Annotated in this window: 53 protein-coding genes (1 of these 53 cut by a window edge); 37 read left to right on the forward strand and 16 right to left on the reverse strand. The window is 70.6% G+C overall.

Annotation, left to right across the window (positions count from 1 at the left end; translation table 11 throughout):
* Positions 1–65: 65 nt before the first annotated feature.
* Together ACI3KY_RS11445 and ACI3KY_RS11450 are read right to left on the reverse strand one after the other, a co-directional pair.
* On the reverse strand, positions 66–1,769 hold the full coding sequence (locus ACI3KY_RS11445) for a beta strand repeat-containing protein (protein WP_404930294.1): 1,704 nt from the start codon (positions 1,767–1,769) through the stop codon (positions 66–68).
* Positions 1,770–1,906: 137 nt separating this feature from the next.
* The gene (locus ACI3KY_RS11450; RefSeq protein WP_404930295.1) at positions 1,907–2,896 is read right to left on the reverse strand and encodes a hypothetical protein; all 990 of its coding nucleotides are present in this window, start codon (positions 2,894–2,896) and stop codon (positions 1,907–1,909) included.
* A gap of 611 nt (positions 2,897–3,507) precedes the next feature.
* Between ACI3KY_RS11450 and dnaB the strand changes: the two genes are divergently transcribed.
* The 12 genes from dnaB to ACI3KY_RS11510 all read left to right on the forward strand — a co-directional run bounded on the left by dnaB (position 3,508) and on the right by ACI3KY_RS11510 (position 16,743).
* Positions 3,508–4,893 (forward strand): replicative DNA helicase, encoded by a 1,386-nt coding sequence (gene dnaB / locus ACI3KY_RS11455; RefSeq protein ID WP_404930296.1) that lies wholly within the window; start codon positions 3,508–3,510, stop codon positions 4,891–4,893.
* Positions 4,894–4,985: 92 nt separating this feature from the next.
* A complete protein-coding gene (locus tag ACI3KY_RS11460; protein ID WP_404930297.1) occupies positions 4,986–5,738 on the forward strand; it encodes a GNAT family N-acetyltransferase in 753 nt (250 codons plus the stop codon).
* Positions 5,739–6,291: 553 nt separating this feature from the next.
* Positions 6,292–6,552: a hypothetical protein gene (locus tag ACI3KY_RS11465; protein WP_404930298.1), complete on the forward strand. Its 261-nt coding sequence runs from the start codon at positions 6,292–6,294 to the stop codon at positions 6,550–6,552.
* 195 nt (positions 6,553–6,747) lie between these two features.
* Positions 6,748–7,383 carry an MEDS domain-containing protein gene (locus ACI3KY_RS11470; protein WP_404930299.1) on the forward strand — a complete coding sequence of 212 codons (636 nt, stop codon included), beginning with the start codon at positions 6,748–6,750 and terminating at the stop codon, positions 7,381–7,383.
* Between the two features lie 83 nt (positions 7,384–7,466).
* A complete protein-coding gene (locus ACI3KY_RS11475; protein ID WP_404930300.1) occupies positions 7,467–8,306 on the forward strand; it encodes a response regulator transcription factor in 840 nt (279 codons plus the stop codon).
* Positions 8,307–8,472: 166 nt separating this feature from the next.
* Complete coding sequence (locus ACI3KY_RS11480) at positions 8,473–9,693, forward strand: epoxide hydrolase family protein (protein ID WP_404930301.1); 1,221 nt, start codon at positions 8,473–8,475, stop codon at positions 9,691–9,693.
* Positions 9,690–10,691 carry an alpha/beta fold hydrolase gene (locus ACI3KY_RS11485; RefSeq protein ID WP_404930302.1) on the forward strand — a complete coding sequence of 334 codons (1,002 nt, stop codon included), beginning with the start codon at positions 9,690–9,692 and terminating at the stop codon, positions 10,689–10,691. The genes ACI3KY_RS11480 and ACI3KY_RS11485 overlap by 4 nt, the downstream gene beginning before the upstream one ends.
* Positions 10,678–11,739: a thioredoxin gene (locus ACI3KY_RS11490; RefSeq protein ID WP_404930303.1), complete on the forward strand. Its 1,062-nt coding sequence runs from the start codon at positions 10,678–10,680 to the stop codon at positions 11,737–11,739. The genes ACI3KY_RS11485 and ACI3KY_RS11490 overlap by 14 nt, the downstream gene beginning before the upstream one ends.
* A 20-nt stretch (positions 11,740–11,759) precedes the next feature.
* On the forward strand, positions 11,760–13,436 hold the full coding sequence (locus tag ACI3KY_RS11495) for a cation:proton antiporter (RefSeq protein ID WP_404930304.1): 1,677 nt from the start codon (positions 11,760–11,762) through the stop codon (positions 13,434–13,436).
* Between the two features lie 176 nt (positions 13,437–13,612).
* Positions 13,613–14,179, forward strand: a complete 567-nt coding sequence (locus tag ACI3KY_RS11500; protein ID WP_404930305.1) for a dihydrofolate reductase family protein — start codon at positions 13,613–13,615, stop codon at positions 14,177–14,179.
* Between the two features lie 46 nt (positions 14,180–14,225).
* On the forward strand, positions 14,226–15,464 hold the full coding sequence (locus ACI3KY_RS11505; RefSeq protein ID WP_404930306.1) for an amidohydrolase: 1,239 nt from the start codon (positions 14,226–14,228) through the stop codon (positions 15,462–15,464).
* A 16-nt stretch (positions 15,465–15,480) separates the two neighbouring features.
* The gene (locus ACI3KY_RS11510; RefSeq protein WP_404930307.1) at positions 15,481–16,743 is read left to right on the forward strand and encodes an MFS transporter; all 1,263 of its coding nucleotides are present in this window, start codon (positions 15,481–15,483) and stop codon (positions 16,741–16,743) included.
* Positions 16,744–16,849: 106 nt separating this feature from the next.
* On the opposite strand, the gene ACI3KY_RS11515 is transcribed toward ACI3KY_RS11510, so the two are convergent.
* Positions 16,850–18,454, reverse strand: coding sequence for an amidohydrolase (locus tag ACI3KY_RS11515; RefSeq protein WP_404930308.1), 1,605 nt, complete (start codon positions 18,452–18,454; stop codon positions 16,850–16,852).
* Positions 18,451–19,899 carry a purine-cytosine permease family protein gene (locus tag ACI3KY_RS11520; RefSeq protein ID WP_404930309.1) on the reverse strand — a complete coding sequence of 483 codons (1,449 nt, stop codon included), beginning with the start codon at positions 19,897–19,899 and terminating at the stop codon, positions 18,451–18,453. Before ACI3KY_RS11520 ends, ACI3KY_RS11515 begins: the two co-directional genes overlap by 4 nt.
* 146 nt (positions 19,900–20,045) lie before the next feature.
* Here ACI3KY_RS11520 and ACI3KY_RS11525 point away from each other — a divergent pair, with 146 nt between their 5' ends.
* From ACI3KY_RS11525 to ACI3KY_RS11535, 3 genes are all read left to right on the forward strand, one after another.
* Complete coding sequence (locus ACI3KY_RS11525; protein ID WP_404930310.1) at positions 20,046–20,666, forward strand: TetR family transcriptional regulator; 621 nt, start codon at positions 20,046–20,048, stop codon at positions 20,664–20,666.
* Between the two features lie 175 nt (positions 20,667–20,841).
* On the forward strand, positions 20,842–22,371 hold the full coding sequence (locus ACI3KY_RS11530; RefSeq protein WP_404930311.1) for an MATE family efflux transporter: 1,530 nt from the start codon (positions 20,842–20,844) through the stop codon (positions 22,369–22,371).
* Positions 22,372–22,680: 309 nt separating this feature from the next.
* Complete coding sequence (locus ACI3KY_RS11535; RefSeq protein ID WP_404930312.1) at positions 22,681–23,931, forward strand: alpha/beta fold hydrolase; 1,251 nt, start codon at positions 22,681–22,683, stop codon at positions 23,929–23,931.
* Positions 23,932–23,987: 56 nt separating this feature from the next.
* Here the strand turns inward: ACI3KY_RS11535 and ACI3KY_RS11540 are convergent, their stop codons facing one another.
* The 4 genes from ACI3KY_RS11540 to ACI3KY_RS11555 form a co-directional block, all read right to left on the reverse strand.
* Positions 23,988–24,902, reverse strand: coding sequence for a hypothetical protein (locus tag ACI3KY_RS11540; RefSeq protein ID WP_404930313.1), 915 nt, complete (start codon positions 24,900–24,902; stop codon positions 23,988–23,990).
* 140 nt (positions 24,903–25,042) lie between these two features.
* Positions 25,043–27,355, reverse strand: a complete 2,313-nt coding sequence (locus tag ACI3KY_RS11545) for an esterase-like activity of phytase family protein (protein ID WP_404930314.1) — start codon at positions 27,353–27,355, stop codon at positions 25,043–25,045.
* 184 nt (positions 27,356–27,539) lie between these two features.
* Positions 27,540–28,016, reverse strand: coding sequence for an ATP-dependent endonuclease (locus tag ACI3KY_RS11550; RefSeq protein WP_404930315.1), 477 nt, complete (start codon positions 28,014–28,016; stop codon positions 27,540–27,542).
* Positions 28,017–28,325: 309 nt separating this feature from the next.
* Complete coding sequence (locus tag ACI3KY_RS11555; RefSeq protein ID WP_404930316.1) at positions 28,326–29,012, reverse strand: type 1 glutamine amidotransferase domain-containing protein; 687 nt, start codon at positions 29,010–29,012, stop codon at positions 28,326–28,328.
* A 115-nt stretch (positions 29,013–29,127) separates the two neighbouring features.
* Between ACI3KY_RS11555 and ACI3KY_RS11560 the strand changes: the two genes are divergently transcribed.
* Positions 29,128–30,027 carry a LysR family transcriptional regulator gene (locus ACI3KY_RS11560; RefSeq protein ID WP_404930317.1) on the forward strand — a complete coding sequence of 300 codons (900 nt, stop codon included), beginning with the start codon at positions 29,128–29,130 and terminating at the stop codon, positions 30,025–30,027.
* A gap of 71 nt (positions 30,028–30,098) precedes the next feature.
* Here ACI3KY_RS11560 and ACI3KY_RS11565 read toward each other — a convergent pair whose 3' ends face one another.
* Together ACI3KY_RS11565 and ACI3KY_RS11570 are read right to left on the reverse strand one after the other, a co-directional pair.
* Entirely contained in the window at positions 30,099–30,278 is a 180-nt protein-coding gene (locus ACI3KY_RS11565; RefSeq protein ID WP_194412254.1) for a CsbD family protein, read from the reverse strand.
* 38 nt (positions 30,279–30,316) lie between these two features.
* Entirely contained in the window at positions 30,317–31,018 is a 702-nt protein-coding gene (locus ACI3KY_RS11570) for a hypothetical protein (RefSeq protein WP_404930318.1), read from the reverse strand.
* A 173-nt stretch (positions 31,019–31,191) separates the two neighbouring features.
* Between ACI3KY_RS11570 and ACI3KY_RS11575 the strand changes: the two genes are divergently transcribed.
* Complete coding sequence (locus tag ACI3KY_RS11575) at positions 31,192–31,986, forward strand: alpha/beta fold hydrolase (protein ID WP_404930319.1); 795 nt, start codon at positions 31,192–31,194, stop codon at positions 31,984–31,986.
* A gap of 19 nt (positions 31,987–32,005) precedes the next feature.
* Here the strand turns inward: ACI3KY_RS11575 and ACI3KY_RS11580 are convergent, their stop codons facing one another.
* On the reverse strand, positions 32,006–32,443 hold the full coding sequence (locus tag ACI3KY_RS11580; protein ID WP_404930320.1) for a hypothetical protein: 438 nt from the start codon (positions 32,441–32,443) through the stop codon (positions 32,006–32,008).
* A gap of 265 nt (positions 32,444–32,708) precedes the next feature.
* Here ACI3KY_RS11580 and ACI3KY_RS11585 point away from each other — a divergent pair, with 265 nt between their 5' ends.
* The 3 genes from ACI3KY_RS11585 to ACI3KY_RS11595 all read left to right on the forward strand — a co-directional run bounded on the left by ACI3KY_RS11585 (position 32,709) and on the right by ACI3KY_RS11595 (position 35,301).
* Complete coding sequence (locus tag ACI3KY_RS11585; protein WP_404930321.1) at positions 32,709–34,091, forward strand: pyridoxal phosphate-dependent decarboxylase family protein; 1,383 nt, start codon at positions 32,709–32,711, stop codon at positions 34,089–34,091.
* A gap of 110 nt (positions 34,092–34,201) precedes the next feature.
* Complete coding sequence (locus tag ACI3KY_RS11590; RefSeq protein ID WP_404930322.1) at positions 34,202–34,960, forward strand: acyl-CoA synthetase; 759 nt, start codon at positions 34,202–34,204, stop codon at positions 34,958–34,960.
* The gene (locus ACI3KY_RS11595; protein WP_404930323.1) at positions 34,957–35,301 is read left to right on the forward strand and encodes an amino acid transporter; all 345 of its coding nucleotides are present in this window, start codon (positions 34,957–34,959) and stop codon (positions 35,299–35,301) included. Before ACI3KY_RS11590 ends, ACI3KY_RS11595 begins: the two co-directional genes overlap by 4 nt.
* Before the next feature lie 49 nt (positions 35,302–35,350).
* Here the strand turns inward: ACI3KY_RS11595 and purB are convergent, their stop codons facing one another.
* Entirely contained in the window at positions 35,351–36,736 is a 1,386-nt protein-coding gene (purB, locus tag ACI3KY_RS11600; protein WP_404930324.1) for an adenylosuccinate lyase, read from the reverse strand.
* A 93-nt stretch (positions 36,737–36,829) separates the two neighbouring features.
* A complete protein-coding gene (locus ACI3KY_RS11605) occupies positions 36,830–37,336 on the reverse strand; it encodes a low molecular weight protein-tyrosine-phosphatase (protein ID WP_404930325.1) in 507 nt (168 codons plus the stop codon).
* A 165-nt stretch (positions 37,337–37,501) separates the two neighbouring features.
* On the opposite strand from ACI3KY_RS11605, the gene ACI3KY_RS11610 reads away from it, so the two are divergent.
* The 3 genes from ACI3KY_RS11610 to ACI3KY_RS11620 all read left to right on the forward strand — a co-directional run bounded on the left by ACI3KY_RS11610 (position 37,502) and on the right by ACI3KY_RS11620 (position 42,187).
* Positions 37,502–40,132 carry an ExeM/NucH family extracellular endonuclease gene (locus tag ACI3KY_RS11610; protein WP_404930326.1) on the forward strand — a complete coding sequence of 877 codons (2,631 nt, stop codon included), beginning with the start codon at positions 37,502–37,504 and terminating at the stop codon, positions 40,130–40,132.
* A 142-nt stretch (positions 40,133–40,274) separates the two neighbouring features.
* On the forward strand, positions 40,275–40,577 hold the full coding sequence (locus ACI3KY_RS11615) for a hypothetical protein (RefSeq protein ID WP_404930327.1): 303 nt from the start codon (positions 40,275–40,277) through the stop codon (positions 40,575–40,577).
* A complete protein-coding gene (locus ACI3KY_RS11620) occupies positions 40,574–42,187 on the forward strand; it encodes a hypothetical protein (protein WP_404930328.1) in 1,614 nt (537 codons plus the stop codon). Before ACI3KY_RS11615 ends, ACI3KY_RS11620 begins: the two co-directional genes overlap by 4 nt.
* Position 42,188: 1 nt before the next feature.
* On the opposite strand, the gene ACI3KY_RS11625 is transcribed toward ACI3KY_RS11620, so the two are convergent.
* The gene (locus ACI3KY_RS11625) at positions 42,189–42,578 is read right to left on the reverse strand and encodes a phage holin family protein (protein WP_404930329.1); all 390 of its coding nucleotides are present in this window, start codon (positions 42,576–42,578) and stop codon (positions 42,189–42,191) included.
* Between the two features lie 92 nt (positions 42,579–42,670).
* Between ACI3KY_RS11625 and ACI3KY_RS11630 the strand changes: the two genes are divergently transcribed.
* From ACI3KY_RS11630 to ACI3KY_RS11655, 6 genes are all read left to right on the forward strand, one after another.
* Positions 42,671–42,877 (forward strand): ribbon-helix-helix protein, CopG family, encoded by a 207-nt coding sequence (locus tag ACI3KY_RS11630; RefSeq protein WP_404930330.1) that lies wholly within the window; start codon positions 42,671–42,673, stop codon positions 42,875–42,877.
* 56 nt (positions 42,878–42,933) lie between these two features.
* Complete coding sequence (locus ACI3KY_RS11635) at positions 42,934–43,245, forward strand: type II toxin-antitoxin system death-on-curing family toxin (RefSeq protein ID WP_404930331.1); 312 nt, start codon at positions 42,934–42,936, stop codon at positions 43,243–43,245.
* Between the two features lie 10 nt (positions 43,246–43,255).
* Entirely contained in the window at positions 43,256–44,377 is a 1,122-nt protein-coding gene (locus tag ACI3KY_RS11640; RefSeq protein WP_404930332.1) for a histidinol-phosphate transaminase, read from the forward strand.
* 53 nt (positions 44,378–44,430) lie between these two features.
* Positions 44,431–45,555, forward strand: coding sequence for a thiamine pyrophosphate-dependent dehydrogenase E1 component subunit alpha (locus ACI3KY_RS11645; RefSeq protein ID WP_404930333.1), 1,125 nt, complete (start codon positions 44,431–44,433; stop codon positions 45,553–45,555).
* A gap of 95 nt (positions 45,556–45,650) precedes the next feature.
* Positions 45,651–46,616, forward strand: coding sequence for an alpha-ketoacid dehydrogenase subunit beta (locus tag ACI3KY_RS11650; RefSeq protein WP_404930345.1), 966 nt, complete (start codon positions 45,651–45,653; stop codon positions 46,614–46,616).
* A gap of 51 nt (positions 46,617–46,667) precedes the next feature.
* Entirely contained in the window at positions 46,668–48,047 is a 1,380-nt protein-coding gene (locus ACI3KY_RS11655) for a dihydrolipoamide acetyltransferase family protein (RefSeq protein WP_404930334.1), read from the forward strand.
* 33 nt (positions 48,048–48,080) lie between these two features.
* Here ACI3KY_RS11655 and ACI3KY_RS11660 read toward each other — a convergent pair whose 3' ends face one another.
* The gene (locus ACI3KY_RS11660) at positions 48,081–48,728 is read right to left on the reverse strand and encodes a hypothetical protein (protein ID WP_404930335.1); all 648 of its coding nucleotides are present in this window, start codon (positions 48,726–48,728) and stop codon (positions 48,081–48,083) included.
* Between the two features lie 220 nt (positions 48,729–48,948).
* Between ACI3KY_RS11660 and ACI3KY_RS11665 the strand changes: the two genes are divergently transcribed.
* Genes ACI3KY_RS11665 through ACI3KY_RS11695 form a run of 7 tightly spaced genes read left to right on the forward strand, consistent with a single transcriptional unit; the run spans position 48,949 to position 55,531 of the window.
* Entirely contained in the window at positions 48,949–49,995 is a 1,047-nt protein-coding gene (locus ACI3KY_RS11665; RefSeq protein ID WP_404930336.1) for a metal ABC transporter solute-binding protein, Zn/Mn family, read from the forward strand.
* The gene (locus ACI3KY_RS11670; RefSeq protein WP_404930337.1) at positions 49,992–50,828 is read left to right on the forward strand and encodes a metal ABC transporter ATP-binding protein; all 837 of its coding nucleotides are present in this window, start codon (positions 49,992–49,994) and stop codon (positions 50,826–50,828) included. Before ACI3KY_RS11665 ends, ACI3KY_RS11670 begins: the two co-directional genes overlap by 4 nt.
* Positions 50,825–51,688, forward strand: coding sequence for a metal ABC transporter permease (locus tag ACI3KY_RS11675; RefSeq protein WP_404930338.1), 864 nt, complete (start codon positions 50,825–50,827; stop codon positions 51,686–51,688). Before ACI3KY_RS11670 ends, ACI3KY_RS11675 begins: the two co-directional genes overlap by 4 nt.
* 51 nt (positions 51,689–51,739) lie before the next feature.
* A complete protein-coding gene (locus ACI3KY_RS11680) occupies positions 51,740–52,165 on the forward strand; it encodes a Fur family transcriptional regulator (protein ID WP_194412276.1) in 426 nt (141 codons plus the stop codon).
* 43 nt (positions 52,166–52,208) lie between these two features.
* Entirely contained in the window at positions 52,209–53,219 is a 1,011-nt protein-coding gene (locus ACI3KY_RS11685) for a permease (RefSeq protein ID WP_404930339.1), read from the forward strand.
* On the forward strand, positions 53,212–54,108 hold the full coding sequence (locus tag ACI3KY_RS11690; protein ID WP_404930340.1) for a TIGR03943 family putative permease subunit: 897 nt from the start codon (positions 53,212–53,214) through the stop codon (positions 54,106–54,108). Before ACI3KY_RS11685 ends, ACI3KY_RS11690 begins: the two co-directional genes overlap by 8 nt.
* On the forward strand, positions 54,098–55,531 hold the full coding sequence (locus ACI3KY_RS11695; protein ID WP_404930341.1) for a hypothetical protein: 1,434 nt from the start codon (positions 54,098–54,100) through the stop codon (positions 55,529–55,531). The genes ACI3KY_RS11690 and ACI3KY_RS11695 overlap by 11 nt, the downstream gene beginning before the upstream one ends.
* Positions 55,532–55,547: 16 nt before the next feature.
* Here the strand turns inward: ACI3KY_RS11695 and ACI3KY_RS11700 are convergent, their stop codons facing one another.
* Entirely contained in the window at positions 55,548–57,179 is a 1,632-nt protein-coding gene (locus tag ACI3KY_RS11700) for an MFS transporter (protein ID WP_404930342.1), read from the reverse strand.
* A gap of 73 nt (positions 57,180–57,252) precedes the next feature.
* Here ACI3KY_RS11700 and ACI3KY_RS11705 point away from each other — a divergent pair, with 73 nt between their 5' ends.
* Positions 57,253–57,313: the 5' end (the start) of a DNA-3-methyladenine glycosylase gene (locus ACI3KY_RS11705; protein ID WP_404930343.1), read on the forward strand. 617 nt of this gene lie beyond the right edge of the window; only the first 61 of its 678 coding nucleotides appear in the window; it begins with the start codon at positions 57,253–57,255; its stop codon lies off the right edge, out of view.

Here is a 57,313-nt window from a genome sequence, read left to right on the forward strand (position 1 = left end):
CTCCCGCGGTGCTCACGCGGGTCGGGGCGAGGGGCGTCTGGGGAACGTCGACTTGCCCCGTCGACTCACGCGGAGCGTCGCCGCGACACGCGCGCGATGGCGCCCGCTGCGAGCAGCGAGAGCGCCAGCAGCAGGAACGGCATCGCGCCCGCTCCTCCTGTCGTGGCGAGCTGGGTGGCCTCACCGGCCGAGGCGGCCGAGGCGGCCGCGCCGTCGACCGTTGCGGAGCCGTCGTCACCGGGCGTCCCGTTGTCCCCCGAGTTGCCGGGGTTCGTCGGGTCGGTCGGGTCGGTCGGGTCCGTCGGGTCGGTCGGGTCCGTCGGGTCGGTCGGGTCCGTCGGGTCGGTCGGGTCCGTCGGATCGGTCGGATCGGTCGGGTCGGTCGGGTCGGTCGGGTCGGTCGGCACCACGGTGTCGACCGTGGTGCTGTCGCCGACCACCGAGATCGCGTTGCCGCCGATGGTGATGGGCAGCGAGATCGGCGCCAGGATCTGCGTCCCGCCGAGGATCGAGTCGGTGCCGCCGGTGGTGGCGGTGGTCCCGCCGCCGCCGGTGCCCGGCGCTGCCGCCGCACCGGTCGAGGTGCTGTCGCCGATGCCCGAGATGGCGTTGCCGACGACGTTGACCGGAACCGCGATCGGCGCCAGGATCTGCGTGCCGCCGAGGATGCCGTCCGTGCCGTCGGTGGTGCCGCTGGTGCCTTCGCCGACGGTGCCGGTGGAGGGTGCCGTGGTCGCGGCATCCGTCGACGCGCTGTCTCCGATGACCGAGACGGCGTTGCCGACGGCGGTGATCGGTGCGGTCACCGGTGCGAGCACCTGGGTGCCGCCGAGGATCGAGTCCTCGCCGTCGGTCCAGGCTTCGGCGCCGTTGGAGCCTCCCGAGCCCGAGGGTGCCGTGGTGGCGCCCTCGCTCGAGCTGTCGCCGACCAGCGAGACGGCGTTGCCGACCGCGGTGATCGGTGCGGCGATCGGTGCGAGCGCCTGGGTGCCGCCGAGGATCGAGTCCGCGCCCTCCGTGGTGCCCATCGTGCCGGCCGACGGCGTGCCCGTGCCGGCGGTCGTGGTCGCGTCGGTGGACTCGCTGTCTCCGATGAGGGAGATGGCGTTGCCGCTGACGGTGACCGGTGCGGTCACGGGCGCCACGACCTGGGTGCCGCCGAGGATCGAGTCCTCGCCGTCCGTCCAGGCGTCGGCGCCGGTGGAGCCGCCGGAGCTTGCGGACGTCGTGGTGGCGTCCTCGCTCGTGCTGTCGCCGACGACCGAGATCGCGTTGCCCGAGACGGTCACCGGAGCGGCGATCGAGACGAGCCCCTGGGTTCCCGAGAGCAAGCCGTCCTGGCCCGAGGTCTCGGCCGTGGCGGTCGCCGGAGCGGCGGCGGGTGCCGGTGCCCCGGTCGCGGCGTCCGTCGACGAGCTGTCGCCGACGACCGAGATCGCGTTGCCCGCGACCGTGACCGGCACGTTCACCGACACGAGCGCCTGCGTGCCCGAGCCGACGCCGTCGGAGCCGCTCGTGGTCGCCGCGGCGGGAGCCGGGGCGGGAGCAGGCGCCGCGGTGGTCGCGCCGCTGCTCGACGAGTCGCCGAGCACCGAGAGCGAGGTGCCGCTGATGTTGATCGGAAGGTTGACGTCGATGATCGCCTGGCTGCCTGACAGCAGCCCGTCATCGCCCGTCGTCTCGGCCGCATTGGCGACCGTCGCGCCGAGCAGCGTGATGCCGCCGGCGAGGAGCGTGCCCAAGAGGGCGCGCTTGTAGAAAGTACGCATGGTGTTCCCCTTTGTGGATTGATCGGTTCGCAGCGCGCGCGTCCCAGGAGCGGACGTACGAGGCGTTGCTCAGCGCGTGAGGGCGCGCTGGTTCCTCTGCCGCACGAGCTCGGGTGAGCAGGGCGGCGAGATCCCGATCAGTCGGGGGAGACGTCGGTGGAGCCGACGGGCGCCGGCGGCGCGTGCTCGTCCTCCGGCCCTGCTCGACGCACCCAGGCACGGTGTGCGGCGAACGGGAGGAGGGCAGCAAGCGCCCAGACGCCGAGACCCGCACCACCGGGTCCCGCGGAAGAAGTCGGCAGAGAGAGTCCGCCGGCGGAGTTGAGGGGTCCGCTCACGGCAAGCGCGGCGGACGAGACCACGACCGTGGCGGCTGCGGCAGCCTGCGACACGGATGCCGCGGCCCAGCCGCCGACCGTTGCGGCAGTGGTCGAGAAGAGGGCGGATGCGGCATCCGTCAGCGCGGCGGGCGTGCTGGCCGGCGCCGCGTCATCGCCGGCGAGGCCCGCGAGACCGGGGCCGGCGGGACTGTCGATGATGCCGGGAAGCGAGGGCGTCTCGCCGGCGCCGCCCGCAGGCGGGAGCCCGACGGTCGCGCCGGTTTCGTCGACCGCGCCGATGACGCCGGTCAGCGTGTCGTCGACCGTGCCGCCGAGGTCGTTCACCGCGTCGTCGAGGCCGATCCCGGAGACGATGCCGCCCACGACCGGCACCTCGGTCACGAGGCCGACGACGGGCTGAGTGATGCCGCTCACGACACCGCCGGAGACGACGTCGGAGACCGGCTGAGTGACGTTCGTGACGACCGTCCCGACGGTCTGGACCACCTGGCTGACGGGCTGCTGGACCGGCGCGGGAGTCGCGTCGACCACGGTGTTGACGGCGCCGGTAACGCCCGTGGTCACGGTCGAGACGGTGGTGGTGACCGTTGTCGCGGTCGTGTCGACCAGCGAGGTCACGGCACCGAGTGCACCCCCGAGCAGTCCTCCGTCATCGGCCTCGTCGGCATGCGCCTGTCCGTGGCCGAGGCCGAGGACCAGCGAGAGGACGATCCAGGCGAACGCGGTTGCGACCCCGATCAGGGCCAGCCGCACGATCCTCGGCAGCTGCGAGGTTGCGATCTCCACGTTCACCTCCCACGACGAAAGAGCCGCACGTTCCGAACGGATCGTGCGTAGGGGTGCCTGGACTTGCGACGATACCGCCTGCCCGGGCGCCGTGTCCAGACCCCTCTCGCGACGATTCCGATCGCCGCTCCTCGCGCGCGCACGGCGTGTCTGTGTCCCCGGAATTGTGCACAGGGCGCGATGCACACCCCAACCTTCAACCCCGACTTCAATCACATCCCCCTCCACAGGCTGTGGAGGAGGCATCGGCTGATCAGAACCGATTTCTGGGGAGATCGTGCTCGAAAAGCAGCGAGTTCTCCACAGTGGTTGTTCACAGGCGTGTCGGCGTTTCACGCAGGCTCTCCACAGAGTTATCCACAGGTCGTGTTGCGCGTGTCGGAGGCCGTCCTTAGCGTGGGGTGCGGCCCACTCGTGGCGCGCGCCTCCGTGCTGGACACAACGGCGTGACAGCGGCAGGGGGATCGCACACGGGGGTTCGGCGGGGAAGCGGGATGCTGCGGCATCCCGCGATCGGGTCGTGCACGCAGAGGCGTGCACGGCGAGCCACGCCTGTTCGTGCCCTGACCAGTCGGACGATGTGAACGAACGATAAGGAGGACTCGCAGCCTATGTCGATCGCCGACATCTCCGATGAGCGCATGGGAGGTCCCCGTGGTGAGCACCGTGACTTCGAGCGCACTCCCCCGCACGATCTCCTCGCCGAGCAGAGCGCGCTCGGCGGCATGCTGCTGTCGAAGGATGCCGTCGCCGACGTCATCGAGACGCTCCGCGGCGCCGACTTCTACGTGCCGAAGCACGAGCTGATCTTCGAGGCGATCCTCACCCTCTACTCGCACGGCGAGCCGACCGACGTCGTCGCCGTCACCGATGAGCTCATCAAGACGGGCGAGCTGCAGCGCGCCGGCGGCGCCGACTACCTGCACACGCTGACGTCGATCGTGCCGACCGCTGCGAACGCCGGGTACTACGCCTCGATCGTGTCGGAGCGAGCACTGCTGCGCCGCCTCGTCGACGCCGGAACCCGCATCGTGCAGATGGGGTACTCGGGTCAGGGTGAGGCGCTCGACCTGGTCAACAACGCCCAGGCCGAGATCTACTCGGTGACAGGTGCAGAGGCCGCCGAGGACTACGTGCCGCTCACGATCGCGGTGGATGCCGCGGTCGAAGAGATCGAGGCCGCGCGCGGTCGCGACGGCCAGATGACCGGCATCCCGACCGGCTTCTCGGGTCTGGACGCGCTCACCAACGGGCTGCACCCCGGTCAGATGATCATCATCGCGGCGCGGCCCGCCATGGGTAAGTCGACGCTCGCGCTCGACTTCGCCCGTTCCGCCGCGGTCAAGCACGACATGCCGACCATCTTCTTCTCTCTCGAGATGGGCCGCAGCGAGATCGCCATGCGCCTGCTGAGCGCCGAGGGCGCCATCCCGCTGCAGTCGATGCGCAAGGGCACGCTCGACTCGCGCGACTGGACGACCGTCGCCGCGACCCGTGGCCGCATCAACGATGCTCCCCTCTACATCGACGACAGTCCGAACATGACGCTCGTCGAGATCCGGGCGAAGTGCCGGCGGCTCAAGCAGCGTGCGGGCCTGAAGCTCGTCGTCATCGACTACCTGCAGCTGATGACCTCGGGCAAGCGTGTCGAGTCGCGTCAGCAGGAGGTGTCGGAGTTCTCGCGAGCGCTCAAGCTGCTCGCGAAGGAGCTGGGCGTTCCCGTCATCGCCCTCTCGCAGCTGAACCGTGGTGCCGAGCAGCGCGCCGACAAGAAACCCGCCCTGTCGGACCTGCGCGAGTCGGGCTCGATCGAGCAGGACGCCGACATGGTGGTGCTCCTGCACCGCGAGGCCGCCTACGAGAAGGACTCGCCGCGCGCCGGCGAGGCCGACCTCATCGTCGCCAAGCACCGCAACGGCCCAACCGACACGATCACCGTCGCCTTCCAGGGCCACTTCTCCCGCTTCACCGATATGGCCCCGGGCGACTTCGGGTAGCGCGCATCAAGATCGGCCCGATGGATCGCGGTGCGACGGCGGAGGCCACGAATCGCGGCGACTGAGCGCCCCATCTCGACGAAGGAGTTGACATGTGGATCGAGTGCTTCGAGAAGGACGTGCGATTCGACGGCGGGGACGTCGAGTCGCTCGTCGAGCAGTTCGTCGCACACGTACGGGGGACGCACGACGTTCCCTACCCAGATGACGAGGTGCGACTGTGGGGGCGCAACTTCGCGGATGCCTCGGCACGCGAAGACGGCCCGGTCGAGCGACTTCCCTCGATCGGCTCGATAGAGGTGCATCCCGTAACGGAGGAGCGCATCGACGACTGGCTGCGGTTCTTCGACCGCGACGCCTTTCCCGACAATCCCGACTGGGGATCCTGCTACTGCCTGCATCCCCATACCGGCGACGTTCCCGAACGCCCGTGGCGTGACGTGCGGGTCGAGATGGTCGAGCGGCTGCGGTCCGGAGCGACGCTGGGATACCTCGCGTACGTCGACGGCAGCCCGGCGGGCTGGGTCAACGCGTCTCGCCGATCGACGTACGCCAAATACGACGGCATCGATCCCGACGGGCCGGCTCCCGACGCGGTGGTGGGCGTCTCCTGCTTCGTCATCGCCCCGCCCTACCGGCGCCACGGCGTCTCATCGGCGCTCCTGGATCGCGTCGTCGCCGACGGCGCGGCGCGCGGCGCACGATACGTCGAGGGATACCCGCGTCGAGTGGAAACCGGCGACGATTCCGGGGCGTTCTGCGGTCCCCGTTCGATGTTCGATGCACGCGGCTTCGCGCCCGCCGAGGAGCATGAGCGCTACACCGTCGTCCGGAGGCCCGTCTGATCCGGGGCGCGACCATGGCATCGTGACCTCCAGTCCCGTGAGGTCCTGACACACGGAGCTCGCCGTCAAGCTCATCACGGGTTTCGCTGGGCCCATCGTCGGCGGTCTCGTGGCCCTCGCTGTACCGAAGGTATGGGGCGCGTACTCCGCGATGTGTCCTTCGGCGAGCTTCCCGACGGTTGAGGATCCCTACCCACAGCAGTTGGGCCATCTTTCACCGGAATCGATGATGACCCTGGTGGCCATTTAGAGGCGCAGACCGCTCCGGTCGGGGTCGTGACGCCCTAGCCACGACTGCTGGGCTTTGGCTGGCGACGGCGTACACGTCCACGTTCGCAAAGGGTTCGTGTAGATGGACCTTCGTCGCCCGGCTTGAGGCGGCTGGCAACGGACATTGCTGAGTCGAGTGTCCGCCATGGGACGGGACGGTGGACAAGTCGTGCCAATCCCTACAGGTAGCGCGCTCTTTTCCACGCCACGGCTTCCAGCATGTCCGGGGTGGCCTGCCCGGCCGTGGGACACTGGCACGAATTCCCGTCGACGTGAGGTCGCCATGCCCTGGGCCCTGTTCGCCTACGGCCGCAGCAAGCCGCCCAAGACTCCCTTGCGCCGTGCGCTCTGGGCGTGCGCGCTCCTCCTCTTCTGCGGCGCGCTGCTGCCCTTTGTGATCGCCGGCGTCGTCGAGCAATGGGCCTCCGGCCAGATCCTCGGCGGACTGCTGATGGCATGGCTCGCGGCTCTGCTGGCGTTCGGTGCCGGAGCCGCTGTCTACACCCTTGTGCGGACGGTGCGCGAGCGCCGCAAGCGGCCGTAGCAATTCGAGCGCCGACGCACCAGATCGCTGATCGGGGCGAAACGCGGCACACACCACCGATCTTCCCGACGGCTGAGGACCCGGATACGTTGTCGGGCCAGCGATATCGGAGTAGCGTGCTGGCGATACGCTCGAACCCAGCCGGTCGACCCGCTGGCTCTTGCTGCCCACGATCGAGAAGACCGAGAAGATCGCATGGAAGCCGACCCTCGCGCCGCCCCGGTTGAGCCGATCACGTTCGCAGGCGGCGTCTTGGATCGATATCGCCACGTGTGCTCGTTCGTGAACGGCGGGCCAGAGTCGGACGCGGTGCTCGACCCGTTCATCAGCCAGGGGATCGATCGCGACGATCGACTGCTGTACGTAGTCAGTCCCGAGGAGACCGCAGCACCTGTCAACCGCATTCGCCGGCTCGGATACGACGCGGGTGACCTGATGCATCGTCACCGCTGCGAAGTGCATACGTGGAACGACACCTACTTGCGAACCGGAGGGTTCGATCCACAGGACACGTTCGATCTGCTCGACCACCTGCTGTTGGACCCGGCGGCGCCGCAGACCCGGATGATGTGCGACATGGGATGGGCGGCCGACCGTGACGGTGTCGCTGAGCAGCTGATCCAGTTCGAAGCCCGCGCGAACTTCATCCATGCCCGGCATCGGCATGTCGTCATCTGCTCGTACGACGCCTCCTTGTTCGACGGTGGTTTCATCGTCGATGTTCTGCGCACCCATCCGATGGTCGTGGTGGGAGGGATGCTGCAGGAGAATCCCTTCTTCGTCGACCCCGCGGCTTTTCTTGAGGAGCGCGCGCGGCTGGCGGCGTCTTGAGCTCCGCGGAGTCCGAACCCGGTGTGCCGAATGGCGGCGATGATGACGTCGCCGCCCGGGAATCGCGACGCTGGCTGCGAGACATGGGCGCGCTTCTCGCACTTCCCGCCCTGTGGGTCGATCACGAGCCGCTCGAGATAGCGGACGGCCTGCTGAGCGTCATCGGCAGCATCCTGGCGCTCGACAGCGTGTACGCCCGCTTCGACGACGCACGCGACCCCCTCGAAGTGTGGCGGCCCTCAGGGCCGAGGCCGCCGGAGGAACTGCAGCCGTTCATCACGGCCAACCCACCGGCGGCCTCCGGTCTCACGACCGGGTCTTCCCACTCCGGGTCGGAGCAGGCTCGCGTCACGAGCCTGCCGCTCGCGCTGCCGTGGGGGACCGGCCTGGTGCTGGCCGCCAGCCGACGGGAGCTCTTCCCGACCGAGACCGAGACGCACCTGCTGAGGGTCGCCGTCAGCCAAGCCGCCATCGGCATCCACACGGCGCGACGCCTGACGCGCGAGCACGCGGCTCGAGTCGCCGCGGAGACCGCGCTTCACCGGCAGACCGCCGTTCTCAGTGCGCTCGTCGACGAGGTCGAACCGGCATTGTCATCGGCGGCTCGGAGCGTGCGAGAGGCGGCGCGACTTGTCGCGGAGGCATCCCTCGTCGAGGGCACGGGTGATACGCGGAGCGCCTCAGGCCCGGGTTCGCGTGCGGACGAGGGCTCGAGCGCGGTCGGTGCACGGCCGGCGTTGACGCGGCGCGAGACCGAGGTGCTGGGGCTGCTCGCTCAAGGACTGAGCAACAAGGAGATCGCCGGAGTGATGTGGCTCAGCGACAGGACGGTCGAACGTCACATCACGAGCCTCTACCGGAAGATCGGCGTCGTGCGGCGCAGTGAGGCGACGGCGTTCGCCCTGCACAACGGCATCAAGTAGTCCGCGGGCCGAAGCCATCCGGAACGGGGGTTGAGGGGTTCCCCTCAGTCCCCCTCATCACCGTCGTCGGAATTGGGGGGTTGCCCCGACGTGACGGATGCGCCCGTGCGGGAGTGTCGAGTGCAGGTGCGATCGCGCACCTGCACCCACCCCGTAAGGAGCAATCATGACCATCACCCAAACCTCACCCGCAGCCGAGGAGCAGAGCGATTCCACGGCGATCCGTCCCTTCCGGGTGGATGTCCCGCAGCCCGTGCTCGACGATCTGCGCGCTCGCGTCCGAGCGACTCGCTGGCCCGACCCCGAGATCGTGGACGATGCCTCGCAAGGCGTACAGCTCCCCGTCCTCCAGGCTCTCGCCGCCCACTGGTCCGACCACTACGACTGGCGAGGAGTCGAGGCGCGCCTCAATCAGCTCCCGCAGTTCGTCACGGAGATCGATGGTGTCGACATCCACTTCATCCACGTCCGGTCCGCCCGCGAGGATGCTCTGCCGATGATCGTCACGCACGGATGGCCGGGATCGGTCATCGAGCAGATGAAGATCGTCGACCCTCTGACGGATCCGCAATCCCATGGTGCGGACGCAGCCGACGCATTCCACCTCGTGATCCCGTCGCTGCCGGGACACGGGTTCTCCGGCAAGCCGACCGAGACCGGATGGGACCCGATCCGGATCGCGAAGGCGTGGATCGAGCTGATGCGACGCCTCGGCTACGACCGCTATGTCGCCCAGGGCGGAGACTGGGGCAACGCCGTCACCGAGCAGATGGCGCTCCTGACGCCTCCCGGACTCGTCGGCATCCACACGAACATGCCCGCGACCGTTCCCGACTCCATCCAGGCCGCACTGGCCGGCGGCGCACCCGCGCCGGAGACTCTGTCGCCGGAGGAGCGGGGCGCGTGGGATCAGCTGGCATTCTTCTACGCGCACGGACTCGCCTACGCACAGGAGATGGGAAACCGGCCGCAGACGCTCGCCGCGCTCGCCGACTCGCCCGTGGGCCTCGCGGCCTGGATGCTCGATCACGACTCGCGCAGCTACGACCTCATCGCGCGCGTGTTCGGCGGTGCCTCCGAAGGGCTCTCGAAGGACGACGTGCTCGACAACGTCACGCTCTACTGGCTGACCAACACGGCGGTGTCGTCGGCGCGCCTCTACTGGGAGAGCAAGCTGCCGTTCTTCGCGCCGAAGGGGGTGACGATCCCGGTCGCTGTGAGCGTGTTCCCCGACGAGATCTACGCGGCGCCGCGGAGCTGGGCGATGAGCGCGTATCCGAACCTCGTGCACTTCAACCGGCTCGACCGCGGCGGTCACTTCGCCGCGTGGGAGCAGCCGCAGCTGTTCTCGCAGGAGCTGCGGGCCGCGTTCCGGTCGCTTCGATGAGCAGGGAAGGGACGACGATGGAAGACGGCACGTCGACATCCGGCCCCGTGAGCGCTTCCGGTCTCGGGGCGATCTCGCAGCTCCGCGTCGGCGACCTCGACATCGGATTCGCGGACGTCGGCCTCGCCGGAGCGCGGACGGTGGTGTTGCTGCACGGCTGGCCGTACGACATCCACAGCTACGCAGACGCGACGCGGATCCTGGCGGGCGCGGGCTACCGCGTCATCGTTCCGCACCTCCGCGGATTCGGCACGACGAGGTTCACGTCGGCGGCCACCCGCCGCAACGGACAGCAGGTGGCGTTCGCGCTGGACGTGATCGGCCTGCTGGATGCGCTCCAGATCGAGGATGCCGTCATCGCCGGCTTCGACTGGGGTGCACGGACGGCGAACGTCGTGGCGGCGCTGTGGCCCGAGCGGTGCCGAGGCCTGGTGGCCGTGAGCGGCTACCTGATCGGAACCCCCCGCGCGAATGCGTCACCTCTTCCTCCGGCCGCAGAGCTTTCGTGGTGGTATCAGTTCTACTTCGCCACCGAACGCGGGCGCTCCGGATACGACCGGTACCGAGACGACTTCGCGCGGCTGATCTGGAAGACGGCTTCGCCCCGATGGGAGTTCGACGAGGGCACCTTCGCCCGAAGCGCGGCATCCTTCGCCAATCCCGACCACGTCGACATCGTCATCCACAACTACCGGTGGCGACTGGGCCTGGCCGACGGTGATCCCGCATACGACGACCTCGAGCGTCGGCTGGCTGCGCGTCCGACGATCGCTGTGCCCACGATCACGATGGAGGGCGACGCGAATGGCGCGCCGCACCCAGAGGCGTCGGCGTATCGCGACCGCTTCGTGGGGGCCTACGAGCACCGGGTGGTCGAGGGCGGAGTCGGTCACGATCTCCCTCAGGAGGCGCCACGTGCATTCGCCGATGCTGTGCTGGATCTGGATCGCCTCGCCACCGGGGTCTCACCGAAGGCGGCGGCGCATGTCTCGGCCTGAGATGGATTCGCGTAGCGGGATCGTCGGCGATGCGCAAGGTGCCCGGGTCCGGTCGATCGCCCACCGCCGAGCAGGTGACGACGTTCTGCCCGTCGAGGGGCGGCTCGGCTCGTTCGATCGAGCCCGCGGCTGGCTCAACTCGGAGCCGCTGACCTCGAACGGGCTGCGCGGGCGGGTCGTACTCGTCGACTTCTGGACCTACACGTGCGTGAACTGGCTGCGGACGCTGCCTTACCTCAGGGCATGGCACGCGAAGTACGCGGCGCACGGCCTCACCATCGTCGGCGTGCACACCCCCGAGTTCCGGTTCGAGCGCGAGCTGTCGAACGTGGTCGCTCGCTCTCGAGCTCTCGGTGTCGATTACCCGATCGCGATCGACGATCACTACGGGGTGTGGGAGGACTTCGCGAACCACTATTGGCCGGCCCTGTATCTCGCCGACGCGCACGGACGCGTGCGGTTCCATCACTTCGGCGAGGGCGAGTACGCGATGACGGAGATGGCGATCCAGCAGCTCCTCGTCGAGGCCGGAGCCGAGGTCGAGTTCGATCTGGTGGATGTCGAGCCTCGCGGTCTGGAGATCGCCGCCGACTGGGCCTCGTTGGGCTCACCCGAGACCTACCTGGGATACGACCGAGCCGGCGGCTTCGTCGCGGAGACCGCCGTTCCGTACGACCGACCGCACGTCTTCCGGCCCGTCGGCCCGCTGCATCGGAACACCTGGAGCCTCGACGGTGAGTGGTCGGTGACCCGCGACGCTGTCGAGGTGACGGCGCCCGGCGGCCGCCTGTCCTTCGCCTTCCGAGCCCGCGACGTGAACCTGGTCGTGGCCCCTGCGCGGGACCATGCCGTGCCTATCCGCGTCACGCTGGACGGCGCCCCGGTCGGCATCCACCACGGCACGGATGTCGACGCGGACGGTCGCGGCACCATCGTCGCCGCGGACACGCTGCAGCTGGTCCGGCAATCGGGCGACGTGGTCGATCGGGTGGTGCAGATCGAATTCCTCGAGGCCGGCGCGGCCGCCTACTGCCTCACCTTCGGCTGACGGACGGGCTGGGAGAGATCATGCACCCCGCATCGATCGTGGCGTGGACGGTGGCTTTCGTGCTGGTCACCGTCACGGTGACCGGCCTCTCGCGGCGTCTGGGATGGTCGACGCCTGTCATCCTCGTGGCCGTCGGCGGCGTCGCGTCGTACTTCCCCGGCATCCCGGCCATCGAGCTGGAGCCGGAACTCATCCTCTACGGGGTGCTGCCACCACTGCTGTTCGCCGAGGCGGTCCGCACCTCGTTCGTCGACATCCGCAACCGGCGGGACAGCATCCTCATCCTGTCGATAGGCACGGTGCTGTTCACCGTCCTGGTCGTCGGCGTCACTGCGTGGGCGCTGCTGCCCGTGATCGGACTCGCGGCGGCGTTCGCCTTCGGTGCGGTGGTCGCGCCCAACGACACCGTGGCCGTCGAGGCCGTAGCCAGCAGGCTCGGCCTGCCTCGGCGTGTGCTCACGGTGCTCGAGGGAGAGAGCCTCCTCAACGACGCCACCGCGCTCGTCGCGCTCCACGCCGCGGTGCTCGCGATGTCGGCGAGGGTGAGCCCGCAGGCCGTCGTCGGCGAGTTCGTCCTCGCGGTACTGGCGGGCGTCGCGGTCGGCTTCGCCGTCGGCTGGACGATGGCTGCGGTGCGGTCCCGGCTGGATTCCGTCGTGCTGGACACGAGCCTCGCGCTCATCACCCCATACCTCGCCTTCATCGCCGCTCAGGCGGTGCTCGGGTCCGGGGTGCTCGCCGTCGTCGTCGCCGGGCTCTATCTCGGTTACCGATCACCGATCGTGCAGTCGGCTCCTGCCCGCATCGCAGAGACGGTGAACTGGCGCACGATCCAGTTCCTCCTGGAGAACGCCGTCTTCCTGCTCATCGGCCTCAATCTCTCCAGCATCCTCGCGGGGGCGATTCGCACCGGCCCAGGACTGTGGCCGACCATTGCAATCAGCGCCGCCGTCCTCGCCGCACTCGTCATCGCCCGCTTCGCCTTCGTGCTGGCGGTGGCCCTCCTCTTCCGGAGAGGGCCGCGGCGCTTGCGCGAGCAGGACGTGCAGTGGCGCAATGCCGTGGTCATCGCCGCGGCGAACGTCCGGGGTGTGGTCACGCTCGCTGCCGTCTTCCTGCTGCCCTCCGACACCCCGTACCGCGAATTCCTCCAGTTCCTCGCGTTCGTCGTGGTCGTCGGCACCCTGCTGGGCGGGCTGACCCTGCCCGCCCTGGTGCGCCGGCTCCAGCTGCCTCCACCGGACCGCGACCGAGAGCGGATGCAATGGCAGCTCCTGATGGCCGAAGCGCAGAGAGCGGGTCTGGACGCGCTCGAGAACGCGGTGACGGATGCCGACGAGGAGCGCGTCGTCTCGCAGCTCCGGATCAACGCGACGCTGATCTCGGACTCCATGGAACGGCGAGCCTCGCAGCTCGATTCCGAGTCTTTGGTCACCGCCTACGCGAGGCTGCGGGCCACCATGCTGCGAGCCGAACGCGCCACCGTCGTCACCGCGCGGGCAGAAGGCCGGTTCCCTGAGCCGGCCGTGAAGGGCGCTCTGCGCGCCATCGACGCAGAAGAGCTCGCGCTGCGAGCCACTGCCACCGGCCAAGACCCGCCCGGTCCGACCGGTCTGCCGGACGGTGCAGACGGGCGCGACGTGACGCGTCGAGATCGAGCGGCGCCCACCTTCATGCGAAAGGGGACGCAGGACTGAGGCCGAGCCTGGTGGCAAGCCCGGGTGGATGGGGCAACGCGGGCCGCCCCCTGGTCGGCCGCACGCGACCGGGGTTCCGTGAGCTCGGGACCGCGATTACCCTCGTGCCCGAGGCATCCACTCGAGAAGTGACGCCCGCGTGATCGCGCGGGCGACGGAACGCGCAGGAGGCTCAGATGCAGAACCTGACGATCGACTTCATCATGTCGCTCGACGGCTACGGCGCCGCCGAGGGCTGGCCGGGATGGTGGGGGCTGGAGGGCCCCGAGTATCTGGGCTGGCTGGAGGACCTGCCCGACAAGGACTATCCGCTCCTGATGGGCGCGACGACCTACCGCGTGATGTCGGAGCTCACCGCCGGGGGCGAGGAGGGCACCGACGTCCTCAACGGCGTGCAGAAGTATGTCTTCTCGTCGACCCTCGAGGAGCCCCTGGTGTGGGCGAACTCGGTGCTGGTCCGCGAGGACGCGGTCGACTTCGTGCGGCGGCTCAAGGAGGATTCCGACCGTCCGCTGCGCACCCTCGGCAGCGTCTCGCTCTGCCGCTCGCTCCTGCGCGCCGGGCTGGTCGACCGCTACCGCGTGGTCGTGTTCCCGGTCATCACCGGCGCGACCGGGCAGGAGCGGATCTTCGACGGATACCCCGACGTGCGGCTGGATCTCGTCGAGGCGCGCACCTTCGACCAGCGCAGCCAGCTGCTCGAGTACGTGCCCACGGTCCTGGACGGCCCGCCGCTCGCGTGAGTGCCCCGCGGCGGTCGTGGTCCGCCGGCGGCGTAGGTTGGAGAGCATGGCTCGCATCCTCGCCTTGACCGGCGGCTACGTCGTCCCTGTCAGCTCCGACCCCATCGAGAACGGCACCGTCGTCGTCACCGACGGCGTCATCACCGCCGTCGGCGGGCCCGACACCGCGGTGCCCGAGGGCGCCGAAGTGATCGACGCCACCGGCAGCTGGGTCGTTCCCGGCTTCGTGGAGTCGCACGGCCACCTCGGCGTCCACGAGGACGGCGAGGGGTGGTCGGGCAACGACACGAACGAGATGACCGACCCGAACGGATCGCGGTTCCGCGCGCTCGACGGCATCGACATCGAAGAGGTCGGCTTCCGCGACGCACTGCGCGGCGGCGTGACCACCGCCGTCATCAAGCCCGGCTCCGGCAACCCGATCGGCGGACGCACGGTCGCCATCAAGACGTGGGGCGGTCGCACCGTCGACGAGCAGATCCTCGCCGCCGACGTCTCGGTCAAGTCCGCGCTCGGCGAGAACCCGAAGCGCGTGTACGGCGACAAGAAGCAGACGCCGTCGACGCGTCTCGGCGTGGCATCGGTGCTCCGCGACGCGTTCGTCGCCGCCCGGACCTACGCCGACAAGCGCGCGGCCGCCGCCGACAAGGACGAGCCGTTCGAGCGCGACCTGGGCAAAGAGACGCTGGCAGCCGTCCTGTCGGGTGAGCTGCTCTGGGATCAGCACTGCCACCGCCACGACGACATCGCAACCGCGATCCGGCTGTCGGAGGAGTTCGGGTACACGCTGGTCGTCAACCACGGCACCGAGGCGCACAAGATCGCCGACGTGCTCGCCGAGAAGCAGATTCCGGTGATCTTCGGGCCGCTCCTCACCTCGCGCTCCAAGGTGGAGCTGCGCGACCGCGCCATCGGCAACCTCGCGCTCATCGCCGAGGCGGGAGTCAAGGTCGCCATCACGACCGACCACCCCGTGGTGCCGATCGACCAGATCCGCCTGCAGGCGATCCTCGCCGTGCGCGACGGCCTGCCCGCCGACACGGCCCTCGAGGCACTGACCGCCAATCCGGCCGACATCCTGCGCCTGAACGAGCGGGTCGGCGCCCTCGAGCCGGGTCGTGACGGCGACGTCGTGGTGTGGTCGGGAGACCCGCTGGCGGTCGACTCGCGCGTGCAGCGGGTGTTCATCGAGGGACGCGCGGTCTACGAGCCGGATCCGGATGCCGCGACCCCGCGTGTCGTCGAGCGCTGGGAGCGCTTCGGCCGCACGTCGTGGATGGCGTAATCAGGCAGCCCCCACCGTGAGCTCCGCCGCCGACGCGGACGCCGACGCGGCGGCGGGTCCGTCGCGCCGTGGCTCGTTCGGGCGCTACTGGACGGCGGCGGCGATCAGCTCGTTCGGGACCGCGGTCTCGGCCGTGGCGATGCCGGTGCTCGTGGTGCAGCTGCTCGCGGCGACGCCGGCGGAAGTGGGGATCGTCAACGCGGCGCAGTTCGTGCCGTACGCGGTGCTCGGGCTGATCGCCGGCGCGTACACGGACCGCTGGCGCCGCAAGCCGATCCTCGTGTGGTCGAGCATCGGCCGTGCGGTCTCTCTCGGTGCGATCCCGGTGCTCTGGCTGACCGGTGCCCTCGAGATCTGGATGCTCGTGGTGCTGCTGCTGTTATTCGGCTCGTTCTCGGTGTTCGGGTTCGCGGCGACGCAGTCGTTCCTGCCCCGGCTCGTGCCGCGCTCGCGACTGGTGGTGGCGAACGCGCGCCTGGATCAGACGGATGCCGCGGCCCAGACAGTCGGCCCGGCCCTGGGCGGCGGGCTCGTGGGGCTGCTCGGCGCCCCGATCGCGCTCGTGGTCGACGCCGCCAGCTACCTGGTCGATGCGGTGCTGAACGGGAGCATCCGCGTCGACGAGCCGCGCGAGCGGCGCCCGGAGCGCCATCTGGGTCGCGAGATCCGCGAAGGGCTGCGCTGGGCGTACGCGCATCCGACGCTGGGCCCGCTCGCCGTGTCGACGCACATCTGGTTCTTCGCGAACGGCATCGCTTTCACCGTGCTCTCGCTGCTGGCGCTGCGCTCCCTCGGCTTCACCCCGTTCACCTTCGGGCTGCTGCTGGCCGTCTCGGGGTCGGCCGCTCTGCTCGGCGCGAGCTTCGCGGCGAGAGTCGGCTCGTGGCTGGGGACCGGGCCGGCGATCATCGCCGCTCGCGCGGCGTATCCCCTCGCCTGGCTCCTGGTCGGTGCGGCGGCGTGGCTGTCGGCGGGGCCTGTACTCCTCTATATAGCGCTCGCGATCCACGGGCTGGCGGCCGGCGTCGAGAACGCGAACGAGATGGGCCTCCGGCAGGCGGTGACGCCGGATGCCCTGCTCGGACGGGTGAATGCGAACATCCGCTCGGCCAACCGCACGGCGGCGGCCATCGGCGCCCTCGCCGGCGGTGCGGCGGTCGGGCTGATCGGTGATCAGTGGACGCTCGTCGTCGTCATGGTCGTCTTCGCGGTCGCCGCGCTCATCGCCGTCCTCTCACCCCCGCTTCGCGGGGTGCGGGCACTTCCGGGCTCCGGCTGACGGGCTGGCCCGACCACCGGCATCCTGAGCCCTCGGACGGTGCGGTCACGTGAATGAGAAGCGGATGCCGCGGCCGCCGGCATCCGCTTCTCATCGACTTCGTGCGTCAGGCCTCGTGCACCGTGCGCCCGGCCACGACCGTGCGGACCACCCGGGTCTCGAGCAGTTCGTCGGGCGAGACGGCGAACACGTCGCGGTCGAGCACGATGAAGTCGGCGTGCAGGCCGGCCGCGATGCGACCGTACGACTCCTCGGCGCCGCTCGCCCACGCGGCGTCCCGCGTGGCGTGCTCGATCGCGGCCATGAGCGGCAGAGCGTACGCGGGCACGTTCGGGGGCAGCGTCGGGTCGAGAGCCGAGCGTCGCGTCGCCGCGATGAACATGTTCGGCAGGGGAGCATAGGGCGACGTGGGCGAGTCGGTGCCGAAGACCAGCGGGGCGCCGGCCTCGGTGATCTCGGGCCACGGGAAGCCGCGGTCCACGCGCTCGTCACCGAGCATCGCGCGCCAGTTGGCCTGGATCGCGGGATCGGCGTGCACGGGCTGCATGCTCGCGGTGATGCCGAGCGCGGCCAGGCGGTCGATGTCGGCCCGCTCGACGACTTCGAGGTGCTCGATGCGGTGACGGCGGCGGCGGGGACCGTTCGCGGCGATCGCGTGCTCGACGGCCGAGATCGCGATGCGCACGGCCTCATCGCCGATCGCGTGCATGGCGACCTGCAGACCGGCGGCGTCCGCCGCCGCGACGACCGGCGCCAGCTCGTCGAGGCTCCAGACCGGGTCGGGATCGCTGCCGTCCGAGTAGGGGTGGCCGACCGCCGCCGTGCAGCCGTCGACGGTGCCGTCGATCATGACCTTGATGCCGACGACACGCAGCCATTCCGACGAGTGGGCGGCGGCCAGCTCGACGGCGCGGGCGACCTGGGCGAGGTTCTGCGCTTCGTCGCCGGTCGGCTGCACGCGCCAGTGCGCGGCGATGTGCGCGGTGAGGGCCCCCGCCCGTTCGGCACGGACCATCGCCGCGAGATCCTGCTCGTCGAGCCCCATATCGGTCGCGGCCGTGACGCCGGCCCCGGCGTAGCCGCGCAGGGCCGCGGCCAGCGCCGCGTCGCGATCGTCGTCGGTCGTGAAGCGCGCGAGCACCGGCTGCACGAGCAGGTGCATCGCCGTCTCGTCGACGAGCCCGGTGGCATGCCCCTCGCCGTCGCGATGGACCATGCCGCCCGCCGGGTCGGCGGTGTCGTCGCCGATGCCGGTCTCGGCGAGGGCCGCGGTGTTCAGCCAGATCGAGTGGAAGTCGTACGCATCCGCGTACACCGGCCGGTCGGCGACGACCTCATCGAGCAGCTGCCGCGTCGGGCGACCACCGACCGCCGCGTGCTGCCAGCCCTGCGCGCGGATGCGCGGCGCCTCGGGGTGCGCCTCGGCGAAGGCGCGGATGCGGCGCTGGATCTCGTCGAGCGTGTCGGCGCCCCAGAGGTCCACCTGCCCGGCGGCCTCGCCGGTGCCGACGATGTGCGCGTGGCCGTCGACGAACCCCGGCAGCACGGTGGCGCCCCGCAGTTCGATCTCGGACGCCTGGGCTCCGGCGATCCGGCGCGCGGTGTCGTCGTCGCCGACGTACGCGATGCGGCCGTCGCGGACGACGATCGCGGACGCCCAGCGCCGGGCATCGGCGGTGAAGACATGGGCGCGCGTGTACAGGGTGGTCATGGCCGACCTGCCTTTCCGAGGGAGGTGCGCAGCAGCACTGTGTAGAGGGATGCCGCCACCAGCATGCCGACCGGCACCGAGAGGTCGATGTAACCGAGGGCCTCCCCGACGGGGCCGGTCCAGATCGTGGTCGAGAGGCACAGCGCGCTCGCCGTACCGCCCGCGAGCACCGCCACGATGCCGGGGATGCTCCAGCCGCGGCTGTACCAGAAGCGGCCGCCGCGCTCTTCGTCGAACAGATCGACGCCGTCGTAGCGGCCCCGCCGCAGCACGACGTCGGCGACGAACACCGCCATGGTTGGCGCCGACACGACGACGAGGAACTGCAGCATGAGGTTGACGGCGTCGAGGAGGCTCGTCGACAGCACGAGGTAGATCGTGAGCGCGGTCCCGATCGCGCCCACCACGATCGCGGCCGGGATGCGGCGCAGCGGAATGCCGATCGCCTGCAGCGCCATGCTCGAGGTGTAGGTGGTCATGCCGTTGAGGGCGACGGTGTTGACGACGACGCCGATCACGAAGACGGGCACGAGCCACGTGGGCAGCAGGCCGAGGAGGGCCGATTCGATGCCGGCATCCATTCCGTTCATCACCACGGTCGCCAGCAGCACGCCGACGAATGTGAACACCATGCCGGGCAGGGCGCCGCCGAGCGCCGTCGCGGCGATGATGTGCGACGGCTTCGTCGAGCGCGGCAGGTAGCGGGCGATGTCGGGGCTGTTGATGTATGAGATCGGACCCGACGCGACGAGCGTGAACCCGATCGTGACGGCGGACCACAGCGGCACGCCCGACAACGGCTCGGCCGCCTGGTAGCTCCAGTCCACCTGAGGCAGGATGAACGCCGTGACCGTGACGAAGATCACGGCGAGTACGATCGCGAGCCACGAGTAGACCCGCACGATGAGCGCGTGGCCGTACACCGCCACCAGCACCGTGAGCGCCGAGATGACGAGGGTGACGACGATCGGCACGACGACGGGGTCGGTGAGGCCCATGCCCGCGAGGAGGTCGGCGCCGAGGAATGACGAGGCCAGCCAGTTCAGCGCGAGGAACACCGCGCCGATCAGCCAGCCGGTGAAGGCGACGACCGGCTTGTTGCCGATGATGCCGTAGACGGCGCGCGTGATCACCGAGCCCGAGGTGCCCGCGGCAGGCCCGCTGATCGCGATGATCCCGGGGAACGCCCAGAGCGCCGACCCCGCGATGACGACGAGCACGGCCTGCCACAGTTCCAGACCCAGCAGGACCAGCGTCGCACCGACCGTGAAGTTCAGGATGCTGACGCTCGGCGCCGCCCAGACGAAGAACAGGTCGCGCGCACGGCCGTGGCGTTCCCCGGCTCCGATCAGCTCGATGCCGCGGGTCTCGGGCTGGGTCGCGGCATCCACGAACTCCGCGGTCGGAGAAGGCGGCGCCTTCGCGGTCTGGGTCTCGTCTGACACGGGAGTTCCTCTCGGGACGGCAGGACGTCGTCGTCGTTCGCCGGCTGCTTCGTTGCGCGGTGCGGTTCGGGATGGGTGTTCTCGTAACGGTCTATTGGTCGAGCGAACAATAGACTATTGGTCACACATCCAATAACATGACGGACATGGTGTCAAGCCCTGCGCCGCGGCGGATCCGCAAGCACCCGGACGAGCGCCGAGCCGAGATCCTGGCCGCGGCCGCAGACATCGCGCTCGCCGAAGGGATGGAGTGCATCACGCTGCGTGCCGTCGCCGAGCGGATCGGCGTGCGCCCCGGCCTCATCACGCACTACTATCCGTCCGCGGAAGACCTGGTCATCGCCGCTTTCGTACGCGCGGCGGAGGATGAGCGGCGAGGCGCGTACCTGGCCGGGGGCACGCCGCTCGCGCGCCTTGCCGCGGTCGTGCACGACATGGAGGCGCCCTCCTCCGATCCGCTGTCGAAACTCTGGCTCAACGCGCGGCACCTGTCGCGGTTCACGCCGGCGCTCGCTGAGGCCGTCCACGAGCAGGAGAAGCTGAACGTCGCGAGCCTGCTCGCGATCATCGAGGACGGCGCCGCCGACGGCACCTTCCGGTGCGAGGATCCGCTGGCGGCGTGCGTGCGCATCCTCGTCGCGATCGACGGGCACGGCGCCTACGTGAACGATGTCGGCGGGTTCACCCACGCGGCGGACGCCAGCTTCGTCACCGACACCGCCGAGTGGGCGCTGGGGCTGCGCCCCGGCGCGCTCGCCGCCGCCTGACGCGGGCGGCGGTCCCCTCGCGGCGCCGGATGGCGCGCGTCGGGCCGCAGCATCCGTCCGTCACACCCAGCGATCGTCCATGTCGGGACCGAATCGATTCGATATAGTGATCGGCAGCCGCTTTCCGGCACTCCCCCTCGCCTTCACTTCTCCTTCTCCTTCGAGAGCCGCCTTCATGACCACCGCCCTGACGACGGGCCGCCCGTGGCGCGTCATCGTCCTGTTCGCCGTCCCGCTCCTCATCGGCAATGTCGTTCAGCAGCTGTATCAGTTCGTCGACGCGATCGTCGTGGGCCGGCATCTCGGCGTGGACGCGCTCGCCGCCGTCGGCGCGACGGGCAGCATGCTCTTCCTGCTCCTGGGGTTCGCGTGGGGTCTCACGTCCGGCTTCGCGATCCCCACGGCGCAGGCGTTCGGCGCCCGCGATTTCGGGGCGGTGCGGCGGTCGGTCGCGACGGGCGCCATCCTCACCGGCGCGTGCACGGCGCTGCTCACAGTGGGTGCGCCGCTGCTCGCCGGACCCCTGCTGGTGCTGCTGCAGACGCCCGCGGAACTCATGGACGACGCGGTCGTCTTCGCCCGGATCAGCTTCCTCGGCGCCGGCGCGATGATGTTCTTCAACTACCTGTCGGCGATCATCCGCGCCATCGGCGACTCCCGCACGCCTCTCGTCTTCCTCACCCTCGCGTGCGGTCTGAACGTCGTGCTGGTGATCGTCATGGTCGGCCCTCTCGGCTGGGGCGTGGGTGGCGCGGCGCTCGCCACCGTCGTCTCGCAGGCCATCTCGGTGCTGCTCTGCCTCGAGTTCGTACGTCGACGGATGCCGGTGCTCCACGTCCACCGCGAAGACTGGCGTGTCAGCCGGGCCGACCTCGCCGAGCACCTGCGGCTCGGCCTCCCGATGGGCTTCCAGGCCTCGATCATCGCGATCGGCACGCTCTCGGTGCAGGTGGCGCTCAACGAGCTGGGCGCGGACGCGGTCGCGGCGTACACCGCGGCATCCCGCGTCGACGGCCTTGCCGTGGCGCTGCTGCAGTCGCTCGGACTCGCGGTGTCGATGTTCGTCGCGCAGAACCACGGTGGCGGCCGGCCCGATCGCATCCGACGCGGCGTGACCCAGGCGACCTGGATGTCGGTCGCCGCGGCGATCGTGCTCGGAGCCTTGCTGATCGCCTTCGGCGCGCAGCTGGTGCGACTGTTCGTCGGCGAAGGCTCTGGCGAGGTCGTGGGCATGGCGGCGCAGATGCTCGCCATCAACGGCGCCACGTACTGGATCCTCGGCATCCTGTTCGTCCTCCGCGGCGCACTGCAGGGACTCGGCCACGCCCTGATCCCGACGGTGACGGGCGTTATCGAGCTCGTCATGCGCGTCGGCGCGGCCGTCGTGCTGGGTGGGATCTTCGGGTTCATCGGCGTGGCCGCGAGCAATCCGCTCGCCTGGCTCGGCGCCGTCATCGTGCTCGTGCCCGCGTACATCGTGGCGCACCGCCAGCTCGCCAGGGTTCCGGTGTCGCCGATGGTCATGACGCCGACCACCCCGATCGCGGTCATCGGTCCCACCGACGGCTCGATGGTCGTCGACGCCGTGGTGACGCAGCCGATCATGTTGCCGACGGCGGCGCAGACGGCGACCCCGACCCCGCCGCGTCGTCGGCGCCGGGTTTCGCGCGCCGCCGGGCGCCCACGGCGCAGCACGCGCGGCTGAGTCGCCCGGCTCCGCCGCCGCGCACGTGGGGCTCGTCGAGACCGGGGATTTCCGCCGAACCACGGGACGTTGCCCTCGGTTTCGGCGCAGATCCCTTGTCTCGGCGAGGTGCGGGGGTGGGATGGGGGTCGGCGCCGGGCAATGCGGCGGCTGGCTGGCTGGCTGGGTGCGGCGGCATGCCGTGGCTGCGTCGAGACCGGGGATTTCCGCCGAACCACGGGACGTTGCCCTCGGTTTCGGCGCGGATCCCCGGTTTCGGCGACGGTGGCCCCATCTGCGCGGGAGTGAGCGCGTCGTAGGCTCGGAGGCATGTCTGTGACGACGCGCCGCATGCAGGATCTGACCATCGACGACCACTTCCTCACCGTGCCGCTGGTGTGGGACGATCCCGCTGACGGGCGCACGATCGAGATCCACGCCGCGGTGGTCACCCGCGAGGGCGGCGGGGACCTCCCGTATCTCGTCTTCCTGCAGGGCGGCCCGGGTCACGAGGCGCCCCGCGCGTTCCACGCGCCGGCCGGGCCGTCGTGGCTGGACGCCGCGCTCGAGCACTACCGAGTGGTGCTGCTCGACCAGCGCGGCACCGGGCTCTCGACGCCCGTCAGTGATCGCGACCTCGAGCGCGGCACGGCGGAGCTGGCCGAGCACATCACCCACCTGCGTGCCGACGCCATCGTGCGCGACTGCGAGGCGGTGCGCGCCGAGCTCGGCGCCGACCGGTGGAGCGTACTGGGGCAGTCCTTCGGCGGGTTCACGACTCTGGCCTATCTGTCGACGGATGCCGCATCCCTCGAGCACGTCTACCTCACGGGCGGTCTGAGCGCCGTAGGGCGGCATCCCGATGATGTGTACGCCCTCACGTACGACAAGATGCGCGAGGCGTCGGAGCGCTACTACCGGCGCTTTCCCGCGCACCGGGACGCGATGCGGCGCATCGTCGACCTCGCGGATGCCGGCGCCATCGTGCTCCCTGATGGCGAGGTCGCGTCGGTGTCCCGCGTGCGGTCGGCGGGGTCGGCCCTCGGCACGAACGAGGGATGGCAGAAGCTCTGGAGCCTGCTCGAACTCGAGCCGCACACGAACGCGTTCCGCCACGACCTCGCCGCCGCGATGCCCTTCGACGCGCGCAACCCGCTGTACTACGTGTTCCACGAGTCGAGCTACGCCGACGGCTACGCCACCGAGTGGTCGGCCGAGCGCACCGAGCCCGACGACTTCCGCGACGACCCGACGCTGTTCACGGGCGAGCACGTGCGCCGGGAGTGGGCCGACACGGTTCCCGGCTTCCAGCCGTGGCGCGACGTGACCGTCGAGCTCGCCGGCTTCGCGTGGCCGCGGCTGTACGACGCCGACGCGATCGCGGCGTCCGGCGCCCGTGGCGCCGCCGCCGTGTACGTCAACGACCTGTACGTGCCGCTGGAGTTCTCGCTCGAGACCGCCCGGCTGCTGCCCGGCGTCACGCCGTGGATCACGAGCGAGCACGAGCACAACGGCCTCAGGTCGGGCGGCGACGTGCTGTCACGCCTCATCGACATCGTCCACGGCCGCCGGCTCCGCTGACGCGGGACGGATGCCGGAGCCCGGCGCCTCAGTCCCCCCTGCGGGGACCCGCGGTGTCAGGTTGCGGGCACCGGGTCCTGCGAACCGCGGCGCAGTCGTGCGAGCAGGAGGGATCCGGCAACCCCGATGATGAGGGCGACCACCAGCGGCGGCACGACGATCTCGGGCATCGTGAGCGCCATCAGGAACACCTGGACGCCGTACTCCGCCATCTCCGCCGGATACGGCGCCAGCACACGCGTGCCCGCCGCCGACGAGACGCCGGTGAAGAAGGCCGGCCCGATCCACAGCGCGGCCAGACTCACGACCGCGGCCGCGATGCGGCCCGCCGTGCGGAAGCCGCACCACGCGATCGCGCATCCCACCAGCACGGCGGGCATCCAGCGCAGGACGAACAGCATCGGCTGGACGACGTCGTTCGACGCCAGCAGCATGATGTCGCGCAGGGCGGTGCCGATCCAGCTCGGCGCCGCGACCGCGGCGAGCGAGAGCGCGATCGTGGCACCCGGCACGGGCGAGCGCGCGATGAGCAGCACCACGAGCAGTCCCACGAGGAGCGACACCACGATCACGGCGCCGACCGCTCCGGCATAGACCGCCGTGCGCGAGGACCGCTCGAGCAGGCGCACCGTCACCACGGTCGCCTGCACCGCCGCGACGAGCTGGACCACCAGCATCCCGCCCACCAGCGCCGTCGTGCCGAAGCGCGGACGTCGCGGCGCGAGCGCCCGAGCGGCGATGCCGGCGGCCGCGGCGCCGACGACGAGCAGCGCGACGATCGCCAGGAGGAAGTACTGGCTGAACGGCAGCAGCACGAACGGCATCGCCGTGATCGACTGGTTCGCGGCGAGGTTCTGCAACGGCAGCCGGCCCCCTGTCACGAGCCAGGGCAGGAGTCCCACGACAGCGCCGGCGGCGCCGACCAGGAACCAGACGTACGCGGGCAGGGGTCGGCGGTCGGCGATGCTCACTCGCGCAGACTATCGAGAGCCACGGTCATCGGCGGATGCGTCGCCGATCGTGCGCCGGTCTCCGTCGTTGGTCCGTGGGACGGCCGAGGGCGGAGGATGCCGCAGCATCCCCCGCCCTCGGACGGTGTCGTCGCGCAGGCTCAGCCCTCGAGCGTCCCCGTGCCGATGGTCACCGTGTCGATCGTCACCGTGTCGATCGTCACCGCGGCGATGCCGGGGTGGTCGCTGAAGACGCCGTCCATGCCGGCGGCGATGTACGCCTTCAGCTCACCGTCGAGGTCGCCGTACGCGTTCGGGTCGGCGCTCGAGCGGAAGTCGGCCGGCAGGAACTGGTTCTCGGCGCGGAACGTCCAGCCGTGCACCGACAGTCCTGCGGCGTGTGCGTCGGCGATGACCGACGTGGGGGCGCCCAGGCGGCCGTCGGCGGTGCGCGAGATCAGCACGGACTTCTCCACGCCGACCCCGTCGGCGTACGCCGCGATCTCCGCGAGGCCGGCCGGGGTCACCAGGTCCCTGTAGGTCCGCGTGTCGCCGGCGAGCGTGAAGTCGTAGGGACGACCGGAGTTGCTCACGAGCTGCGCCAGGGTCACGTCGGTCAGGCCGTCGAGCTCGCGGAGGTTCGCGGTCTCGAAGCTCTGCACGATGACCGGGGCGTTCGCGCGGTCGAGGCCGTTGGCGCGCAGCGCCGCGACGAGCGGCTCTTCGAGCGAGAGCCCGATCGAGTCGAAGTACGACGGATGCTTCGTCTCGGGGTACACGCCGACCGGGCGGCCGTCGCAGCTCACGGAGTGGCGGGCGAGGTCCATGACCTCGTCGAGGGTGGGGATGACGTAGAGCCCGTCGAACGCGGTGTTGGCCGGACGCGTCTGGGGCAGGCGCTCCTTGGCGCGCAGCGTCCGCAGCTCGGCGAACGTGAAGTCCTCGGTGAACCAGCCGGTGATCGAGACGCCGTCGATGACCTTCGTGGCCTTGCGCGCGGCGAACTCGGCGTGGGACGCGACATCCGTCGTTCCGCTGATCTCGTTCTCGTGGCGCGCGACCAGCACGCCGTCCTTGGTCGAGACGACGTCGGGCTCGATGTAGTCGGCGCACTGCACGATCGCCGTCTCGTACGAGGCGAGTGTGTGCTCGGGCCGCGACCCGCTTGCACCGCGATGCCCGATGAGGCTGACCGTCGACGGCTCGATCTTGGTCTTGTCGAGGTCGATGATCGCGAACTCGGTGTCGTCGGGGGTCCCCGGGATGCGCGCGTCGTTACCTGGGTAGTTGTTGTCGTTGCCGATGAGCAGGCTGCCGTCCTTCAGCTGGACGACGGTCTCGAACGACTGCACGGGGAGCGAGTAGATCTCGCCGGTGCCGTAGCCGTCGCCGGCGCCGATGCCGTCGGGGTTGGCGATGCGCAGCGCGTCGAGCACGAGGGTCTTCTCGAGGTAGCCCTCGGCGTCGGTACGGCGGAGGTCCACCTGGTACACCCGCTTGGTGACGGCCTGCTCGCCCTCGAAGTCGTCGCGCTCGATGAGGATGAGCACGTCATTGCGGACGGTGAACGCGTCGCCGATGACGTTCGGCTCCTGGTCGGTCTGGTAGCTCCAGGTGCGGCCGGTGTACTGCCCGGCGCGCGTGTCGAACTCGAGGATCTCGCGGCGACGCAGGTCGGGGTCGTCGGCGTACGAGCCCTCGACGACGGGGTAGAGGTACCGTCCGTTGGCGGAGGCGGCCATCGCCTCGAACCCGCGACTCGAGCGCACGCGCGGGGTCTCGCCCGGCTGCAGGTAGGGGTTCGCCGGCGACTTGGCGCCCTCCAGCGCGTACGGCTTGGCGAGCAGCGTGCCCTCGGCGTCGAAGTGGAGCAGGAACGGGCCGAACTCCTCGCCGACCCAGAAGGTGCCGTCCTTGGCCTTGACGACCGACTCGATGTCGAAGTCGGCGCCGGTGAGCAGGCGTTCGGCCGTGCCGTCGTTGACGATCGGGAAGTCGAGGACGCCGTTGCGGTCGTTGTACGACACGAAGCGCTCGATCTGGATCTCGCCCGTGCCGCCGGCGGCGGTCTGCCAGGCCGGGCGGACCAGATAGTTGCGCAGCAGGAAGTCGGCCGAGTTGCCCTTGGCGCCGAAGCCGTTGTCGGGCTGGGCCCAGAAGGTTCCGTCGCCGTTGTCGATGGCGGCCGAGAACCCGGGGATCACCTGGCCTGCCCACGGGCCGGTGCGCCCGTTCGCCGGGCTCGCGAGCGCACCCGACGCAGGGCCGGGCTCGAGGTGATCGGCCGACAGCGTGGCCCGCGCGACGAGCGTCGGCACGTGGGTCTGGACGTACGGCGACTGCGACGCAGCCGGAGCGGCGGCGAGCGGCTGGGCGACGGCGGCGGTGGCGGGAAGGAGCGCGACGGCGGTGGCCGTCGCTGCTGCCGCGGCGAGAAGGCGCGGCAGGACGCGTCGTGTGGGGATTCGACTCATGCTCCGACGCAATCGCGACCGCCGCACCGCGCGCTGACCGGCCGGCGACGAGTGTGCGACGACTCGGTGAACGGGCGGCGAGCGGCACGTGAGAGCGCGCTCATCCGAGCAGACGGATGCCGCGGGCCCGGGTCGACGCGGTTGTCGAAGCCCGCGGCGGCCGAGGCGCACCGCGGGCAGCGCGTCACACCGCGGCGAGCAGCGCGGCCAGCGGCGGCGGCATCCTGTCCAGCGGCACAGCGGCAGCCATCAGCCCGGCGTAGCGGGCCTTGTTGCCGCTGCGGCCGCCGAAGAAGCGCGCGAGCTGCGCTTCGACGGGGCGACCGCGCTGGAACGGCTGGCGCTGCAGGCTGCGGAACGAGGCGAGCTCGCCCTGCTCGGCGATGACGGCCTCGACTCCCGCGACGCCCAGCGCGCGGACGAACTCGGCCTCGAGGTCGGGATCGCACACGAACACGCTGTCGAGCACCCGCTCGAAGTCCTCTCGCTCACCCTGGTCGACGAGCCCCAGCAGCCGCATGCCGGAGAGCTCCGCGACCGCCCGGCGGGCTCCCTTCGACCCGCCGACGACCCGTACCTCCGGCATCCGCATGCCCAGCCGGCTCGCCAGCGTCTCGAGGGCGATGCGATCGCTCTCGCCCTCGACCAGCACGATGGTCATGCCGCCCGTCGCCTTCCCGACGTCTCGCCCAATGCGCGACGTCCGCTGCTGCGATGTTCCTCCGATGACGCGGCGCCGCGTCGCCCTCATCCTCCCCGATCTCCGAGGTGGGCGGGCGACAGCGCGGCGGGCGGGCTGCAGCGGGTGGCGCGCGGCGCCTCGACGCGCCGCGCAGGGTGTCGCCGAGGTGGGTGGCGCGCGGGCCTCGGCGCCGCGCGCGGGCGTCGCCGAGGTGGACGCGGACGCGGGGGGAATGCCCGCGGGTGCGGCCGGCGGTCAGCCGTGGCCGCCCCCGGGGCATCCGTGCGGTCAGCGTGCCGCCAGCACCTCGACCAGACGCTGCGCGGTCGCGACGCTCGACTGCGGGTTCTGACCGCTCACGAGCGAGCCGTCCGTCACCACGGTGACCGACCACGGCTCGCCCGGCTCGACGATGGCGCCGAGCTCACGCAGACGGGACTCGACCAGATACGGCGAGCCGTCGCCGAGGCCGCCCTGCCGCTCCTCGTCATCGGTGAAGACCGCGAGGCGGGCGCCTGCGAACGCGAAGGATCCGTCCTCGCGCACTGCGCTGAGCAGCCCCGCCGGCCCGTGGCACAGCACCCCCACCACGGCGTCCCGATCGACCGCGTCGATGAGCAGGCGTCCGAGATCGGCGTCCACGGCGAGGTCGACCATCGGCCCGTGGCCGCCCGGCAGCGCGATCGCGTCGTACTCGCCGTCTCGCACGTCGGCGAGCGCGCGCGGGTGGGCGAGCAGATCGTCGAGCTCCGCGAGATCCTCGCGGAGCGCATCCGCGGCATCGCCCGTGAGACTGCCGGGGTCGACCGTCGGGCGGACGCCTCCGGGCGTCGCGACGTCGACCCGGTGCCCCGCGGCGACGAGTCCACGGTGCAGCTCGACGAGCTCCTCCGCCCAGAATCCGGTGGGGTGGCTCGTGCCGTCCGTGAGGGTGATGGCGTCCGCGCCGGTGACCGCCATGAGTACGTGTGCCATGTCTTCTCCCGTTCTGCGGCCTGTCCGAGCCGCTGCCGACGACAACCGGGTGTCCATCACCGACATTTCCTATGATCAGACGCATCCATAGATTTCTTGATGGGAAGGATGCCGCGTGCAAGAGCTCGACCTGCTGCATACGTTCCTCGAGGTCCAGCGTGCGGGCTCGATCACGGCTGCGGCAGCGCGCCTCGGCATCAGCCAGCCGTCGGTGAGCGAGCGGATCACCCGGCTCGAGGCGGAGCTGGGGACGCCGCTCTTCACGCGATCCGTGCGGGGCGTGACCCCCACCCCGGCGGGCGATGCGCTCGCCGCGCGGGTGTCCGCACCGGTCGACCGCCTGCGAGAGGTGTGGACGGTGCCGGAGATGGGACCGGCCGAGACGGTGAGGGTGGGCGGAGCGAGCGATGTGGTCGCGGCACGAGTGGTCCCTGCGCTGGCGCCGCTCACCGGCCGTGGCGTCCGGCTGGAGTTCACCCTCGGACTCGCGCAGGATCTGCTCATGCGGCTCGCGGGCGGCGGGCTCGACGTGGTCGTCTCGTCCGTGCGGACGCCTATGCGCGGCATCCGCTATCGGGGTCTGGTCGACGAGGAGTTCGTGCTCGTCGGTGCACCCTCGCTCGCCGGCACGATCGACCCGCATCGGCTCGCCGCCGACCCCCCCGACGCCCTGAGGCATCTGCCACTGGTCGCGTACGACGCGGATCTGTCCATCGTGCGGCGATACTGGCGCAGCCAATTCGGCCACCGGCCGTCCAACACCGTGGCGATGATCGTGCCCGATCTGCGGGCGGTGCTCGCCGCAGTGATCGCGGGAGCCGGGGTCTCGGCCCTGCCGCGCTATCTGGCCGAGCCCGCGATCGGGGCGGGCACCGTGGAGCTGCTGCACCGATCGGCCGAAGCGCCGATCAACACCCTGTACCTCGCGATCCCCTCAGGCGCCCCGCCGAGCGGCGCCACGACGCGCGTCATCGACGCACTGGTCGAACGCGCCCGGGACTGGGACGTCTTCTGAAGCGGTCGTTCGGCATCCGGACACGCCGGTGCCCCGGAGCCGTGGGGATCCGGGGCACCGTCGTGGCTAGATCACCGATCGTCGGTGAACGCGTCCTTCACGTCCTGGCCGGCCTTCTTGATCTTGGCGCTGGCCTGGTCGCCCACGCCCTCAGCCTGCAGACGCTCGTTGTCGGTCGCGTCGCCGACCGCCTCCTTCGCCTTGCCCTTGACCTCTTCGGCGTTGTGCTTGATGTCATCGTCCAGACCCATGGTGGATCTCCCTTCTGGTGGTGGTTAGAGGTTGAGATTCAGACCCGGTCGTCGCCGAAGCCTGCGCGGTCGACGCGACGGTGATAGCGCATGCCCGCCGCGCCGCCGAGGATCGCCGCGATGAGCGTGATCACCGCGGCGCCGATCGCCGTCAGGATGCCGGTCCAGGTCGCTGTATCGGCGGTCACCGGGATGCGCGGGAAGATGTCGACGTTGGCCAGGATGTCCCACTGGGAGCCCGCGATCGCCGTCACGACCGCGACGAGGATGGCGATGGCGATGGCCCACAGCCAGACGGCCAGACCCTGCTTCGCGCCGCTCAGGCGCGCCATGCGCCCGGCGACGTAGCCACCGGCGAAGTAGGCGATGAACAGCACGATCGCGATGGCGATCGCGCCGATGATCGTCGCTGCCGTCATGTTCTGGTCGGCGGCGTCGACAGCGTCCTCGACGGTCTCCGGAGACGCCAGACCCGTCGCTGCGCCGATCGCGGCCACCACAGCGGTCAGCGCCACCAGGGCGCCCAGGGCAGTGAGCCAGCCGAAGAAGGCGGCGCCGAACTTCATGCCGCCGAAGCGCTCGTGCTCGCGAGCCACGACGGTCTCGCGGAGAGACGCGTCGTTGCGGTCGGTCACGGCTTCATGGCGGTCGGCCACGCCGTCGTGATCGAGGTCGGTATCGGTGCGCCGCGGGGCCAGCGGCTCCGTCGGGCGTGCACCTCGGGTGTCGTCCGTGCTCATGCAGCGACGTTAGGCGGAACGGCCGGGATCACTCAGCCCACTTGCCAACGTGTGCCGAAGAGCGTACGCTCTGCCGCTCGCGCCCGGGCCCCGCGTGCGCCGGTGCGGCCCGGCCCGCCGCGTGCCCCCGCGCGAGTCCACTCGCGCCGGGAGGGAAGAGCAGAATGGCGGATATGGATGCCGTCGCCCCCGTTGTGCGCACCGAGATGCCGCCGCCCAGCTACATCATGTCGAGCGAGGGATACCGTCTCGCGACGTACCAATGGGGCGAGCCGGACGGCGAACCCGTCCTGTGCGTGCACGGGTTCGCGTCGAGCTGCCGCGACAACTGGGTCGACACCGGCTGGGTGCGGATGCTGACCGCGGCGGGCTACCGCGTGATCGGCGTCGATCAGCGCGGCCACGGGGCAAGCGACAAGCCCGACGACGCTCATGCCTACTCGATGGCCGCCTTCGTCGCCGACCTCATCGCCGTGCTCGACACCTACCTCGTCGACGCGGTGCGCTACGTCGGGTACTCGCTCGGCGCGCGTGTCGGGTGGCAGCTGGCGGTGGATGCGCCCGAGCACATCAGCCGCGCCGTGCTGGGCGGCATCCCCGACGGCCGCCCGCTCGGTCGCCTGCGCATCGATCAGGCGCGGGCATATGCCGAACAGGGCATACCAGTGAGCGACGCCGTCACGCAGAACTACGTCCGGCTGGCGGAGCGGGTGCCCGACAACGATCTGCGCGCGCTGATCGCACTGGCGGAAGGCATGCGCTTCGGCGACGCGGACCCCGATCCCGAGCGTCCGCCCCGGCAGCCGGTCCTGTTCGCGACCGGTTCGGAGGACGCGATCCTCGAGCGTTCGCGCACGCTCGCGGCGACAGCCCCGAACGGCACCTTCGTCGAGATCCCGGGGCGGCATCACTTCAACACCCCTGGCTCACGCGCGTTCCGCGACGCGGCCCTCCAATTCCTGGAGTGAGGCCGCGCCGCGGCCGCGCTCAGGACGCGGCGGTCGCCACGAGGCCGCGGAACTTCTTCTCGACCGCGTCGTTCCAGGCGACCACCGCGTAGCTGACCGGCCAGGTGTCGCCGTCGTCGAGGTGCGCCGACTCGTCGAAGCTGATGGTGCCGTACCGGGTCTTGAACTTGCTCGCCGGCTGGTAGAACACCACGACCTTGCCCGCGGCGTTCGCATATGCCGGAAAGCCGTAATAGGTCTTCGGCATCAGGTCCGGAGCGACATCGCCCACCAGCGCGACGAAGGCCTCGGCGATCTGCCGGTCCAGCCCCGCGAGCTTGGCGACCGCCTCCTGCACCTGCTTCTCGCCCGCCTCGCGGTTCTTGCCTGCCTTGGCCTGCTCGCGCAGCTCCTTGGCGCGCGCCTTGACGGCGTCGCGCTCGATCTGCGACAGGTTCTCGGATGTCTTCTCGGCCATGGTCCACTTCCTTCACGCTCGGGGCGCTCTGCGCCTGATGTCCATCACGCTACGGCCGCGGCATCCGTCGTGCTTCTCCATTTCTGCCCGATCGCGCTCACCTGTCCCTCGCCTCCGGTTCGGGGCGCGCCGCGCACGTTCGGGGCGCTCGCGGCGCGCCCCGAACGGACGCCGTGCGCCCCGAACCGGAGAGGATGTGCCGGGGTGGCGCGGTGGTCTAGCGTGATCTGCAGCCCGAACCCGTCAGCGTCGACCGAGGAGCGCCATGCCCGAGACGTCCCCCGACCACATGCACGCCATCTCGTCCGACACCCGCCACACCGTCGAAGACGTCCTCGAGTACGCACGCCGGCGGGCGCTCTACGAGGATGTGCCGCTCGACAAGCCGATGACGCCGCGGGACCTCGAGCGCCTGGCCTCGGGCTCGATCACCGCGGAGGGAATCGGCGCGCGGCGCGCCATCGCGCTGTTCGAGAACGTGCTCGCCCCCTCCTGCGTGTCGACCGACCACCCCGGCTATCTGTCGTTCATCCCCTCCGCCCCGACGAAGGCCTCGCTGGCGTTCGACGTCGTGGTGTCGGCATCCGCCATCTACGGGGGCTCGTGGATGGAGGGCTCCGGCGCCGTCTACGCCGAGAACGAGGTGCTGCACTGGCTCGCCTCGGAGTTCGGGATGCCGGCGGGCTCGGGCGGCGTGTTCGTCCAGGGCGGCACGATCGGCAACCTCTCGGCGCTCGTCACGGCACGGGATGCCGCGCGCCGGCGCGCTGCCGAGGCGGGCCGCGCGACGCCCCCGCGGTGGGTCGTCGTCTGCAGCGCCGATGCCCACTCGTCGATCGCGTCGGCCGCCGCCGTCATGGATGTGGATGTCGCGACCGCCGAGGTCGACGCCGACGGGCGCCTGCACGGCGAGGCGGTCGCCCGCGTGCTCGACGAGCACGGCGAGGCCGTGTTCGCGGTGGTGGCCACCGCCGGCACCACGAACTTCGGCATCGTGGACGACATCGCGAGTGTTGCGGCCGTCACGCGGGAGCGCGGCGTGTGGTTCCACGTCGACGGCGCCTACGGGCTGGCGGCGATGCTCGTCGAGCGGATGCGGCCGGCGTTCGACGGCGTGGGCCTGGCCGACTCGCTCATCGTCGACCCGCACAAGTGGCTGTTCGCCCCGTTCGACGCCTGTGCCCTCATCTATCGCGAGCCCGCGCTCGCACTGTCGGCGCACACGCAGAAGGCCGAGTACCTCGACACCCTGACCGGCAAGCCGGACTGGAATCCGTCGGACCTCGGCATCCAGCTCACCCGCCGTGCCCGCGGGCTGCCGACGTGGTTCTCCCTCGCGACGCACGGCACCGAGCAGTACCGCGCGACGATCGAATACGGCATCGACCTGGCCCGGCGCATCGCCGATGAGATCGAGGCACGTGAGGGCCTCTCGCTGGTGCGCGACCCGCAGCTGTCGGTGGTGGTGTTCCGCCGCGAGGGGTGGACGCTCGCCGATTACGAAGCGTGGTCCGACCGCCTCCTCGAAGAGCAGCACGCCTTCGTCGTTCCCAGCTCCCACGCCGGCGAGCCGGTACTGCGCTTCGCGATCGTCTCGCCGCTCACCACGTTCGAGCTCCTCACCCGCATCCTCGACACGCTCTCCTGACAGCGCGGAGGCGCCGCCGGTGACGGGTTCAGGATGCTGTCACCTACGACGCACGTAGACTGAGGGCATCCGTTCTCGCTTCTGAGAACCCGCTCCTCCGCAGGATCACCGTGACCTCAGCCGATTCCCGCACGTTCGCCGTGCGCCATGTGCAGCTCGCGCGCGCCGCGTTCGCTGCCATCGCGGCGCTCATGATCACGTTCTCGCCGGATCACTCGGCGGCCGTGGGCAGTGCGGTCTTCAGCGGCTTCGCCATCGCCACCGGACTCGTGCTGCTGCTCGCGGTGTGGCTGGTCTACCCGGCGGGTCGCCGCTGGCCGGCCGCGGCCGTCGGCGGCGTGACGGTCGCCGCCGGTATGGCGAGCGGCCTCTACCCGCTCCGCACGGTGGCCGGCTACTTCGCCATCGTCATCGTCTGGGCCCTCGTGAGCGGCCTGCTCGAGCTCATCGCCGGATGGCGCGGACTCTCCGGCCGGCGCGAGCGCCGTGAGATCGCCCCCGGCATCGCCGACGCCCGTCCTGCCGTCCCGGTCGGGCCGCGCTCCGAGAGCCGCGACGCGGCCGTCATCGGCGCGATCACGATCCTGCTCGGCATCGGCCTGCTCTTCGTCCAGCCCGCTTACGCGCTGGACTACACCATCGAAGAGGCGCACGCGACCTTCACCCTCACCGGCATCACGATCGGCGTCGGCCTGTTCGGCGGCTACGCGGCGATCGTCGCGGTGTACCTCGGCATCGCGGGCTTCTCGCCGCGTACCGCGGACCCCGACACCGCCGCGCCCGGCACCGCCGCCGGCCTCACGGCCGGAAGCGCCACGGCGGACGCACCCGCATCCGCCGACCCCACCCCGCAGAAGGACTCCGCGTGAGCCACGACAGCCCCACCCGCCGCGACCTGATGAAGCCCCTGCAGCTGCTCGGGCTGGCCTTCGGCGCCGCGCTGTTCGCGGGAGTCGTGACCCTCGTCTCGATGGGCTTCTTCCAGCAGCGCACTGCCGGCGAGGCAGGGCGCGCGGTCGTCACCGCGCTCGTCATCGCCGGAATCAGCTTCATCGCCGTGCTGCTCATCGTGTCGCTGCTGCTGCTCGCCGTCGACCCCGCGCAGGTGACGAAGCAGATCGACCGGCCGGTGCTCTTCGACGACGACTCCGAGAAGCCGGAGCAGGGCGAGAATCCGGATGCCGCGGCATCCGGTGACCCGAAGGGCTGACGCCATGGCGGCCCGTCGCTGAGTCGCGATCGGAGACGCCTGGACGGAATCAGCGACCGAGCTCGTCGACCAGCTTCGAGGCGAGGCCGTCGTACGTCGCGGGGGTCAGCGCGAGCAGGCGCTCCTTCGCGTCGTCGCCGATGTCGAGGCCGCGCACGAACTCGGCGAGCTCGGGTGCGCCGACCCGGCGACCGCGGGTGAGGTCCTTGAGCAGTGCGTACGGGTCGGTGATCTGCGACCGACCGGCCGCGATCTCTGCGCGCACGACCGTCTGGATGGCCTCGGCGAGCACCTCCCAGTTGGCATCGAGGTCGGCCCGCAGCACGTCTTCCGCCAGCGAGATCTCTCGCAGCCCGCGCTGCAGATTGTCGAGCGCGAGCAGCGCGTGCCCGAAGGCCACGCCGATGTTGCGCTGCGTCGTGGAGTCGGTCAGGTCGCGCTGCATGCGGCTCGTGACCAGCGTCTGCGAGAGCGTCGCCAGCAGTCCGCCCGCGATCTCGAGGTTGGCCTCGGCGTTCTCGAACCGGATCGGGTTGATCTTGTGCGGCATCGTCGACGAGCCGGTCGCCCCGGCGACCGGGATCTGCGTGAAGTAGCCGATCGAGATGTACGTCCAGATGTCGGTCGCGAGATTGTGCAGGATGCCGCCGGCATGCCGCACGCGGTCATACAGCTCGACCTGCCAGTCGTGGGACTCGATCTGCGTCGTCAGGATGTTGAAGTCCAGACCGAGGCCCTCGATGAACGCCCGGGAGAGCTCCGGCCAGTCGACCTCGGGAGCGGCTGCCAGGTGCGCCGACCAGGTGCCCGTGGCTCCCGAGAACTTCGCGAGGTACTCGCCGCCCTCGATCTGGTCGGCGACGCGAGCGAGACGCCACGCGAACACGCCCAGTTCCTTGCCCATCGTGGAGGGCGTCGCCGGCTGGCCGTGCGTGCGGGACAGCATCGCGGCGTCCCGGTGCTCCACGGCGAGCTCGGCGAGGGCGGCGATGACGGCGCGCAGCTTCGGCAGCCACACGCGCTGAACCGCGCGCTGCACCGTGAGGGCGTACGAGGTCGAGTTGATGTCCTCGCTCGTGCAGGCGAAGTGCGTGAGCTCGGCGATCGCATCGAGGCCGAGCGCCGAGAGCCGGTCGCGCACGAGGTACTCGACGGCCTTGACGTCGTGGCGGGTCACCGCCTCCTTCTCGGCGAGCCAGTCGATCTCGGCCTGCCCGAACTCGAGATAGAGCGCACGCAGACGCGCCTTGTCGGCATCCGGCAGCGGAGCGGAGCCGAAGAGCGAGCGGTCGGTGAGGGCGATGAGCCACTCCACCTCCACCTCGACGCGGGCGCGGTTCAGGCCCGCCTCGGACAGGTACTCGCCCAGCTCGCCGACGGCGGGGCGATAGCGCCCGTCGAGAGGGCTGAGGGGCTGCGGAGGAAGTGAGGTCACGGTGGCTCCCGTCGGTCTCGGAGATCGTGTGGCGGCGATCAGTGGACCGACCGTCGATCCGGTGTCGTGACGGCAGAGGTCACGGCGACGGAGTCATGGCAGTGGGCGGATGGCGGGTTCGAGCTGCCGGAAGAGTGCCCGGCTCGCACTCTCGATCATACCGAGCACCTCGTCGAACATTCCGGGCCCGGCATAGTACGGGTCCGGAACGTCGAGGGTATGGGCCGACGGATCGAACGACAGCAGCAGGGCGATCTTGTCGGCGTCCCCCTCGGTGCGGGCCCACCCGCGCAGGATCCGCTCGTGGCTGCGGTCCAGCGCGACCACGAGATCGCTGCGCGCGAAGTCGGCGTGCGTGAACTGGCGCGCGCGATGATGGGCGCCGTCGTAGCCGGCCCGCTCGAGCGCGGCGATGGTGCGAAGATCCGCCCGCTCGCCCACGTGCCAGTCGCCGGTGCCGGCACTCGTCGACGCCACGCGGGCGCCCAGGCCCGAGGCATCCGCGAATTCCCGGAACACCACCTCGGCCATCGGAGAGCGGCAGATGTTGCCCGTGCATACGAACACGACGCGGAAGGGCGCCACGTCGGTCGCGGTCATGGGTTCCATTCTGGACCGAGCCGACACCGAACGTTAAGAGTCTCTCCCCCCGCGGGTCTTCCCTGGAGGGATGCCGCTCATCTAGCTTGTGACGAGCGGGGAGGCGACCGGCCTGCCTGTGTCTTCTGCGCGATCCACCGATCGCCGCCGTCCCGTGGAGGTTCCGTGTCCCCATCACCCCGCAGACTCACCGCCGCCGTCGCGGCCCTCACGCTCGCCTCCGCGGGCGTGGTGGCCTTCGCCGCACCTGCGGCCGCGGCATCCGGAGATCTGTTCATCAGCGAATACGTCGAAGGATCGTCCAACAACAAGGCGATCGAGATCTACAACCCGTCGACGGCTGCGGTCGACCTCGCGGCCTCCGGGTACGCGCTGAAGCAGTATTCCAACGGCTCCCCCTCTGCCGGCCTGACCATCCCCCTCACGGGTTCTGTCGCACCCGGCGACGTCTACGTGCTCGCGCACGGTGCGGCCGACGGCGCCATCCTCGCCGTCGCCGACCAGGTCACGGGCACGACCACAGGGCTCTACAACGGCGATGACGCCGTCGCACTGGTGAAGGCCGACGTCATCGTCGACGTCATCGGCCAGATCGGCGTCGACCCCGGCACCGAATGGGGCACGGGGCTGACGACGACGGCCAATCACACGCTCCGCCGCAACGCGAGCGTGCTGACCGGCGACACCGACGGCACCAACCCCTTCGACCCCGCCGTCGAGTGGACCGGCTACGCGAGCGACACCTTCGACGGCCTCGGCTCGTACGGGTCGGACCCCGAGCCCGACCCGGACCCCGTCGCGGACTGCGCGGCGACCCCGGCGACCATCGGGTCCGTCCAGGGTTCGGGCGCGGCGACGACGATCCCGGGACAGGACGTGCTGATCGAGGGCGTCGTCGTCGGCGACTTCCAGACCGGCGGATACGACGGCTACTACGTGCAGGACGGCGGAGACGGCGACGCCGCGACCTCCGACGGCGTCTTCGTCTACGCGCCGGGCGGTGCCGCGGTCAACGCCGGCGACAGCGTGAGCGTGGCGGGCGCGGTCAAGGAGCAGTTCGGCCTCACGGAGATCGTCGCGGCGGACGTGGAGGTCTGCTCCACCGGCAACCCGCTGCCGGCAGCGGTTCCGCTGACCCTGCCTGCATCCGTCTCCCAGCGCGAGGCGCTCGAGGGCATGTACGTCACGCTCCCGCAGAACCTCGCGATCGGGGAGACGTTCGAGTACGGCCGCTTCGGCACGATCACGCTGACCAACGGTCGCCTCGACACGCCCACCGCGGTCGTCGAGCCGGGCGCCGCAGCCGTCGCGCTGGCCGCCGCCAACCTCGAGAACAGCATCACGCTCGACGACGGCCGGGGCACGCAGAACCCCGACCCGGCGATCCACCCCGACGGGGACGTCTTCACGCTCGACCACTCGTTCCGCAGCGGCGACCTCGTGCAGAACGCGACCGGCGTGCTGGACTACCGCTTCGACGCGTGGGGCGTGCAGCCGACCGAGGGCGCCGACTTCACCGTCGCCAACCCGCGTTCCGAGGTTCCTGAGGTGGGCGGCGACCTGAAGATCTCGAGCTTCAACGTGCTGAACTACTTCACCTCGATCGATCCCACCCCGGCCAACTCGAACGACGACAGCTACTTCCGCGGTGCCGACACGGCCGAGGAGTTCCAGCGTCAGCAGGACAAGATCGTCTCGGCGCTCGCCGACATCGATGCCGACGTCTTCGGGCTTCTCGAGATCGAGAACAACGGCACGGCGGTGCAGGCGCTCGCCGACGCACTCAACGCCAAGGTCGGCGCGGGCACGTACGTGCCCGTCACGACCGGGGTGATCGGCACGGATGCCATCGCGACGGCGATCATCTACAAGCAGGCGTCGGTCGCACCGGTGGGCGCGCACCTGCTGATGACGAGCGCGGTCGACCCGACCTGGTCGGACGAGCGCAACCGTCCGGGCCTCACCCAGCGGTTCGCCTCGACCGAGACCGGCGAGGAGTTCGTGGTGTCGGTGAACCACCTGAAGTCGAAGGGCTCGGCCTGCGCCGAGAGCCCCGACCTCGGTGACGGGCAGGGCAACTGCAGCGCGGTGCGCACTGCTGCCGCGAAGGCGCTGACCACCTGGCTGAACACCACGGTCGCGCCGGACGGGCGTGCGATCGTGATCGGCGACCTGAACTCGTACGACCACGAGGACTCGATCGACGCGTTCGTCGCGGGCGGCTTCACCGACCTGGAGAAGCAGTTCAACGGCGAGCACGCGTACTCGTACGTGTTCGACGGGCAGCTGGGCTACCTCGACTACGCCCTCGCTCAGCCGGCCCTGCTGGCCGACGTGTCGGGCGTCTCGGCGTGGCACATCAACGCCGACGAGCCGAGCCTCATCGACTACGACATGTCGTTCAAGCTCCCGGCGCAGGACGCCCTCTGGGCGCCCGACCCGTACCGCTCGAGCGACCACGACCCGGTGATCGTCGGTCTGAACCTGACGCCGCCGGACACGACCGACCCCACCATCGAGGTGACGGCCGATCCGTCGACGGTGTTCCCGCCGAACAACAAGATGCGCACGGTGCAGTTCTCGATCGATGCCGCTGACGACAGCGGCGAAGACGTCACGGTCGAGCTCACCGACGTCACCGCGACGGGCTCGTCGAAGGCCACGTGGGAGCAGATCGATGACGACACCTTCGAGGTCAAGGCTGTGAAGGGAGCGGTCTACCGCTTCACCTGGACGGCGACGGATGCCGCGGGCAACACCGCCTCCGACACGGTCGAGGTGGTCGTGGGCAAGTAGCCGACGAGCACTCCGCACCCGGAGGGGCGTCGTTCCGTCGCGGAACGGCGCCCCTCCTCCCCAACGTGCCGGGGCGGTGCGGTTGTCCACGGATCGTCGCCGAGGCACGGAGCGGCATTCCGCCGCCGACGAGCATCGACGTGTGACGTTCGCACCTCCCGCCGGCGACTCGGCCGCTCAGCAGCTCTCCCACGTCGAGCGGGAGCTCTCACGCCTGCTCGATCGCGTGACGGATGCCGCGCACGCCGCCCGGGGGCTCGCCGATGCCGTCGACTGGCAGGCCAAGGCCGCCACCGCGTTCCACGACCGGGCGACGGCATGGGCGGGCGACGTGTCGGGCCTCTCCTGCGTCGGGGAGACGGCGCGCCACGATGTCGCCCGCGCCCGCGACCGCGCGGCATTCGCGGAGTCGTTCGCCGCCGTGTTCCCGGGAGGCGTGCGATGAGCGAGGCGCCACCCGGCGCCGACACGCTCGCTCCGGCCTTCGCAGGCGACGACGTGGCGTCGCCCACCGAGGTCCTCGCTCCGGACCTCGCCCGCCAGCCCGGCAGGCTGGGGCCGAGTGACGGCATCATCAGTCTGGTGGCCGACAACTGGCCACGTGTCGACGACGGCCTGCAGATCCGCAGCGGCGGCGCCGTCGCCGTCGACACGGCGACGCTGTCGGCCGCCGCGGTGCGCTTCGACGCTGCCGCAGAGGAGCTCTCGGGGATCGCCGAGAGCGTGAGACGGCTGCAGGGGGTCCTGCGGGCGGTGCCGGCCGCCGCCGACGAGGCCCGGGCGTCGGCATCCGTTCTCGCCATCAGGCTCGAGGCGGCGCGGGCCGAGGCGGAGGAGATCGCCCGCGCGCTGCGCGAGGCGGCCTACGCGTACGAGATGGTCGAGATCCAGGCCGCGCACCGGGCCGCGGTCCTGGCCGGCGACGGGGCACGCGCGGAGCGGCTCGACCTGCGGCTGAGTGCGCTGGTCGACCGGCACCCCGACGCCTGGCGGATGGCGCTCGGAGCGGAGTTCGGGTACGGCGTCATGTGGCCGTCCGAGCTGGTGCGGCAGGCGACGCAGTGGGGCGTCGGCCTGGGCAGCGAGATCAACGACCCGGGCGCGATCGGGGTGGGTGCCGGCGCCGGCCTGCTCACCCTCGGCGGAGCGATCACCGCCGGCGTCGTCGGCGCAGGAACGCTCTCGCGGCAGTCTCGGCTCTCGGGATCGGCGGGACCGGTGACGCTGACGCCCGTGACCCCGGCCGCACCCGGCAGCGCGGGGCCCGCGATAGGCGTGTCACCCGTGACCGCGGACACCCGTGTCGGCGCCGTGCTCGGCGCCGGCGAGGGAGGCCGGCTCAGCACCGTCGGCGGACGCTCGCCCGGCGCCGTCGCGCCGCAGAGCCTGGCGGCAGCGACGGTGCGGATTCCGAGCGACGGCGAGGCCCGGGTGCGGGTCGAGCGCTACACGATGGCCGACGGCTCGCGTCAGTACGCCGTCTACATCGCCGGCATGCAGTCGGCTGCGGTGGGCGGCCGGGACGCCTGGGACAACGCGTCGAACGTGGAGCTGTACGCGGGAAGGATGTCGGACTCCTACGCCGCGACGGAGGCGGCGCTCGCCGCTGCCGGCGCGCAGCCGGGTGAGGCGGTGCACGTCTTCGGGTTCTCGCAGGGCGCGATGATCGGGGCGCATCTCGCGCTGGAGGGTCCGTACGACACCCGCACGCTCGTGTCGCTGGGCTCGCCCGTGGACGCCGACGTCGGACCGGGCACCCTGAACGTCGCGGTGCGCCACAGCGACGACCCCGTCGTCGCGCTCGCCGGCGGCGGGCACGCCGAACCGGTGGGCTCGTCGGGCAGCTTCCTGGTCGAACGCGTATCGGACCCCGACACCGGCCCGGATGACGCGCGCCTGCCCGCCCACCGCCTGACCGCGTACGCCGATACCGCGGCGCTGGTCGACGGCTCGTCCGACCCGCGCGTCGATGCCCTCCGCGATGTGTTCGACGATCTCTCCCGCGCGGAGGCGGTCGAGGTCACCGAGTACGCCGCGGCGCGCGGCGCCGGGTGAGTCAGTCCTTGCGCGGACGGAGGAAGATGCCGAAGACCCAGTTGATGAGCGTGATGATGACGGCCGCGACGACGCCCCACCAGAAGTCCTCGACGCGCAGACCCCAGTTCCACCAGTGCGTGAGCCACGCCGTGAGCCACAGCAGGAACGCGTTGATGAGGAGGCCGATCAGTCCCAGCGTCAGGATGTAGAGCGGGAAGGCCAGCACCTTGATGACGGTGCCGATGATGGTGTTCACGAGCGCGAAGATCGCCGCCACGATCAGCAGCGTCAGCACCGTCTGGAGCGTGTCCCCCGGGGGGAACGGGACGACGAAGACCTGGAGCGCCGGGATCAGGGTGACGACCCAGATGGCGAACGCGTTGATGACGACGCGGAGGAGGAAGCCCATAGTCCGCCCAGTCTTCCATGGCGCGGGTCTGCGTCCAACGGTTCGAGCCGGCCAACGTTGATACCGAAATGGTATCGATCTATCCTTGGGAGATGGCAATGACGATTCGACTTCCCGAAGAACTCGATCGGGCCCTCGACGCGATCGCCGAGGCCGAACACGTATCGAAGCACGCGCTCGTTCTGCAGGGAGTCGAACTCATCGTCGCGCGTCGAGCGCGTCGCGCCGAAGTGGACGACGCCATCGACTTCGTGCTGAGCCACGATGCCGAGTTGCTGCAGCGACTCGAAGACGCATGACCCGATTCCTCGGCCTGGACGACGCGCTCCACATTGCCGCACGACTCGGATTTCACGTGCGCGATGCCGGCTTGCTCGCATCCGCCATCGCCCGGCCGGCGACGACGCTCTTCGGTGACGACGCCTATCCCGCGTTGTCACTCAAAGCGGCAGCGTTGCTCGAGAGTGTCGTGCGGAATCATCCGTTCGTCGACGGGAACAAACGGAGCGGATGGACGCTCGCCGTGACGTTCTTGTGGATCAACGGGTTCCGCCATGACATGACGGCTGATGAGGGCTTCGATCTGGTCGTCGGAGTGGCCGAAGGCCGCGTCAGCCTGGAGACGTCCGCTGCGGCGTGGGAAGCGCATCTGATCCCCCGCTCGTAGACTCGGGACCGTGACCGACGCTCCCGAGATCCCCGTCCGCGTGCGCCCCGAGGTCGCCGCGCTGCCGCCGTACAAGCAGGGCCGGCAGGCCGGCGCCGAGGCGTTCAAGCTGTCGAGCAACGAGAACCCGTTCGACCCGCTCCCCGGCGTGCTCGAGCGCGTGCAGGCGACGACCGCGTTGAACAGATACCCGGATGCGAGCGCCGCACGGCTGCGCGAACGTCTCGCCGAGCGATTCGGCGTAGGCGCCGACGGCGTCCACATCGGCGCCGGCAGCGTCTCGATCCTCGCCCAGCTCGTCCTGGCCACGTCCGGCCCCGGCGACGAGGTCATCTACGCGTGGCGCTCGTTCGAGGCCTATCCGTGGCTCGCCGTCGTGGCCGGCGCCACGGCCGTCGAGGTGCCACTCGGCGCCGGCGCGCGACACGACCTCGACGCGATGGCGGCGGCGATCACGGAGCGGACCCGCACCATCATCGTCTGCAGCCCCAACAACCCCACCGGTCCCATCGTGACCCAGGCGGAGTTCGACGCCTTCGTCGCCCGCGTGCCGGCCGACGTCCTCGTGATCCTCGATGAGGCGTACTCGGAATTCGTGACGGATCCCGAGGCGGTCGACGGCGCCACGGTGCTCGCGACGAACGCCCACCCCAACGTGGTGGTGCTGCGCACCTTCTCGAAGGCGTACGGGCTGGCCGCGCTGCGCGTCGGCTACGCCGTCGGCCATCCGCGCGTGCTCGACGCGGCCCGCAGCACCGCGATCCCGCTGTCGGTCACCGCCCACGGCGAGGCCGCAGCGCTCGCGAGCCTCGACGCGGAGGATGAGCTGCTCGAGCGCGTCCGCGTCATCGCCGATCGCCGCGATCGGCTCGCGGCGGGACTCCGCGCGTCCGGCTGGAACGTCCCCGAGGCGCAGGGCAACTTCGTGTGGCTCCCCGTCGGCGAGGAGACCGCGACGTTCGCGGCGGCCTTCGAAGAGGCGGGCCTGATCGTCCGTCCGTTCGCGGGCGACGGCATCCGTATCTCGGTCGGCGAAGAGGAATCTGTCGAGAAGGTCCTAGGGATTGCAGCATCCGTTGTGAAGAACCTCCCCGAAGGGCACGCAGGAGTGCGGGCTAGCGTAGAACGGTGACCCCGCCTGAAGACTCGGTGACGACTGGCGCCACGGCACCTTCGGAACCCACCATGCCCGAAGACCCCGCGATCGTCCGCTTCCTCCAAGCGGACGGCACGTACGCGCCCACCCCCGCAGCGGAGCCCTATCGCGACGCCGTCGACGCGCTGAGCGACACGGACCTCGAGACGTTCTACCGCGACATGGCGGTCATCCGCGCCTTCGACGTGCAGGCGACGAACCTGCAGCGGCAGGGCCAGCTGGCGCTCTGGCCGCCGAGCTACGGCCAGGAGGCGGCGCAGGTCGGCTCCGCCCGGGCCGCGCGGACGCAGGACCACATCTTCCCGTCCTACCGCGAGCACGTCGTGACGAAGATCCGCGGCGTCGACCCGATCGACATCATCCGGGTGATGCGCGGCCTCACGCACGGCGGATGGGACCCGACCGACCCGAAGAACGGCAACACCCACATCTACACGCTCGTGCTCGGCTCGCAGACGCTGCACGCGACGGGGTTCGGGATGGGTCTCGTCTTCGACGGCCGCTGCGGCACCGGCGACGCCGACCGCGACGAGGCCGTCATCGTCTACTACGGCGACGGGGCCTCCAGTCAGGGCGATGTGCACGAGGCGATGGTCTTCGCCGCGAGCTACCGCACGCCTGAGGTGTTCTTCCTGCAGAACAACCAGTGGGCGATCTCCGTGCCCGTCTCGACGCAGTCCCGCGCGCCGCTGTACAAGCGCGGCGCGGGCTACGGGATGCCGAGCACGCTGATCGACGGCAACGACGTGCTGGCGAGCTGGGCCGTCACGCGCGCGGCCCTCGACGACGCGCGTGCCGGCGGCGGACCTCAGGCGATCGAGGCGATGACCTACCGCCTCGGCCCGCACACCACGAGCGACGACCCGACGAAGTACCGGCCGTCGAGCGAGGAGGAGGCGTGGCGGCGCCGAGACCCGCTCTCGCGCACGAAGGCCTTCCTTCTCAGCCGCGGGGCATCGGAATCGTTCTTCGCCGACGTCGAGGCCGAATCCGAGGCGCTCGCCGACGACATCCGCGTTCGCACCAACGCCCTGGGCGGACTCGATCGCGACGACATCTTCGCCCACGTGTACTCCGAGCCCCACCCGCTCATGGACGAGCAGCGGCAGTGGCTCGCCGGGTACGAGGCATCCTTCGAGGGAGGCGCATCGTGACCGACACCCGGTCGTTGAGCGAGCGAGGTACGAGCGAGACGAAACGCGCCGTGGCCGCCGAAAACCCCGTGCCCGCGGTGACCTCGGTCACGACGATGCCGCTCAGCCGCGCCATCAACGCCGGGCTGCGCGCGTCCCTCGCGGGCAGCGACCGCGTCCTGCTCATGGGCGAGGACATCGGCCGGCTCGGCGGAGTCTTCCGCATCACCGAGGGGCTGCAGGCCGAGTTCGGCGAGCAGCGCGTCATCGACAGCCCGCTGGCGGAGTCCGGTCTCGTCGGCACCGCCATCGGGCTCGCGCTGGCCGGGTTCCGCCCGGTGGTGGAGATCCAGTTCGACGGCTTCGTCTTCCCGGCGTTCGACCAGATCACCTCGCAGCTCGCGAAGATCACCAACCGCCTCGAGGGCGCGGTGCAGATGCCCGTCGTGATCCGCATCCCGTACGGCGGGCACATCGGCGCGATCGAGCACCACCAGGAGAGCCCGGAGGCGTACTTCACTCACACCCCGGGCCTGCGGGTGGTGAGCCCGTCGACGCCGAACGACGGGTACTGGATGATCCAGGACGCGATCGCGTCCGCCGACCCGGTGATCTTCCTCGAGCCGAAGAGCAAGTACTGGCAGAAGGGCGAGGTCGACACGTCGGCTCGCGCGCTGCCGCTGCACGCGTCGCGCATCGTCCGGCGCGGCACCGACGTCACCCTGGTCGGCCACGGCGCCATGGTGACCACGATGCTGCAGGCCGCCGTCCTCGCCGAGGCGGAGGGCACCAGCATCGAGGTCGTCGACCTCCGGTCGCTGTCACCCGTCGACTACGGGCCGATCCTCGAATCCGTGCGCCGCACCGGCCGCATGGTCTACGCGCAGGAGGCGCCGGGCTTCACGTCTCTCGGCTCGGAGGTCGCCGCGACGGTGATGGAGCGCGCGTTCTACGCGCTGGAGGCTCCCGTGCTCCGCGTGTCGGGCTTCGACGCACCGTTCCCTCCGGCCAAGCTCGAAGGCGTCTTCCTGCCCGACGCCGACCGCATCCTCGAGGCCGTCGACCGGTCCCTCGCCTACTGATCCGCGCGCTCCTGTGTCCCACCGGTGGGGCGGCGCTCGAAAGGACAAGACATGAGCACCCAGACGTTCGTTCTGCCCGATGTCGGTGAAGGTCTCACCGAGGCCGAGATCGTCCAGTGGCGGGTCGCGCCCGGCGACAGCGTCGCCGTGAACGACGTGCTCGTCGAGATCGAGACGGCGAAGTCCCTGGTCGAGCTTCCCTCGCCGTTCGCCGGCACCGTCGGAGACCTGCTCGCGGCGGAGGGCGACACGGTGAACGTCGGTACCGCGATCATCACCATCGCTTCGGACACGGATGCCGCGGCCCCGGCCACCGTCGGCCAGTCCGAGCACGGGCAGCCGGCCGAGCCGGCCGAGGGTGAGGGAGCGGTGCTCGTCGGCTACGGCACGGGCGGTCACGTCCAGTCGCGGCGGCGGGGACCGGCTGTTCCGGCGGAGCAGCGGGTCGCGGCATCCGTCGGCGTCATCGCCAAGCCGCCGATCCGCAAGCTCGCGCGCGACCTCGGGGTGGAGCTTTCAGCGGTCGCCCCGAGCGGCCCGGCCGGCGAGGTGACCCGCGAGGACGTCGTGCGGCACGCCTCGCAGGCGAGCGTGTTCCGCAACATCGAGACGCCCGAGTGGGGCGACGTACGAGAAGAGACCATTCCAGTGGGCGCACCGGCGCCCGCGCGGCCGTCGGTGCCGGGGCCCATCGAGGTCGCACCGTCGACGCCCGCTCCTGACGCCGCGGGTCGCGAGGAGACCATCGCCGTCCGCGGCGTGCGCAAGGCCACGTCGTCGGCGATGGTGCAGTCGGCCTATTCGGCGCCGCACGTCTCGGTGTGGACCGACGTCGACGCGACCCGCACGATGGAGCTCGTCAAGCGCCTGAAGTCCTCGCCGGACTTCGCCGACACGAAGGTGTCGCCCCTGCTGATCATGGCGCGGGCCGTGATCTGGGCGGCACGGCGCACCCCGATGGTCAACGCCGCGTGGGTCGACGCCGACGGCGGCGCCGAGATCCGGGTGCGGCGCTACGTCAACCTCGGGATCGCCGCGGCGACGCCGCGCGGTCTCCTGGTGCCCAACATCAAGGACGCGCAGGATCTGTCGATGCGCGAGCTCGCCCGCGCGCTCGAGAAGCTCACGCTCACGGCGCGCGAGGGCAGGACCACTCCGGCCGACCAGCACGGCGGCACGATCACGATCACCAACATCGGCGTCTTCGGCATGGACGCGGGCACCCCGATCATCAACCCCGGCGAGGCCGGCATCGTCGCGCTCGGGACGATCCGGCAGAAGCCGTGGGTGGTCGACGGCGAGGTCCGACCGCGCTGGGTGACCACGGTCGCCGGCTCGTTCGATCACCGCGTGGTCGACGGCGACGGCATGTCCCGCTTCATCGCGGATGTGGCATCGATCCTCGAAGAGCCTGCGCTGCTCCTCGACTGATCTCGCCGTTCGGCCGCACGGCGTCAGCGCGGCTCAGCCGTCGGTGGGCTGTGGGCTGTCGGCCGCCGCGGTCGTCCGGTACTCGGCGCGCAGCAGCGACGCAGGCGCCAGTGAACGCGGACGACCGAGGATCAGCAGCAGTGCGATCGCGAAGAGCCCTCCCATCGTGCCCGCCATGATGTCGGCCATCGTGTCGTCGAGTCCGCCCTGGGCGACGGTGCCGATCAGGTGGTCGCTCGCGAACTCGCAGATCTCCCACGCCGCGGCGAACGCCATCGCCGTCAGCTGGATGACGGCGAGCCCGAACCAGGCCGGGAACGGGGCGTTCACCCGCTCCTCCATGCGCCGCACCCACAGCATGCCGAGCCACGCGAGCATGACGCCGGAGTCGAAGTGGATCAGCGTGTCCCAGTCGGCGATCGCGACGTAGACGTTCAGCGCGCTTCCCGCGTACGGACCCAGCGTGATGAAGATCAGGTAGTGCAGCTGCAGCGCGCGCGGCAGCGTGGTGCGGAAGAGGAGCTCAGCGGCGGCGGGGGCCCACATCGAGACGACGAGCAGCATCGTGAGCAGCACGTCAGCCGGAAGGCCCGCGGCGGACAGCACCAGCGCGACGACGAGGGCGCCCACCTGGAACGGGAGGGCGAGCAGCAGCGAGCGGCGGACGACCTGCGGAAGCACGCCCCGACGCTATCAGCGCCGCCCACCGTGCCCAGGCAAGCTCGTCCGCCCGCCCGGTTTCCACGGACGTTCGCTCGTCGCCCGGCCCACAAAGGTTCGTCCGTCGTATATGTACGTGTCGATGCCGATATCGCGGACATATACGACGGATGAACGCCGTTGAATGCGATGGGATGACGTCGGTTTGAGAACGATTCTCATTAGCGTTAGAGTTGCGGACATGACCTCGCTGCGACGATTCCTGCCTGTGCTCGGCCTGACGGCGGCATCCGCCCTCGTGCTTGCGGGATGCGCGGGCACCGCGGCGGGCGACGACGCGGCGGACGACCGTCTCTCGGTCGTCGCGTCGACCAACGTCTACGGGCAGATCGCGGCCGAAGTCGGCGGCGACCTCGTCGACGTGACCTCGATCGTGACCAACGAGTCGCAGGACCCGCACTCCTTCGAGCCCAGTGCCCGCGACCAGCTCGTGGTGTCGAAGGCCGACCTCGTCATCGAGAACGGCGGCGGTTACGACGCCTTCGTCGACGCGCTCATCGAGTCCAGCGGCACGGACGCCCCCGTCGTCACCGCCGTCGAGTACTCGCACGACTGGCCCGACAACCCCGGTCACGCCGACCCGCCCGCGGCGGATGAGGCCGACACCGATGCAACGGATGCCGCGACCGATACCGCCGCCGGCGACGCCGATGACCACGCCGACGAGTCCGACGACCATGACCACGGTCACGACCACGTCGAGGGCTTCAACGAGCACGTCTGGTACGACCCGCACACCATCGCACACGTCGCCTCGGCCGTCGCCGACGAGCTGGGGCAGCTGAGCCCCGACGACGCCGACACGTTCATCGCCAACGCCGAGGCGTTCGGCGCCGAGGTCGAGAAGCTCGAAGCCTCGCTCGGCGACATCGGAGCCGCCCACGGCGGCGAGAAGGTCTTCGTCACCGAGCCGGTGCCGGTGTACCTCACCGACGCCGCCGGACTCGAGAACGCGACACCCGAGGCGTTCAGCGAAGCGGTCGAAGAGGGGCAGGATGTCGCACCTGCGACGCTTCTCGAATCCCTGGCGCTCGTGCGGGGCGGCTCCATCCGCGTCGTCATCACGAACACCCAGACCGGCGGAGCGGAGACGCAGGAGATCGTCGACGAGGCCGACGGACTCGGCATCCCGGTGATCGCGTTTTCGGAAACGCTTCCCGAGGGGGAGACTTACATCTCGTGGATGCAGGCCAACATCGAGGCGCTGAACACAGCGCTGCAGGCGTGACCCCGCCGTCCGCCGGCGCCGATCGGCGTGTGGTGCTGAGCATCCGGGATGCCGCGTTGCAGCGCGGCGACCGGGAGCTGTGGGCCGGCCTCGACCTCGACGTCCATGCCGGGGAGCTCGTCGCCGTGCTCGGACCCAGCGGGTCGGGCAAGACGACGCTGCTGCGGGCGATCCTGGGGCTCGACCCGCTGTCCCGCGGCGAGATCACCGTGGAGGGCGCGCCGGTCGACGGTCACGGCAGCCGCCGCATCGGCTACATCCCGCAGGCGCGGCCGCTGCCTCGCGACACCTCGCTGCGCGGCCGCGACCTCGTGACGCTGGGCGTCGACGGCCACCGCTTCGGGCTGCCGATCCCGCGCCGCGGCGATCGTGCCCGCGTCGACGCCCTCATCGAGGCCGTCGGTGCGCGCGACTTCGCCGACCGGCCGGTCGGGCAGCTGTCGGGTGGCGAGCAGCAGCGCCTGCGCGCCGGCCAGGCGCTCGCCGACGATCCGCCGCTGCTGCTGTGCGACGAGCCGCTCACCAGCCTCGACCTCGCCAACCAGCAGGCCGTCATCGGCCTCATCGACCGGCATCGCCGCGAGAAGGATGCCGCGGTCCTGCTCGTGACGCACGACATCAACCCGGTGCTCGGCAAGGTCGACCGCATCCTGTACATCGCCAACGGCCGCTTCACCCTGGGCACGCCACAGGAGGTGCTGCGCTCCGACGTGCTCACGGCGCTCTACGGCGCGCACGTGTTCGTGCTGCGCGCCGGCGACCGGCTCGTGGTGGTCGGCGCACCGGATGCCGAGGCATCCCATCACCACCACGAGGGTGAGGCGCACGCGTGAACTGGGAAGACATCGCGGACGCGATGTTCGGCGGCCTGCCGTACTACGGCGAGATCCTCGCGCTGGTGTCGAACTCGGTGTGGGCGGGTGCCGTGCTGGGGCTGGTCGGTGGGCTCGTGGGCGTGTTCGTCATGCAGCGCGACATGGCGTTCGCCGTCCACGGCATCAGCGAGCTGTCGTTCGCCGGCGCGGCGGCGGCCCTGCTCATCGGCTGGGACGTCGTGACGGGGTCGATCGTCGGGTCGCTCATCGCGGCCGCCATCATCGGCCTGCTCGGCGCGAAGGCGCGCGACCGCAACTCGATCATCGGCGTGCTGATGCCGTTCGGGCTGGGTCTCGGCATCCTGTTCCTCTCGCTCTACGACGGGCGCAGCGCCAACCGGTTCAGCCTGCTCACCGGTCAGATCGTGTCGGTGCAGACGGGGCAGCTCGGCTGGCTGATCGGCATCGGAGCCGTCGTGCTGCTGGGCGTGCTGCTGATCTGGCGTCCGCTGCGGTTCGACTCGCTCGACCCGCAGTCCGCGGCGGCGCGCGGCGTGCCGACCACGGCGGTCTCGCTCGCCTTCATGCTGCTGCTCGGTCTCATCGTGGCCGTCGCCGTGCACATCATCGGCGCGCTGCTCGTGATGGCCCTTCTCGTGACCCCGGCCGCCGCGGCGATGCGGATCGCGTCGGGACCGCTGTCGGTGCCGCTGCTGTCGGCGCTGTTCGGCTTCGTGTCGGCGGTGGGCGGCATCCTGCTCGCGATCATGGGGACGCTTCCGGTGAGCCCGTACATCACGACCATCTCGTTCGCGATCTACGTCGTGTGCCGGGTGATCGGCGCTCGCCGCGACCGCGTGACGAGGGTGGCCGCGTGATCGCGGCAGGCGCCCGGCCGACGTCCAGGACCCGTCGGTAGACTCGCCGCCATGGTCCAGCGCAACACCTGGCAGCGCGAACGCGTGCGCGAAGCGCTCTCGGACGCCCGTGGCTTCGTGAGCGCCCAGTCGCTGCACGCCACGCTCCGTGACGAGAACACCGGCATCGGACTCGCCACCGTGTACCGCACCCTCGCCGGACTCGCGGCGCAGGGCAACGCCGATTCGCTGCAGAGCCCCGAGGGCGAGGCGCTCTACCGGGCGTGCACCAGCACCGGCCACCACCACCATCTGATCTGCCGCTCCTGCGGACTGACCGTCGAGATCGAGGCGACCGACGTCGAGCAGTGGGCCAAGCGCACTGCCGAACGCCACGGTTTCCGCGACGCCGAGCACGTCGTCGACATCTTCGGGCTCTGCGGGTCGTGCGCCGCGGCCGCCGACGACCAGCGCGACGCAGAGCGTGACGCGCACTGACCCCACGACGCGGGCACGCTCTGCGGGGCACGATCACGCGACGATGACGCATGCCGCGCCCGGCCCGTCCGCGCAGGCACGCGCCGCGCTGTGGCTCGGCGTGGGGCTCGTCCTCATCGCAGGCCTCTTCCTCATCGACTGGCTCGCGCCCGCCCTGTTCCCGGCATCCCTCCCCACTCGGGCACAGGACGGGCTGACCCTCGCCCTCAGCGTCCTCATCGAGTCGCTGCCCTTCGTGGCGCTGGGCGTGGTGCTGTCGATCGTCGTGCAGGTGTGGGTGCCCCCGGGCGTCATCGAGCGGTGGATGCCGCGGCGCGCGTGGGCCCGTCGCGCGGTGCTGTCGCTCCTGGGCATGATCGTGCCGGTGTGCGAGTGCGGCAACGTGCCGTTCGCGCGCGGGCTGCTGATGCGAGGCTTCTCGGTGCCCGAGACGCTGACGTTCCTGATCGCGGCGCCGATCGTGAATCCCATCGTGATCCTGACGACGCACCAGGCGTTCGGTTTCAGTGACGGCATCCTCGTTGCCCGCATCCTCGGCGGGTACGCGATCGCGAACCTGATCGGATGGCTGTACTCGCGGCATCCGTCTCCTGACGCGCTTCTCACCGACCGCTTCCGCGACACGTGCGAGCTCGTCACGCACGAGCCGGGAGGCAAGTGGCGCCGCACGCTGGCGCAGTTCGTGATCGAGCTGCGCGCGGTCATGCCGGCCCTCATCATCGGCTCGGCGCTCGCCGGGGCGGTGCAGGTGCTGATCCCGCGCGACGCGCTGCTCGCGATCGGCTCGAACCCGGCCCTGTCGATCGTCGCGATGATGGCCCTCGCCATGGTGGTGTCGATCTGCTCGAACGTCGACGCCTTCTTCGCGCTGTCGTTCGCCTCGACCTTCACTCCCGGCTCGATCGTCGCATTCCTGCTCGTCGGGCCGCTCGTCGACGTGAAGATGCTGGCGCTCATGCGCACCACCTTCACGTGGCGCACCCTCGGCGGCATCGTGGTCGTGGTGCTCCTGTCGGCATTCGCGATCGGGACGGCGGTGAACCTCCTTGCGTAATGCCGGATTCGTCGGCACGCGGTGGCTCGGGGTCGGGCTCGCCGCCGCGCTGGCCGTGGTCACGCTCTCGCTCGCGCTCACTGATCGGCTCGGGCTGTACATCAACCCCGACTCCACGTGGTTCGCCGTCTCGATGGCCGTGCTCGTGCTCGTCGGCGCGGTGGCGTCCTTCGCGCTGCCGCTGGGCGCCGAGGCCGACCACGGCCACGATCACGGCTCGTCGGAAGGTGCGGGCGTTTCGTCTCGCTTCGCGCGCTCGACCGCCGGGGGCCCGGTCGTTGAGCGAGCGAGGAACGAGCGAGACGAAACGCCCGAGCCGACGCACGACCCCCGGGAGGCGCACCACGACAACGCCGCGCACGACCACGAGGCACGGCATCCGCTCGGTATCGCGGCGACCGTACTCGGCGGGGTCGCGGCCTCCGGCGTGGTCGTGCTGACGCTCGTGCTGCCGCCGGCGTCGCTGTCGGCCGAACTCGCCATGTCGCGCGACGTCGGCGCGACGCCCCTTTTCGGCGGCGCCGACACCGTGCAGCTCGCCTCGACCGGCGACACCGCGTCGTTCGGCGTCGGCGACTGGGCCACCGTCTTCGCAACGGCGACGAACCCCGACGCGTTCGACGGCGACACGATCGAGCTCACCGGCTTCGTCACCCCGGGCGACGGCACCTCCGGCCAGGGCGACGCCTTCGACCTGACGCGCCTGATCATCACGCACTGCGTCATCGACGCTCAGCCCGCGACCCTGCCGATCGTGGGCGCCGCGCCCGACACCGGGCAGTGGGTCACGATCACCGGCACGGTGCGCTCCTCGTCCGACGGGCGTCTCGTGGTCGACGCCAGCGCCGTCGAGGAGATCGCCGAGCCCGAGGACCCGTATGAGTACTGACGCCTCCTCGCGGCGCACGCACTCGCGGCGTCGCCGGAGCCGCGCCTTCGTGGTGACGTTCGGCGTCGTCGTGGGCCTGCTGGCGGTGCTGGGCCTCGCCGGCGCGGCGGCGAGCGTCGCACAGGGACCCCGGGTCACGGACGCATCGGTGGATCCGGCGGCGGCGGCCGCGGCATCCGGTTCCCGTCTCATCGTGACCACGACGCAGTCGCTCGCCGAGGTTGACCCGTCGCAGGTGACGATCACGCCGGCGACGCCGTTCGTGATCGATACGTCGGGCCGCAGCGTCGGGGTGCGGTTCACGCTCCCGCTGTGGGACGACACGGAGTACACGGTCACCATCGACGGCGTCGCGTCGCTCGGCGGTGGGCCGACCGCGACGATCACGGAGACCTTCCGCACGCCGCCGGCGCACGTGTACCTGTTGCAGCGCGGCACCAACGACGGCGACCTGATCTACCGCACCGACCTCACCGGGCAGAATGCCGTGCCCGTGTTCCGGCACCCGCACATCGAGGACTTCCGCGCCACCGCCGAGCACCTCGTGGTGTCGGTGCGCACCGACGATGATCAGGCGGGCCTCATCGTCACCGATCTCGACGGCGAGCACGCCCACGACCTGCCGCTGCCGGTCGAAGACGGCGGCGACGGCTACGTGTCGAACCTGCAGACGGCCGACCGGGGCGAGCGCATCGGCTACCTCTTCTCGGACGCCCACCTCGACGCCGATTCCGGCCGCGAGAGCCGCCTGTTCACGGCCTCGCTCGCCGATCCCGACGCCGATCCCGTGGCGATCGAGATCGAGGGCGCCGATCCGCGCGTGGCGGAGTGGCGCTTCGTGCCCGACACCGACAGCATCCTGCTGCTGTCGTTCGACGGCTCACTGCTGCTGACCGGATCGAATGCCGCGACCGGCGCCCCGACGGCGCTCGGTGCGGCGATGACCATCGAGGGCATCGCGCGCGGCTCGAGCGAAGCCGTCGTCGACCGGGTCGACCAGGCCTCGGTCATCGACCTCACCGACGCGAGCGAGCAGCAGCTCGTGACCCCCGACGTCGACCTCGGCGGCACGAGCTCGGTGACCCCGCTGCCCGACGGTTCGACGATCCGGACGGCGGCGGTGCTCGACGGCGAGGGCATGCCGACCGGCCGCACATCGGTCGCCCGGGTGGGTGCGGACGGTGCGACGACCATGCTCACCGAGGTCGGTGAGACGGATGCTGCGATCCAGGTCTGCGTGTCGCCCAGCGCGCGGTATGTCGCCCTGCTGGTGGCGCCGAACGCCGTCTCCAATCCGTACGACACGTACCAGCTGCCGCTTCCCACGCGGCCCGAGACGCGCATCCTTCAGATCGCCGACGGCGAGCCCGTGATCGCCCTCAACGGCAGCGCGATCTCGTGGTGCCAGGTGCCGCCCCGCTGACCGCCCTTCGACAAGCTCAAGGATGAGGCGGACCGGACGCGGCCTCCTTCGGCGCGGCCGGCACGGGGATCCTCGACGGCAGCCCGGTCGACAGCAGGAGCCCGAGCACCGTGAGTGCGAACACGAAGAACAGCGACTGGCGGAGCGATTCGACCTGCGTGTCGGCGTAGAGCCGGGCGACCTCGCTCGCGGCGTCGGGGTCGGCCCCGGCATCCGTCAAGAGGTCCTCTGCCTGCTGCTCGGAGATGATGGGCGCGCCCTTCGAGGCGGTGGCCACCACCTGTTCGCGCACGTCGTCGGGAAGCGTGGTGCTCTGCTGCACCGCACTCGTGAAGCCCGAGGTGAGCAGCAGGATGAAGACGGATCCGACGATCGCGGTGCCGAAGGACGAGCCGAGGTTCTGGAACGTGCCCTGCAGCCCGCCGACCTCGGAGGTGTCGGACTGCTCCACCGCCGACATGTTGACGTTGCCCAGCTGCGAGGCGAGCAGCCCGAATCCGGCACCGACCACGAACATGCCGGTCGCGAACAGCCAGTCGGCGAGCTCCGGCTGCACGGCGACGAACACCAGCAGCACGCCGACGCCGAGCGTGAGCTGTCCGATGCGGCCGAGGTTCCGGGCAGAGCGGACGGTGGACAGGCGCGAGCCCAGCACCGAGAAGAGGATGAGCCCGAGCGACAGCGGCAGGATCTTCAGGCCCGTCTGGAGGGCATCGAAGCCGAGGATCGTCTGCAGGTACACCGGGATGACGAAGAACAGCGCGGCGATCGCGAAGTACTGCGCCATGAACATCGTGAGACCGCTGCGCAGCGCCGGGATGCGGAGCAGGCTGACCTTGAGGAGAGCCACTCTGCCGGTGCGCTCGAGCTGCTGCTGGCGTTTCACGAACAGCCACAGCACCACGATCGACAGCAGGATCATGTAGGCGACGGGCGAGATGCCGAGCGGGGCGAACGGCTCGCCGTTGATCTCGGGCGGATTGAGCGGCTCGAACCATCCCCATGTCTTGCTCTGCAGGATGCCGTATACGAGGAGCGAGAGCCCCAGAGCCGACAGCACCACGCTCAGGAGGTCGATGCGCAGCGTGCGGTCGCCGGGCACGTCCTTGATGCGCCCCGACACGATCAGCACGAGCGTCATCACGACCGCCTCGGCCACGAAGACGTAGCGCCACGAGGAGTACGTGGTCACGAGCCCGCCGATGAGAGGCCCGGCGGCCGCCGCGCCACCGGTGACGGCGCCGAGCACGGCGAACGCGACGACACGGGCCCGGCCCTCGTAGTTGATCGCCGCGAGGGCGGCGATGGCCGGGATGACGAGCACCGCGCCGAGGCCTTCGACCAGCGACCACCCGATCATCAGAACGGTGAGGTTGGGGCTCAGCGCGGTCGTCAGCGAGCCGATGCCGTAGATGACGGACCCGATCCGGAACGCGAGACTGCGCCCCCACCGATCGCCCAGCTTGCCGCCGGTGAGCATGAACGCGGCCATGGTCAGGGCGTAGAAGGTGATGGCCGCCTGCATCCCGGAGATGTCGGTGCCGAGGTCGGCGGCGACGGTCGAGATCGAGACGTTCATCACCGTGCTGTCGAGCACCATGATGAACTGCGCGACGCTCAGCAGCACGAGTGCGAACCATTTGCCCATGCGCGAACAGTACTGCTCGCGGCGGCTCCGGCGACACCGCCGGGAGCCGACGCGCGGACGTAGACTCGGCGGCATGGTGCGGGACCTCTGGCGAGCGGCGACCCGCGCCGACCTGGAGGGCCTCCCGGCCGACG

Origin of the sequence: Microbacterium sp. ZW T2_14, from assembly GCF_044987405.1 — a bacterium.
In the GTDB taxonomy this organism is placed as follows: domain Bacteria; phylum Actinomycetota; class Actinomycetes; order Actinomycetales; family Microbacteriaceae; genus Microbacterium.

Coding starts and splice junctions, on each gene's coding strand:
- ACI3KY_RS11580 (WP_404930320.1), bottom strand. CDS start 32,443: ATGGCCGAGAAGACATCCGAGAACCTGTCGCAGATCGAGCGCGACGCC.
- ACI3KY_RS11685 (WP_404930339.1), top strand. CDS start 52,209: ATGACGCATGCCGCGCCCGGCCCGTCCGCGCAGGCACGCGCCGCGCTG.
- ACI3KY_RS11700 (WP_404930342.1), bottom strand. CDS start 57,179: ATGGGCAAATGGTTCGCACTCGTGCTGCTGAGCGTCGCGCAGTTCATC.
- ACI3KY_RS11645 (WP_404930333.1), top strand. CDS start 44,431: ATGCCCGAAGACCCCGCGATCGTCCGCTTCCTCCAAGCGGACGGCACG.
- ACI3KY_RS11665 (WP_404930336.1), top strand. CDS start 48,949: ATGACCTCGCTGCGACGATTCCTGCCTGTGCTCGGCCTGACGGCGGCA.
- ACI3KY_RS11650 (WP_404930345.1), top strand. CDS start 45,651: ATGCCGCTCAGCCGCGCCATCAACGCCGGGCTGCGCGCGTCCCTCGCG.
- ACI3KY_RS11515 (WP_404930308.1), bottom strand. CDS start 18,454: ATGACCACCCTGTACACGCGCGCCCATGTCTTCACCGCCGATGCCCGG.
- ACI3KY_RS11570 (WP_404930318.1), bottom strand. CDS start 31,018: ATGAGCACGGACGACACCCGAGGTGCACGCCCGACGGAGCCGCTGGCC.
- ACI3KY_RS11550 (WP_404930315.1), bottom strand. CDS start 28,016: ATGACCATCGTGCTGGTCGAGGGCGAGAGCGATCGCATCGCCCTCGAG.
- ACI3KY_RS11480 (WP_404930301.1), top strand. CDS start 8,473: ATGACCATCACCCAAACCTCACCCGCAGCCGAGGAGCAGAGCGATTCC.
- ACI3KY_RS11495 (WP_404930304.1), top strand. CDS start 11,760: ATGCACCCCGCATCGATCGTGGCGTGGACGGTGGCTTTCGTGCTGGTC.
- ACI3KY_RS11655 (WP_404930334.1), top strand. CDS start 46,668: ATGAGCACCCAGACGTTCGTTCTGCCCGATGTCGGTGAAGGTCTCACC.
- ACI3KY_RS11680 (WP_194412276.1), top strand. CDS start 51,740: ATGGTCCAGCGCAACACCTGGCAGCGCGAACGCGTGCGCGAAGCGCTC.
- ACI3KY_RS11465 (WP_404930298.1), top strand. CDS start 6,292: ATGCCCTGGGCCCTGTTCGCCTACGGCCGCAGCAAGCCGCCCAAGACT.
- ACI3KY_RS11470 (WP_404930299.1), top strand. CDS start 6,748: ATGGAAGCCGACCCTCGCGCCGCCCCGGTTGAGCCGATCACGTTCGCA.
- ACI3KY_RS11575 (WP_404930319.1), top strand. CDS start 31,192: ATGGATGCCGTCGCCCCCGTTGTGCGCACCGAGATGCCGCCGCCCAGC.
- ACI3KY_RS11630 (WP_404930330.1), top strand. CDS start 42,671: ATGGCAATGACGATTCGACTTCCCGAAGAACTCGATCGGGCCCTCGAC.
- ACI3KY_RS11695 (WP_404930341.1), top strand. CDS start 54,098: ATGAGTACTGACGCCTCCTCGCGGCGCACGCACTCGCGGCGTCGCCGG.
- ACI3KY_RS11460 (WP_404930297.1), top strand. CDS start 4,986: ATGTGGATCGAGTGCTTCGAGAAGGACGTGCGATTCGACGGCGGGGAC.
- ACI3KY_RS11505 (WP_404930306.1), top strand. CDS start 14,226: ATGGCTCGCATCCTCGCCTTGACCGGCGGCTACGTCGTCCCTGTCAGC.
- ACI3KY_RS11585 (WP_404930321.1), top strand. CDS start 32,709: ATGCCCGAGACGTCCCCCGACCACATGCACGCCATCTCGTCCGACACC.
- ACI3KY_RS11475 (WP_404930300.1), top strand. CDS start 7,467: ATGGGCGCGCTTCTCGCACTTCCCGCCCTGTGGGTCGATCACGAGCCG.
- ACI3KY_RS11445 (WP_404930294.1), bottom strand. CDS start 1,769: ATGCGTACTTTCTACAAGCGCGCCCTCTTGGGCACGCTCCTCGCCGGC.
- dnaB (WP_404930296.1), top strand. CDS start 3,508: ATGTCGATCGCCGACATCTCCGATGAGCGCATGGGAGGTCCCCGTGGT.
- ACI3KY_RS11535 (WP_404930312.1), top strand. CDS start 22,681: ATGTCTGTGACGACGCGCCGCATGCAGGATCTGACCATCGACGACCAC.
- ACI3KY_RS11530 (WP_404930311.1), top strand. CDS start 20,842: ATGACCACCGCCCTGACGACGGGCCGCCCGTGGCGCGTCATCGTCCTG.
- ACI3KY_RS11605 (WP_404930325.1), bottom strand. CDS start 37,336: ATGACCGCGACCGACGTGGCGCCCTTCCGCGTCGTGTTCGTATGCACG.
- ACI3KY_RS11500 (WP_404930305.1), top strand. CDS start 13,613: ATGCAGAACCTGACGATCGACTTCATCATGTCGCTCGACGGCTACGGC.
- ACI3KY_RS11625 (WP_404930329.1), bottom strand. CDS start 42,578: ATGGGCTTCCTCCTCCGCGTCGTCATCAACGCGTTCGCCATCTGGGTC.
- ACI3KY_RS11565 (WP_194412254.1), bottom strand. CDS start 30,278: ATGGGTCTGGACGATGACATCAAGCACAACGCCGAAGAGGTCAAGGGC.
- ACI3KY_RS11545 (WP_404930314.1), bottom strand. CDS start 27,355: ATGAGTCGAATCCCCACACGACGCGTCCTGCCGCGCCTTCTCGCCGCG.
- ACI3KY_RS11620 (WP_404930328.1), top strand. CDS start 40,574: ATGAGCGAGGCGCCACCCGGCGCCGACACGCTCGCTCCGGCCTTCGCA.
- ACI3KY_RS11555 (WP_404930316.1), bottom strand. CDS start 29,012: ATGGCACACGTACTCATGGCGGTCACCGGCGCGGACGCCATCACCCTC.
- ACI3KY_RS11485 (WP_404930302.1), top strand. CDS start 9,690: ATGAGCAGGGAAGGGACGACGATGGAAGACGGCACGTCGACATCCGGC.
- ACI3KY_RS11525 (WP_404930310.1), top strand. CDS start 20,046: ATGGTGTCAAGCCCTGCGCCGCGGCGGATCCGCAAGCACCCGGACGAG.
- ACI3KY_RS11490 (WP_404930303.1), top strand. CDS start 10,678: ATGTCTCGGCCTGAGATGGATTCGCGTAGCGGGATCGTCGGCGATGCG.